General features: G+C 70.2%; 54 protein-coding genes and 1 tRNA gene (2 of these 55 cut by a window edge). 17 read left to right on the top strand and 38 right to left on the bottom strand.

The genetic code is table 11. The features are described 5' to 3' along the window. Positions 1 to 21, top strand: partial view of an ABC transporter permease gene (locus ACIGXX_RS26840; protein ID WP_383821072.1) — the 3' portion only. The gene continues 816 nt to the left of window position 1, outside the view; only the last 21 of its 837 coding nucleotides appear in the window; its start codon lies off the left edge, out of view; its stop codon occupies positions 19 to 21. 15 nt (positions 22 to 36) lie between these two features. Here ACIGXX_RS26840 and ACIGXX_RS26835 read toward each other — a convergent pair whose 3' ends face one another. Beyond that, on the bottom strand, positions 37 to 369 hold the full coding sequence (locus ACIGXX_RS26835) for an ATP/GTP-binding protein (RefSeq protein WP_351163925.1): 333 nt from the start codon (positions 367 to 369) through the stop codon (positions 37 to 39). A 211-nt stretch (positions 370 to 580) separates the two neighbouring features. On the opposite strand from ACIGXX_RS26835, the gene ACIGXX_RS26830 reads away from it, so the two are divergent. Next, on the top strand, positions 581 to 1,633 hold the full coding sequence (locus tag ACIGXX_RS26830; protein WP_351163923.1) for an LLM class flavin-dependent oxidoreductase: 1,053 nt from the start codon (positions 581 to 583) through the stop codon (positions 1,631 to 1,633). Between the two features lie 70 nt (positions 1,634 to 1,703). Here ACIGXX_RS26830 and ACIGXX_RS26825 read toward each other — a convergent pair whose 3' ends face one another. Beyond that, on the bottom strand, positions 1,704 to 2,096 hold the full coding sequence (locus tag ACIGXX_RS26825; RefSeq protein ID WP_160507250.1) for an SCO5389 family protein: 393 nt from the start codon (positions 2,094 to 2,096) through the stop codon (positions 1,704 to 1,706). A gap of 212 nt (positions 2,097 to 2,308) precedes the next feature. Here ACIGXX_RS26825 and nucS point away from each other — a divergent pair, with 212 nt between their 5' ends. Then, complete coding sequence (nucS, locus tag ACIGXX_RS26820) at positions 2,309 to 2,980, top strand: endonuclease NucS (RefSeq protein WP_351163920.1); 672 nt, start codon at positions 2,309 to 2,311, stop codon at positions 2,978 to 2,980. A 78-nt stretch (positions 2,981 to 3,058) separates the two neighbouring features. Here nucS and ACIGXX_RS26815 read toward each other — a convergent pair whose 3' ends face one another. From ACIGXX_RS26815 to ACIGXX_RS26800, 4 genes are all read right to left on the bottom strand, one after another. Next, positions 3,059 to 5,650 carry an ATP-binding protein gene (locus tag ACIGXX_RS26815; RefSeq protein WP_399979371.1) on the bottom strand — a complete coding sequence of 864 codons (2,592 nt, stop codon included), beginning with the start codon at positions 5,648 to 5,650 and terminating at the stop codon, positions 3,059 to 3,061. Positions 5,651 to 5,894: 244 nt separating this feature from the next. Then, positions 5,895 to 6,218: an STAS domain-containing protein gene (locus ACIGXX_RS26810; RefSeq protein ID WP_160507247.1), complete on the bottom strand. Its 324-nt coding sequence runs from the start codon at positions 6,216 to 6,218 to the stop codon at positions 5,895 to 5,897. A 162-nt stretch (positions 6,219 to 6,380) separates the two neighbouring features. Then, positions 6,381 to 7,229 carry a 3-hydroxyacyl-CoA dehydrogenase family protein gene (locus ACIGXX_RS26805; RefSeq protein ID WP_361464231.1) on the bottom strand — a complete coding sequence of 283 codons (849 nt, stop codon included), beginning with the start codon at positions 7,227 to 7,229 and terminating at the stop codon, positions 6,381 to 6,383. Between the two features lie 147 nt (positions 7,230 to 7,376). Next, entirely contained in the window at positions 7,377 to 8,018 is a 642-nt protein-coding gene (locus ACIGXX_RS26800; protein ID WP_361464233.1) for a TetR/AcrR family transcriptional regulator, read from the bottom strand. A gap of 102 nt (positions 8,019 to 8,120) precedes the next feature. Here ACIGXX_RS26800 and ACIGXX_RS26795 point away from each other — a divergent pair, with 102 nt between their 5' ends. Genes ACIGXX_RS26795 through ACIGXX_RS26785 form a run of 3 tightly spaced genes read left to right on the top strand, consistent with a single transcriptional unit; the run spans position 8,121 to position 10,260 of the window. Next, a complete protein-coding gene (locus ACIGXX_RS26795; RefSeq protein ID WP_351163911.1) occupies positions 8,121 to 8,903 on the top strand; it encodes an ATP-binding cassette domain-containing protein in 783 nt (260 codons plus the stop codon). Positions 8,904 to 8,918: 15 nt separating this feature from the next. Continuing rightward, positions 8,919 to 9,674: an ABC transporter permease gene (locus ACIGXX_RS26790; RefSeq protein ID WP_361464237.1), complete on the top strand. Its 756-nt coding sequence runs from the start codon at positions 8,919 to 8,921 to the stop codon at positions 9,672 to 9,674. 13 nt (positions 9,675 to 9,687) lie between these two features. Then, positions 9,688 to 10,260, top strand: coding sequence for a cob(I)yrinic acid a,c-diamide adenosyltransferase (locus tag ACIGXX_RS26785; protein WP_351163906.1), 573 nt, complete (start codon positions 9,688 to 9,690; stop codon positions 10,258 to 10,260). On the opposite strand, the gene ACIGXX_RS26780 is transcribed toward ACIGXX_RS26785, so the two are convergent. Next, entirely contained in the window at positions 10,257 to 10,832 is a 576-nt protein-coding gene (locus ACIGXX_RS26780; RefSeq protein WP_383820931.1) for a hypothetical protein, read from the bottom strand. The genes ACIGXX_RS26785 and ACIGXX_RS26780 overlap by 4 nt on opposite strands. 153 nt (positions 10,833 to 10,985) lie before the next feature. Between ACIGXX_RS26780 and ACIGXX_RS26775 the strand changes: the two genes are divergently transcribed. The 3 genes from ACIGXX_RS26775 to ACIGXX_RS26765 all read left to right on the top strand — a co-directional run bounded on the left by ACIGXX_RS26775 (position 10,986) and on the right by ACIGXX_RS26765 (position 14,871). Continuing rightward, a complete protein-coding gene (locus ACIGXX_RS26775; protein WP_366464376.1) occupies positions 10,986 to 12,200 on the top strand; it encodes a histidine kinase in 1,215 nt (404 codons plus the stop codon). Next, the gene (locus tag ACIGXX_RS26770; protein ID WP_351163899.1) at positions 12,197 to 12,853 is read left to right on the top strand and encodes a response regulator transcription factor; all 657 of its coding nucleotides are present in this window, start codon (positions 12,197 to 12,199) and stop codon (positions 12,851 to 12,853) included. The genes ACIGXX_RS26775 and ACIGXX_RS26770 overlap by 4 nt, the downstream gene beginning before the upstream one ends. Positions 12,854 to 13,035: 182 nt before the next feature. Beyond that, positions 13,036 to 14,871, top strand: a complete 1,836-nt coding sequence (locus ACIGXX_RS26765; RefSeq protein WP_351163897.1) for a glycoside hydrolase family 18 chitinase — start codon at positions 13,036 to 13,038, stop codon at positions 14,869 to 14,871. 64 nt (positions 14,872 to 14,935) lie between these two features. On the opposite strand, the gene ACIGXX_RS26760 is transcribed toward ACIGXX_RS26765, so the two are convergent. The 25 genes from ACIGXX_RS26760 to ACIGXX_RS26640 form a co-directional block, all read right to left on the bottom strand. Next, on the bottom strand, positions 14,936 to 15,385 hold the full coding sequence (locus tag ACIGXX_RS26760; RefSeq protein ID WP_135331165.1) for a DUF2550 domain-containing protein: 450 nt from the start codon (positions 15,383 to 15,385) through the stop codon (positions 14,936 to 14,938). A 129-nt stretch (positions 15,386 to 15,514) separates the two neighbouring features. Beyond that, entirely contained in the window at positions 15,515 to 15,889 is a 375-nt protein-coding gene (locus tag ACIGXX_RS26755) for a F0F1 ATP synthase subunit epsilon (protein ID WP_160507238.1), read from the bottom strand. A 109-nt stretch (positions 15,890 to 15,998) separates the two neighbouring features. Further along, on the bottom strand, positions 15,999 to 17,441 hold the full coding sequence (gene atpD / locus ACIGXX_RS26750; protein WP_249587735.1) for a F0F1 ATP synthase subunit beta: 1,443 nt from the start codon (positions 17,439 to 17,441) through the stop codon (positions 15,999 to 16,001). Continuing rightward, entirely contained in the window at positions 17,441 to 18,358 is a 918-nt protein-coding gene (locus ACIGXX_RS26745; RefSeq protein ID WP_351163892.1) for a F0F1 ATP synthase subunit gamma, read from the bottom strand. Before ACIGXX_RS26745 ends, atpD begins: the two co-directional genes overlap by 1 nt. 20 nt (positions 18,359 to 18,378) lie before the next feature. Continuing rightward, entirely contained in the window at positions 18,379 to 19,977 is a 1,599-nt protein-coding gene (gene atpA / locus ACIGXX_RS26740; protein WP_351163890.1) for a F0F1 ATP synthase subunit alpha, read from the bottom strand. 127 nt (positions 19,978 to 20,104) lie between these two features. Beyond that, entirely contained in the window at positions 20,105 to 20,926 is an 822-nt protein-coding gene (locus ACIGXX_RS26735) for a F0F1 ATP synthase subunit delta (protein ID WP_399979359.1), read from the bottom strand. Further along, positions 20,923 to 21,471 (bottom strand): F0F1 ATP synthase subunit B, encoded by a 549-nt coding sequence (locus ACIGXX_RS26730; RefSeq protein ID WP_160507233.1) that lies wholly within the window; start codon positions 21,469 to 21,471, stop codon positions 20,923 to 20,925. The genes ACIGXX_RS26735 and ACIGXX_RS26730 overlap by 4 nt, the downstream gene beginning before the upstream one ends. Positions 21,472 to 21,509: 38 nt before the next feature. Continuing rightward, the gene (gene atpE, locus ACIGXX_RS26725; RefSeq protein ID WP_055564408.1) at positions 21,510 to 21,749 is read right to left on the bottom strand and encodes an ATP synthase F0 subunit C; all 240 of its coding nucleotides are present in this window, start codon (positions 21,747 to 21,749) and stop codon (positions 21,510 to 21,512) included. Positions 21,750 to 21,829: 80 nt separating this feature from the next. Further along, positions 21,830 to 22,600, bottom strand: coding sequence for a F0F1 ATP synthase subunit A (atpB, locus tag ACIGXX_RS26720; protein ID WP_361464246.1), 771 nt, complete (start codon positions 22,598 to 22,600; stop codon positions 21,830 to 21,832). 276 nt (positions 22,601 to 22,876) lie between these two features. Beyond that, positions 22,877 to 23,314, bottom strand: a complete 438-nt coding sequence (locus tag ACIGXX_RS26715; RefSeq protein WP_361050005.1) for a hypothetical protein — start codon at positions 23,312 to 23,314, stop codon at positions 22,877 to 22,879. A gap of 259 nt (positions 23,315 to 23,573) precedes the next feature. Next, positions 23,574 to 24,914, bottom strand: coding sequence for an MraY family glycosyltransferase (locus ACIGXX_RS26710; RefSeq protein ID WP_399979353.1), 1,341 nt, complete (start codon positions 24,912 to 24,914; stop codon positions 23,574 to 23,576). A 130-nt stretch (positions 24,915 to 25,044) separates the two neighbouring features. Further along, entirely contained in the window at positions 25,045 to 26,316 is a 1,272-nt protein-coding gene (glyA, locus tag ACIGXX_RS26705; protein ID WP_399979350.1) for a serine hydroxymethyltransferase, read from the bottom strand. A 109-nt stretch (positions 26,317 to 26,425) separates the two neighbouring features. Further along, positions 26,426 to 27,067, bottom strand: coding sequence for a protein-tyrosine-phosphatase (locus tag ACIGXX_RS26700; protein ID WP_344530651.1), 642 nt, complete (start codon positions 27,065 to 27,067; stop codon positions 26,426 to 26,428). Further along, positions 27,064 to 27,711 (bottom strand): L-threonylcarbamoyladenylate synthase, encoded by a 648-nt coding sequence (locus ACIGXX_RS26695; protein WP_249587745.1) that lies wholly within the window; start codon positions 27,709 to 27,711, stop codon positions 27,064 to 27,066. The genes ACIGXX_RS26700 and ACIGXX_RS26695 overlap by 4 nt, the downstream gene beginning before the upstream one ends. Positions 27,712 to 27,758: 47 nt before the next feature. After that, a complete protein-coding gene (gene prmC / locus ACIGXX_RS26690) occupies positions 27,759 to 28,604 on the bottom strand; it encodes a peptide chain release factor N(5)-glutamine methyltransferase (RefSeq protein ID WP_249587746.1) in 846 nt (281 codons plus the stop codon). Between the two features lie 48 nt (positions 28,605 to 28,652). After that, complete coding sequence (prfA, locus tag ACIGXX_RS26685; protein ID WP_351163874.1) at positions 28,653 to 29,729, bottom strand: peptide chain release factor 1; 1,077 nt, start codon at positions 29,727 to 29,729, stop codon at positions 28,653 to 28,655. Between the two features lie 121 nt (positions 29,730 to 29,850). Beyond that, positions 29,851 to 30,072, bottom strand: a complete 222-nt coding sequence (gene rpmE / locus ACIGXX_RS26680; RefSeq protein ID WP_351163871.1) for a 50S ribosomal protein L31 — start codon at positions 30,070 to 30,072, stop codon at positions 29,851 to 29,853. 160 nt (positions 30,073 to 30,232) lie between these two features. Beyond that, positions 30,233 to 31,354: an LCP family protein gene (locus tag ACIGXX_RS26675; RefSeq protein WP_399979345.1), complete on the bottom strand. Its 1,122-nt coding sequence runs from the start codon at positions 31,352 to 31,354 to the stop codon at positions 30,233 to 30,235. Between the two features lie 332 nt (positions 31,355 to 31,686). Continuing rightward, positions 31,687 to 33,759, bottom strand: coding sequence for a transcription termination factor Rho (gene rho, locus ACIGXX_RS26670; RefSeq protein WP_399979342.1), 2,073 nt, complete (start codon positions 33,757 to 33,759; stop codon positions 31,687 to 31,689). A 372-nt stretch (positions 33,760 to 34,131) separates the two neighbouring features. Next, positions 34,132 to 35,049 carry a homoserine kinase gene (gene thrB, locus ACIGXX_RS26665; protein ID WP_351163864.1) on the bottom strand — a complete coding sequence of 306 codons (918 nt, stop codon included), beginning with the start codon at positions 35,047 to 35,049 and terminating at the stop codon, positions 34,132 to 34,134. A gap of 268 nt (positions 35,050 to 35,317) precedes the next feature. Beyond that, positions 35,318 to 36,376, bottom strand: a complete 1,059-nt coding sequence (thrC, locus tag ACIGXX_RS26660; RefSeq protein ID WP_399979337.1) for a threonine synthase — start codon at positions 36,374 to 36,376, stop codon at positions 35,318 to 35,320. Between the two features lie 6 nt (positions 36,377 to 36,382). Beyond that, positions 36,383 to 37,675: a homoserine dehydrogenase gene (locus ACIGXX_RS26655; protein WP_351163860.1), complete on the bottom strand. Its 1,293-nt coding sequence runs from the start codon at positions 37,673 to 37,675 to the stop codon at positions 36,383 to 36,385. A 138-nt stretch (positions 37,676 to 37,813) separates the two neighbouring features. Further along, positions 37,814 to 39,205, bottom strand: coding sequence for a diaminopimelate decarboxylase (lysA, locus tag ACIGXX_RS26650; protein ID WP_351163857.1), 1,392 nt, complete (start codon positions 39,203 to 39,205; stop codon positions 37,814 to 37,816). Between the two features lie 44 nt (positions 39,206 to 39,249). Further along, a complete protein-coding gene (gene nrtL / locus ACIGXX_RS26645; RefSeq protein WP_399979333.1) occupies positions 39,250 to 40,452 on the bottom strand; it encodes an ArgS-related anticodon-binding protein NrtL in 1,203 nt (400 codons plus the stop codon). A gap of 419 nt (positions 40,453 to 40,871) precedes the next feature. After that, positions 40,872 to 41,381 carry a response regulator gene (locus ACIGXX_RS26640; RefSeq protein WP_351163852.1) on the bottom strand — a complete coding sequence of 170 codons (510 nt, stop codon included), beginning with the start codon at positions 41,379 to 41,381 and terminating at the stop codon, positions 40,872 to 40,874. Between the two features lie 166 nt (positions 41,382 to 41,547). Here ACIGXX_RS26640 and ACIGXX_RS26635 point away from each other — a divergent pair. Beyond that, a tRNA-Arg gene (locus ACIGXX_RS26635) sits at positions 41,548 to 41,619 on the top strand. Between the two features lie 274 nt (positions 41,620 to 41,893). Here ACIGXX_RS26635 and secD read toward each other — a convergent pair. From secD to ACIGXX_RS26620, 3 genes are all read right to left on the bottom strand, one after another. Then, positions 41,894 to 44,143 carry a protein translocase subunit SecD gene (secD, locus tag ACIGXX_RS26630; RefSeq protein ID WP_399979499.1) on the bottom strand — a complete coding sequence of 750 codons (2,250 nt, stop codon included), beginning with the start codon at positions 44,141 to 44,143 and terminating at the stop codon, positions 41,894 to 41,896. Between the two features lie 2,087 nt (positions 44,144 to 46,230). Beyond that, a complete protein-coding gene (locus tag ACIGXX_RS26625) occupies positions 46,231 to 46,896 on the bottom strand; it encodes a response regulator transcription factor (RefSeq protein WP_351163849.1) in 666 nt (221 codons plus the stop codon). Continuing rightward, positions 46,897 to 47,868 carry a HAMP domain-containing sensor histidine kinase gene (locus ACIGXX_RS26620; protein ID WP_399979329.1) on the bottom strand — a complete coding sequence of 324 codons (972 nt, stop codon included), beginning with the start codon at positions 47,866 to 47,868 and terminating at the stop codon, positions 46,897 to 46,899. A 327-nt stretch (positions 47,869 to 48,195) separates the two neighbouring features. On the opposite strand from ACIGXX_RS26620, the gene ACIGXX_RS26615 reads away from it, so the two are divergent. From ACIGXX_RS26615 to ACIGXX_RS26600, 4 genes are all read left to right on the top strand, one after another. Next, positions 48,196 to 48,564: a TraR/DksA C4-type zinc finger protein gene (locus ACIGXX_RS26615; protein WP_366461429.1), complete on the top strand. Its 369-nt coding sequence runs from the start codon at positions 48,196 to 48,198 to the stop codon at positions 48,562 to 48,564. A 169-nt stretch (positions 48,565 to 48,733) separates the two neighbouring features. Then, positions 48,734 to 49,099, top strand: coding sequence for a TraR/DksA family transcriptional regulator (locus tag ACIGXX_RS26610; protein WP_399979495.1), 366 nt, complete (start codon positions 48,734 to 48,736; stop codon positions 49,097 to 49,099). Further along, entirely contained in the window at positions 49,096 to 49,941 is an 846-nt protein-coding gene (locus tag ACIGXX_RS26605; RefSeq protein ID WP_366461213.1) for a rod shape-determining protein, read from the top strand. The genes ACIGXX_RS26610 and ACIGXX_RS26605 overlap by 4 nt, the downstream gene beginning before the upstream one ends. A 60-nt stretch (positions 49,942 to 50,001) precedes the next feature. Further along, entirely contained in the window at positions 50,002 to 50,577 is a 576-nt protein-coding gene (locus tag ACIGXX_RS26600) for a hypothetical protein (protein ID WP_351163843.1), read from the top strand. Here ACIGXX_RS26600 and ACIGXX_RS26595 read toward each other — a convergent pair. The 3 genes from ACIGXX_RS26595 to ACIGXX_RS26585 all read right to left on the bottom strand — a co-directional run bounded on the left by ACIGXX_RS26595 (position 50,574) and on the right by ACIGXX_RS26585 (position 53,894). Then, complete coding sequence (locus tag ACIGXX_RS26595) at positions 50,574 to 51,920, bottom strand: DUF1254 domain-containing protein (protein ID WP_399979325.1); 1,347 nt, start codon at positions 51,918 to 51,920, stop codon at positions 50,574 to 50,576. The genes ACIGXX_RS26600 and ACIGXX_RS26595 overlap by 4 nt on opposite strands. 196 nt (positions 51,921 to 52,116) lie before the next feature. After that, positions 52,117 to 52,395, bottom strand: coding sequence for a type B 50S ribosomal protein L31 (locus ACIGXX_RS26590; protein ID WP_351163837.1), 279 nt, complete (start codon positions 52,393 to 52,395; stop codon positions 52,117 to 52,119). A 494-nt stretch (positions 52,396 to 52,889) separates the two neighbouring features. After that, entirely contained in the window at positions 52,890 to 53,894 is a 1,005-nt protein-coding gene (locus tag ACIGXX_RS26585; protein ID WP_383820895.1) for a Ku protein, read from the bottom strand. A 110-nt stretch (positions 53,895 to 54,004) separates the two neighbouring features. On the opposite strand from ACIGXX_RS26585, the gene ligD reads away from it, so the two are divergent. The 3 genes from ligD to ACIGXX_RS26570 all read left to right on the top strand — a co-directional run. Then, entirely contained in the window at positions 54,005 to 54,931 is a 927-nt protein-coding gene (gene ligD / locus ACIGXX_RS26580) for a non-homologous end-joining DNA ligase (RefSeq protein WP_361464267.1), read from the top strand. Next, on the top strand, positions 54,928 to 55,809 hold the full coding sequence (locus ACIGXX_RS26575; protein ID WP_399979320.1) for an ATP-dependent DNA ligase: 882 nt from the start codon (positions 54,928 to 54,930) through the stop codon (positions 55,807 to 55,809). The genes ligD and ACIGXX_RS26575 overlap by 4 nt, the downstream gene beginning before the upstream one ends. 122 nt (positions 55,810 to 55,931) lie before the next feature. After that, positions 55,932 to 56,261, top strand: the 5' portion of a protein-coding gene (locus ACIGXX_RS26570; protein WP_351163827.1) for a DUF4440 domain-containing protein. 99 nt of this gene lie beyond the right edge of the window; the window shows 330 of its 429 coding nt (coding positions 1–330); it begins with the start codon at positions 55,932 to 55,934; its stop codon lies beyond the right edge, outside the window.

The raw sequence follows: 56,261 nt of genomic DNA, 5'->3' as shown, positions 1-56,261 counted from the left end.
CTGGAGAAGCGCGACGTGTAGCCGCCTTCGGGGGTCTCAGTACCTCGGCGCGTTACGGGACCGCTGCACCCGCGTGGTGCGGCGGTCCTTCGCGTTCCAGCAGGCCTTGTGCCAGTGCCTGCGCTCGTCCACGCCCGAGTGCTCGGGCCAGGCCACCACGTGCGCGACGCCGGAGGGGATCTCCTGGTCGCAGCCGGGGCAGCGGTAGGTCTTGCCGGCCGCGCTCGCGCCCGCGACATGGCGCAGGCTCCACTGCTCGCCCCGCCAGCTCTCCGTGGACTGGAAGCCGCCGTAGCGGCCCGCCGGATCCCCGTCCGTGCGCGGGCTGTCTTCTCCGGCGCCCTTCGGGCGGTTACGACGCGGGGACACGAGACACCTCACGGGATGTACGGGGGCCAGGGGTGTGTCCAGCCTACGCGGCGCGCACAGGGGTAGGCGCCCTTCACCAACCCCCACAGATCCCCCCTGCATTTCGCAGAAAATCCGTCAATCTTCATGCCAAGCCGTGCCTTTGGCACGTGTCATGCGTTGTTGCCCGTAGGGGGAGTGCCTGCGTCGGCGCCAAGGAGGCAGGAGAGCGATGCGTGTAGGTAGTTTTGTTCTGGCCGCCCAGTTCCCGGGACAGGGGCAGGGGGAGGCACTGCACCGTGCGGTGCGGTCCGCCGAGGTGGCCGAGGAGGCGGGCCTTGACTCGGTCTGGCTCGCCGAACACCACTTCGTGCCGTACGGCACGTGTCCGTCCGCCGTGACCCTCGCCGCGCTCCTTCTCGGGCGTACGCGGCACATCCGCGTCGGCACCGCCGTGAGCGTCCTGCCGACCGTGCACCCGGTCGCCCTGGGCGAGCAGGCGGCGCTGCTGCACCTGACGTCCGGCGGGCGCTTCTCGCTGGGCGTGGGGCGCGGCGGGCCGTGGGTGGATCTCGAGGTCTTCGGGTCGGGTCTCGACGCGTACGAGAAGGGCTTCCCGGACTCGCTCGACCTGCTGCTGCGGTGGCTGAGCGAGCCCCGGGTCGCCGGCGACGCGGGCCGCTTCTCCTTCCGCGAGGTCGCCGTGGTGCCACGGCCGCAGGAGGCGCTGGCCGGCTCGGGCGGTGACACCGGGGAAGGAGCCGGCGGCCCGGAGGTGATCGTCGCCTGCACCTCGCCGTCCAGCGTGCGGCTCGCGGCGGAGCGCGGCCTGCCGATGCTGCTCGGCATGCACGTCGGCGACGAGGAGAAGGCCGAAATGGTGGCGTTGTGGCGCAGGCACGCGCGCGCCTCGGGGTGCACGCCGGAGGAGGTCCACCGGGCGCCGCACGTCTCCGCGGGGGTCGCGCAGATCGCGGACCGGCGCCTGGACGCGGCGGAGACGCTCCAGAAGGCGATGCCGGGGTGGCTCAAGCAGGGCCTGGACGCCCATGTCACGGTCGACGGCCGCGCGCGGGCGATGCGGGACCCGCTCGCGTACACCGAACTGCTCTGCGGACTGCATCCGGTGGGCACCCCTCAGCTGTGCGCCGACCGGATCGCGGCGACCTCGGAGCGCACGGGGATCACTCGCTTCGCGCTGCTTGTCGAGGGCTCGGGCGATCTGGCGACCACGGAGGAGAACGTCCGAAGGCTGGGTGCCGAGGTGCTGCCCCAGCTCGGCTGAGCCGCTGGGGCGGGGAGCTGCCGCTCCGGTACTAGTACACCTCCCGCGTACGGAGCGGCAGCAAAAGGCGTCAGCAGTCCCGCAGTTCGGGCGACTGGTTGAGCAGCTGCCCCCGGATCGAGGTGAACCGGGCGAGCCTGTCGTCCACGGATGCATCCAGCGGGAACACCGCCACACGGTGGCAGTTCTGGAATGCGAGACGCACTCCGAAGTGCCGCTGCAGAGCGCCGCGAATGGCGTCACTCGCGAGCGCCCGCAGGAGCTGGCCGCGCGCCTGCTCGTTGGGTGGCGGCGTCTGGTTGTCGGCGAACTCGCCGCCGTCAACCTTCAGCTGGGCCACCAGGGAGCTGATCATCTCCCATGCGTAAGGCAGGGAGGTCCGGACGCAGTCGACGAATTCCGCTTCATCGACCTCGCCTCGCTCGGCCTGTTCCAACAGCGCCGGTGAGACGTCGAGCGACATGGGTTCTCCTCTCGCACCCCCGGGGAGCGGGGGCTTCCGGACAGGGAAGGAGTCCGCACACGCAGCGTGCACGCACGGCGACCTCCTGCTTATACGTTAAGCACCGGACCCGCGCTGCACCAGGAGATTGGGAACATAACCGGCCAGGATCGAACAGGTCCATCGCCGGAGGAATCGCGCGGACCACCCGGGGTCGAGTAGCGTTGCGCCCCATGCGTCTCGTCATTGCCCGATGCTCCGTGGATTACGCGGGCAGGCTCACAGCCCATCTCCCGTCGGCCCCCCGCCTGATCCTTGTGAAGGCGGACGGCAGTGTCTCGATCCACGCGGACGACCGGGCCTACAAACCCCTCAACTGGATGTCCCCGCCCTGCACCTTGAAGGAGGGGACGGGGGACGACGCGGGCGTCTGGACCGTCGTGAACAAGGGCGGCGAGAAACTGATCATCACGATGGAGGAGATCCTGCACGACTCCTCGCACGAACTGGGCGTGGATCCCGGCCTCATCAAGGACGGCGTGGAAGCGCATCTCCAGGAGCTGCTCGCCGACCGGATCGAGACGCTCGGAGAGGGTTATTCGCTGATCCGGCGCGAGTACATGACGGCGATCGGCCCGGTGGACATCCTCTGCCGCGACGCCGACGGCCAGACCGTCGCCGTCGAGATCAAGCGGCGCGGCGAGATCGACGGTGTCGAACAACTCACCCGTTATCTCGAGCTGTTGAACCGCGACCCGCACCTGGCCCCCGTCAAGGGCATCTTCGCCGCCCAGGAGATCAAGCCGCAGGCCCGCGTGCTCGCCACCGACCGCGGCATCGGCTGCGCCGTCCTTGACTACAACGCGATGCGTGGCATCGAGGACGACAAGCTGCGGCTTTTCTAGAACTTCTCGTACGTGAGAGGGCCGGGTCCTGGTGGACCCGGCCCTCTTTTCCGTACGTGCGTCAGACCGCTCCGTACGTCAGATCGTCGACGCCGTGCTGGACGCGCTGTCGCTCGTCGCCGGGCTGCTCGCCGGGTCGCTGCCGGCGGGGCCGCTCGCCGAGTTCGACGTGTCCGGGGACGACGGCGGGTCCGTGGCGGGGTCCGTCGTCGGCGGCGGGGTCGTCGGCGGAGGAGTCGTCGGCGGCTTCGTCGTGGGCGGCTTGGTCGTGGGCGGCTTCGTGGTCGGCGGCTTCGTCGTCGGCTTGTCCGTCGGCTTGTCCGTGGGCTTGTCCGTGGGCTTGTCGGTCGGCTTGTCCGAAGTGTCGTCGGACGGCGTTCCGCTGCCGCTCGGCTCGTCCGACGGTTCGCCGCTCTCGCTCGGAGTGCCGTCGTCCGCGGTGCCGGGGATGTTGTCCGGGCCGTCCTCGTCCGGGCGGCTCGTCGAGTCCTTGGCCGGCTTGTCGGCGGTCAGGCCGTCGTCGGCCTGGTCCTCGCTCGCCGACTGCTCCGTCTTGACCTTGTCCGGCGGGTTGTCGTCGTTGTCGGACGTCGCGCCGAGGGTCACCACGGTGCCGAGCACGGCGGCCAGGAGGGCTCCCGCGCCCGCCGCCACCAGGTTGCGCCGCGTGCCGTTGACGATGGAGCGGCGGGTCGGCGCCGGTCCAGCGCCCGCCGCTGGCGACGCGTTGCGGGTGACCAGGGTCTCGGGCTCCGGGGGCGGGGTGGGCAGCGCGAACGCCGCCGGGACGCCGCCGGGGGGCGACGCCGACTCCTCGTAGCGCGCGTCGGGCACTTCTTCGCCGGCGGCCGTGCGTCCGCCGGACAGCACGCCGCCCGAGCGGTCGGCGACCAGGGCGAGGGCCCTGCGGCCCGCGATCATGCCCCGCTTGTCGGCGAGCGCGCCGCGCAGGCCGATGGAGGCCTCCAGCTCGACGCGGGCCCGGTCGAGCTGTCCGCCGCAGAGCGCGAGGATGCCGAGCTCGTGGTGGAAGTACGCCTCTTCGGCAACCTCTCCCGCGGTCCGTGCCGCCTCCTGGCCCGAGCGCAGGGCACGCTCCCAGGAGCCCCAGTCGAGCCCTCCCGCGAAGGCCGGCGCGACCGTGCGGGCGAGCAGCACGGCGGCGCTGTCCTCACTGCCGACGGAAGCACCGCCGGAAGAACCGCCGACGGAACCGCCGTTGGAGCCGCCGTTGGAGCCGCCGTTGGAGCCGCCGGACGCCCCCGAGGCGGACTGTCCCGCCACCAGGACGCCCAGCGCCGCGAGCACCGCGTCCGCCTCGGCCACGACCCGCTCCGGGCCGACCGAGGGATGCCCCGCCCACCAGGCGTAATGCTGGGCGGCGCTCTGGGCGCGCTCGGCGGCGTCGTCCGCGTACCCGGACGCCTCCAGCTGCGTACGCACCCCGGCGGCGAGCCGGTAGTGCGAGCCGACCGCCGTGACGAGCGCGGCGGAGACCAGCTCGGCGAGGGCCGCGTCCGCGTGGGTGTCCCCCACGAGGGCGGGCAGATGCGCCTGGTGCGGCAGCTCGCCGCCGAGCGCGACGGCGAACCGCAGCGTGGTGCGCGCCGACGGACTCAGCCGGGAGGCGAGCAGCACCGCGGGCGCCGCCCCGTCCGCGAGCGAGGGCAGCGGCACGTCGTGGCCCTCGGCGCCGAAGGGCGCGTCGACCGGGGCGTCGGTGAAGTAGCCGTACTCGTCGAAGGCGTTCGGGTCGGCGCGCAGCTGGTCGCGCTGGCGCAGCAGGGCGCCCGCCTGCACGAAGCGCAGCGGCAGTCCCTCCGACTCGAACCACAGGTCGCCTGCCCAGCTCGCCTCGTCGTCCGTCAGGACGCGGCCGACGGCACGCTCCAGGAGTTCGAGGCCGCCGCTGCGGCCCAGGCCGCCGAGGAAGACCTCTTCGAGGTGCGAGTCGGGCGAGGGCGCCGCGACGTCGGGGGTCGCGGAGATGAGGAAGGCGCACTCGGGCGTCGCCTCGAGCAGTTCCTCCAGGGCTGCCGCGCCGAACTCCAGGTCGTCCAGGACGACGACCGCGCCGATGTCGTGGACGAGTTCGAGCAGCAGGGTGCGGTCGGGGCGGTGCAGCGGGGCGTTGTAGACCGCGCCGAAGAGGTCCTGGAGCAGGTCGGCGGGCGTCTTGTGGTACCCGGAGAGCCGGACGACGCCGTCCGGTGCGAGGTCCGCGCAGTCCTCCGCGACGGCGTTCAGGAGCGCCGTGCGCCCCGAGCCCGCGGGACCGGTGAGCCGGACCGAGCGCCCGCGTGCGAGCAGGCGCACGAGCCGCTCGCGATCCTCCTGCCGCTCAAGGAGCGGCATCCGGGGCAGAGCGGGACCCGGCGGCACGGGCGGCGCCGCGGCACGGCGCAGCTCGGCCCGCTCGGCGGCGGTGCGCTTGACGGGGCGTGCGGGCCGCTCGCCCGGCGGGCAGTGCTCGATCTCGCTGCCGTCGACGGGGTTCACGGTGAGCAGGAAGTCGCCGGACACGAGCTGGACGGTGCGGGCGAGCGTGGGCGCGGGCTGCCCGAAGTCGGGTGTCAGCGGATCGCGCGGTGGCCGCACGGAGCGCGCGGAATCGTCGTCGTTGATGCCGTCATGGCCGTACTCTTCCGGTCCCCGGTTCATCGGGTCCATGGTCAAAGCCCCCCAGATGCGTCGTGTACACAGCCCCCTCCGGCCTTGTGCACACTGCGCTGTCGCTTCTGGTCCGGTGCCCCCGCTCGGGCGTCTGTCGTCATGACGGTGGGCGACCGAACCCTAGACCTTCGCTCAGTATCTCCGAACGGGCGGGGTACCGCCCCGTCCGAGACGTCACAGTCTCGTGAGGATTGTGCGCGAGATGCGTTTCACCCCCAGATCGGCTGGGGATCATCGCGGATCACACGCGGGGAAGCGATTCCACCCCGATGCCGCCCTCGATGGCAAGGATTCTGTGCAGCCGGGTGGCCACGAGCAGGCGCTGCATCTGGGGCGGCACGCTGCGCAGCACCAGTCGGCGTCCGCACCGGCCCGCGCGTCGGTGCGCGCCCATGATGACGCCGAGTCCCGTGGCGTCCCACGAGTCGAGTTCGGACAGGTCGAGCACCAGGTCGCCGGCTCCGTCGTCGACGGCCGAGTGCAGGACCGTTCGGGCGTCCGCCGCGCTGCGTACGTCGAGGCGTCCCCCGACGACCAGCTGGGCCTGGTCGCCCCTGATGTGCATATGCGCTCCCCGAGAGTGCTGAGTTTCCTGTGACGTCTGTTCCGTAAGGCGTCTGCGTATGTCACTGCAACTGACTGCCGCATGGGCAAGGAAGTTGCCGTCTGTAAGCGAACCGATACCGAATTCACTCCGAGGGGTGACCCCGCAAGGCAGGAGGAGACGTCAGTGCTTGTAGAAGCCCTGCCCGCTCTTGCGGCCGATGTCACCGGCGTCAACCATCCGGCGCATCAGCTCGGGCGGCGCGAACTTCTCGTCCTGGGACTCCGTGTAGATGTTGCTCGTGGCGTGCAGCAGGATGTCGACGCCCGTCAGATCGGCGGTCGCGAGCGGCCCCATGGCGTGCCCGAAGCCGAGCTTGCAGGCGATGTCGATGTCCTCCGCGGAGGCGACGCCCGACTCGTAGAGCTTGGCGGCCTCGACGACGAGCGCGGAGATCAGACGGGTCGTCACAAAGCCCGCGACGTCGCGGTTCACGACGATGCAGGTCTTGCCGACGGACTCGGCGAACTCACGCGTGCGGGCGAGGGTTTCGTCGCTGGTCTTGTAGCCGCGCACCAGTTCGCACAGCTGCATCATCGGCACCGGCGAGAAGAAGTGCGCGCCCACGACCCGCTCCGGACGCTCCGTCACGGCCGCGATCTTCGTGATCGGGATCGCGGAGGTGTTCGACGCGAGTACGGCGTCCTCGCGCACGATCTTGTCGAGCGTACGGAAGATCTCGTGCTTGACCTCGAGCTTCTCGAAGACGGCCTCGACGACGATGTCCGCGTCGGCGACGGCGTCCATGTCGGTGCTCGTCGTGATGCGCCCGAGCGCCGCCTCGGCGTCCTCGGCGGCGAGCTTGCCCTTGCTCACGAACTTGTCGTACGACGCCTTGATCCCGTCGGTGCCACGGGTCAGGGCCTCATCGGTGACGTCGCGCAGGACGACGTCCCAGCCCGCCTGGGCGGAGACCTGTGCGATGCCGGACCCCATGAGTCCGGCTCCGATGACGGCGAGCTTCCGTGCCACTGTTCCGACTCCCCTACCGCTTATCACGCCTGGCTTACACGCTGTTTACGTTTGCCCTTCCGGCGGACATTAGCGGTCGTGAGCGCGACTGTGGCCGTGAAGTAATGCGCGTCACGTCTCAGATGACGGACATCACACTGGTACGCCTCATTCGGCGCCGCGCACCGCGTAGTTGAGGACCTTCTCGCCGAGCAGGTCCTCCATCTCGTCGAGCAGGACGAGGGCGTCGCGGGAGACTTCGGCGGGCTCGCGGCACTTGACCATCTCGTCGCCGATCCAGGCCATGAGCGTGCTGTGGACCCAGGAGAGCTGACCCGCGATCAGGCCGGGCATCGGATCGCCGTCGGCGGCCTGCGCCTCCTCGGCGAGGGTCTTCGTGAGGTGGCCGAGCGCCTGCTGCTGGATCTCCCAGAGCCGGGAGCGCAGGGGGTGGGCCTCGGTGATGACCTTCATGAAGTCGGCCCAGCCCGAGAAGAGGCCGACCTGGGGCGACACGCCCTCCACGTCCGAGCGCAGCGCGCGCAGCACCGCGGCGGCGGCGGACTCCCCCGCGCGACGGCCCCGTACGTAGCCGGAGAGGCGGTCGACGACGGCGTCACCCCGGTCGAGGAAGAGGTCCTCCTTGACCGGGAAGTAGTTGTAGACGGTGTTCACGGAGACGTCCGCGGCTTCCGCGACCTCCGCGACGGTCACCGTGACGAAGCCGTGCTCCAGGAACAGCCCCGTCGCGATGTCCGAGATGCGCTGCTTCGTCTGCCGCTTCTTGCGCTCCCTGAGCCCTTCAGCCATGGAACCACCTTACGACCATCGGCTAGGGCGACTGAAAACTTGGGGCGATCCCAAAACTTGGTGTCATTGCAAAATTTAAGAGACTCTGTTTTTGTGGTCGCCATGGCAATCATCAGCACGGCCGGACTCACCCAGACCTTCCGGACCAAACGCGGCGCCGTCGAGGCCGTGCGCGGCATCGACCTGACCGTCGCCCCCGGCGAGATCCTCGGCTTCCTCGGGCCGAACGGCGCGGGCAAGACGACGACGCTGCGCATGCTCACCACGCTCCTGGCGCCCACCGGCGGCGCCGCCACCGTCGCGGGCATCGACCTGGCCCGCGACCCGGCCGCCGTCCGGCGCAGGATCGGGTACGTGGCCCAGTCCGGCGGCGTCGACCTGAGCATCTCCGTACGCGAGGAACTGGTCACCCAGGGCCGCCTCTACCGCCTGACGAAGCCGCAAGCCGCCGCCCGCGCGGAGGAGTTGGCCGCCGACCTGGGCCTCACCGACCTCCTCGACCGCAAGTGCGCGACCCTCTCCGGCGGCCAGCGCCGACGGCTCGACATCGCCATGGGGCTCATGCACCGGCCCGAGGTGCTCTTCCTCGACGAGCCGACCACCGGGCTCGACCCGGGCAGCAGGGCCGACCTGTGGGCCCTTGTGCGGCGGCTGCGCGACGACCACGGCACCACCGTGGTCCTGACCACCCACTACCTCGACGAGGCCGACGCGCTCTGCGACCGCCTCGTCGTCATCGACAAGGGCGTCGTGGTCGCCGAAGGCACGCCGAGCGCGCTCAAGCTCCGGTACGGCGGCTCCATCGACGCCACACTCCAGGACACGTTCCTGGCCGTCACCGGGCGCGACCTCACCCCCAAGGACACGGCGCCGGTCGCCGTCTGAACCCCAGGACCCCTGATGTCTGCTTTCCTCTCCGACACCGCGCTGATCTTCGGGCGGTACGCCCGCCAGACCCTGCGCTCCAAGTTCCAGATCCTCTTCGGCGTCCTGATGCCGCTGCTCTACCTGCTCTTCTTCGGCCCGCTCCTGACCGACCTGCCGCTCGGCTCGCGCGGCGACTCCTGGCAGGTGCTCGTGCCGGGGCTGCTGCTCCAACTCGGCCTGTTCGGTGCCTCGTACAGCGGATTCGCGATCATCATCGAGAAGCAGTTCGGTGTGGTGGAGCGGATGCGGGTGACGCCGGTCAGCCGGCTCGCGCTGCTGCTGGGGCGGGTGCTCCGCGATGCCGCGCTCTTCGTCTTCCAGGCGGTGCTGCTCGTCCTGGCGGCCGTGGTGATGGGGCTGCGGGCGCCGCTCGTCGGCATCCTCATCGGCTTCGCGTTCGTGGCGGTCCTGACGATCGTCCTCGCGTCCCTCTCGTACGCGCTCGCGCTGCTCGTCTCCAAGCCGCACGAGTTCGGCCCCGTGATCAACGCGGTGAGCATGCCCTCGATGCTGCTCTCCGGCCTGATGCTGCCGATGGCCCTGGCGCCGGGGTGGCTGGACGTGCTCTCGCACTTCATGCCGTTCCGCTACCTCGTGGACGCGGTGCGGGCCGCCTACGTGGGCGAGTACGCGAGTACGGCGATGCTGTACGGCGTCCTGATGGCCGCCGCGCTCGCGCTCGGGTCCGTGACGGTGGGCACACGTGTCTTCCGGAAGGCCGGCGCGTAACTAGGCTGACCTCATGGTCAATCTGACGCGCATCTACACCAGGACCGGCGACCAGGGCACGACGGCCCTCGGCGACATGAGCAGGACCGCCAAGACGGATCTGCGGATCTCGGCGTACGCCGACGCCAACGAGGCCAACGCCGCCATCGGCACGGCGATCGCGCTCGGTCAGCTCGACGAAGAGGTCGTGAAGGTCCTGGTCCGGGTCCAGAACGACCTCTTCGACGTGGGCGCCGACCTGTCCACGCCGGTCGTGGAGGAGCCGAAGTACCCGCCGCTGCGCGTCGAGCAGTCCTACATCGACAAGCTGGAGCAGGACTGCGACCGCTTCCTCGACGAGCTGGAGAAGCTCCGCAGCTTCATCCTGCCGGGCGGCACACCGGGCGCGGCGCTGCTGCACCAGGCGTGCACGGTGGTGCGGCGGGCGGAGCGGTCCACGTGGGCGGCCTTCGAGGTCCACGGGGAGGTCATGAACCCCCTGACCGCCACCTATCTCAACCGGCTCTCCGACCTCCTGTTCATCCTGGCCCGTGCGGCCAACAAGGAGGTCGGAGACGTGCTGTGGGTGCCGGGCGGCGAGCGTTAGAGCTTGCTCAGGAAGCTCGGCTCCTTCTCGCCGTCCCGCACCGCCGGCGCCTGCTTCGGGAAGACCGTGTAGGCCGCCGCGATGATCACGTTGATGCCGATCAGCCACAGCATCCTCTGCTGCCACATCCGCAGTGAGCCGATGTCCCCGTCGCCCCCGACGTACCAGACCGCTCCCTGGAGCAGCGCCATCGCGATCAGTCCGGCCAGGATCCAGCGGGCGGCGATCTTCCACTCGTGGATCGCGCGGGCCGTGCCGTACTTGGGGGTGGACGGCGGCGGGCCGCCCGCGAAGCGGTGGGCGACGCGGACGTCCACCCACTTGATCGTGTAGTGGCCGAGGGCGATGGAGTAGCCGATGTAGACGGCGGCCAGGCCGTGCTTCCAGTCCGGCTCCGCGCCGTTCTTCAGGTCGATCGCGGTGACGACGAAGAGGACGATCTCCAGGATCGGCTCGCACAGCAGCACCGCGACGCTCGCGCGCGGCATCTTCGCCGCGTAGCGCAGGGCCAGGCCTCCGGCCAGCAGCACCCAGAAGCCGACCTCGCAGATGATGATCAGCGTGACGATCATTGTTCGCTCCTCTCGGTCACCCTTCCAGGCTCCCGGCGGACCGGCCGCGGATCATCGTCGCCAGTGACGAAGTGGGACTGCATCCTTCGATGTAGCGCGCGGTTCCTCCCTCAGGATCAGGCACGGCCCCGGCACGCCGTGTTGGATGGACGCATGGCCCTGTCCCTCCCCCGCCCGCACCGCGTCGACGTACAGATCTCCGTGGCCAGCGTGCTCGCCGGGCTCGCGTGGTGGGCACTCGGGCTCACCATGCAGACGGACCGGCCGCTCGGCAGCACCTGGGCGCTGATCCCGCTCCTCGTCCTCGCCGGGCTCGAACTGCTGCGCAGGAGCAGGCCGCGGACGGCCCTGATCATCGCCACGCTCGCACTGATCGCCGACCAGTTCACCGCGGGGAATCTGGCCACGGTCATGATGTTCACGGACATCATGTACGCGGCCGTGGTGTACGGCACTCCGGCCTCCGCCCGGCGCATCCCGGTCACCACGGGGCTGATCACGGTGGCGGTGACGATCGGGTTCCTGGCCTGGCTGCGGGAGCCCGAAGCGATCCTCATCGGCGTCCTCACCGGCCTGGTGTCCTTCGCCCCCGCGACCACCGGCGTTCTCGTGCGCACCCACCGCGAGGCCGCCGTCGCCGCGCGCCTGCGGGCCGAACAGACCGCGCTGCTCGCCGAGATGGACCGCGTGCAGGCCATCACCGCCGAGCGGGCCCGGATGGCCCGCGAGCTGCACGACATGGTCGCCAACCACCTCTCGGCGATCGCCATCCACTCCACGGCCGCGCTCTCCCTGGACGACCCGAAGACCACCCGCGACGCCCTCGCCGTCATCCGGGAGAACAGCGTCGAGGGTCTGTCGGAGATGCGCCGCCTCATCGGCATCCTGCGGGACTCCAGCGACGACCGGGAGCCGACGGTCGCGCCCACTCTGGACGGCCTCGGCTCCCTGATCGACAACGCCGGTACCAATGGTCTGGACGTCACCCTCGACGACACCCGTGGCCCGGACGACTCCAAGCTCCCCGCCCCGGTCGAACTCGCGGCGTACCGCATCATCCAGGAGTCCCTGACCAACGCCCTGAAGCACGCATCGCCCGGCCCGGTGACGGTGACGCTCACCCAGCGGCGGCGCGCCCTCGAAGTCCGCGTGACCAGCCCGTACGGATCACCGTCCGGCCCCCGCGCCCCGGGCTCCGGCGCCGGTCTGGTCGGCATGCGGGAGCGCACCGAACTCCTGGGCGGCGCCTTCGAGTCCGGGCCCGAGAGCAGCGCGTCCCCCGACGGCGAGAAGGTGTGGAGCGTGCACGCGACCCTGCCCGTCGCCCCCTCGGACCTCGACCCCATCGATGAAGGAGTGACCGAATGATCCGAGTGCTCGTCGCCGAGGACCAGTCCGCCGTACGGGCGGGACTCGTCCTGATCCTGCGCAGCGCGCCGGACATCGAGGTGGTCGGCGAGGCGGCCGACGGCGAGGAGGCGGTGGCGCTCGCCCGTGAACTGAGGCCCGATCTGGTGCTGATGGACATCCAGATGCCGCGCCTCGACGGGGTCTCCGCGACCCGGCAGGTCGTCGCCGAGGACCTCGCGGACGTGCTCGTCCTGACCACCTTCGACCTCGACGAGTACGTCTTCGGGGCGCTGCGCGCGGGCGCCTGCGGGTTCCTCCTGAAGAACACCGAGGCCAAGGACCTCCTGGAGGCGGTCCGCACGGTCGGCCGCGGCGAGGGCCTGATCGCCCCGGCCGTCACCCGGCGGCTGATCGCCGAGTTCGCCGCCCCGCAGACCGTGCGGCGCGCACGCCGGGAGAACGGACCCGATCCCGCCATCCTCGACACCCTCACCCGCCGCGAGCGCGAGGTGCTCGCCCGCATCGGCGAAGGGCTCTCGAACGCGGAGATCGCGAGTCGTCTGGACATGGCGGAGGCGACGGTGAAGACCCATGTCAGCCGCCTCCTCGGCAAGCTGGAGCTGCGCAGCAGGGTCCAAGCGGCCGTCCTCGCGCAGGAGTTGGGTGTATGAGCCCGGGTCCGGTGCGCCCGACCGGCGCGATCCGGCCAATGGTTCAGACCTCTTGACCGCTGGTCCAGACCTTTCTATTCTCACCGGCACTGCGGTGAGCACTCCCCCACGTGTTCCACGTGCTCACGGGCGGCGCAGGGTTCCACCCCTATGACCCCCGGATCTCACCCGAGGAGCACACAGTGCGCTTCAGACACAGAGCCGTGGCAGGCCTCACCACCCTGCTGCTCCCGCTCGCCACCCTCGTCGCGCTCGGCGGTCCCGCCGAAGCCGCGCCGGAAGCCGCCCCCGCGGCCACCGCCACGTACGCCAAGACCCAGGACTGGGGCAGCGGCTTCGAGGGCAAGTGGACCGTCAAGAACACCGGAACCACCTCCATCAGCTCCTGGTCGGTCGCGTGGGACTTCCCCACCGGCACGAAGGTGTCCTCCGCCTGGGACGCCACCGTCACCAACTCCGGCAACCGCTGGACCGCCAAGAACCTCGGCTGGAACGGGACGCTCGCCCCCGGCGCCTCGGTCTCCTTCGGGTTCAACGGCTCGGGCCCCGGCTCGCCCTCCAACTGCACGCTCAACGGCGGCAGTTGTGACGGCGGCAGCGTCCCCGGCGACAACCCTCCCTCGGCACCCGGCACCCCCACCGCGTCCGACATCACCAACACCTCGGTGAAGCTCGCCTGGAGCGCGGCCACCGACGACAAGGGCGTCAAGAACTACGACGTCCTGCGCGACGGCTCCAAGGTCGCCACGGTGACCGGCACGTCGTACGCCGACAGCGGCCTCACCGCGGGCACCGACTACTCGTACACGGTCCAGGCCCGCGACACCGCGGACCAGACAGGACCGGCATCGGGCGCCGTCAAGGTGCACACCACGGGCGGCACCGACCCGGGCCCGGGACCGGGTGACAAGGTCAAGCTCGGCTACTTCACCCAGTGGGGCGTCTACGGACGCAACTACCACGTGAAGAACATCGACACCTCGGCCTCCGCCTCCAAGATCACGCACATCAACTACGCCTTCGGCAACGTCCAGGGCGGCAAGTGCACGATCGGCGACGCCTACGCCGACTACGACAAGGCGTACACCGCCGACCAGTCCGTCGACGGCAAGGCGGACACCTGGGACCAGCCCCTGCGCGGCAACTTCAACCAGCTGCGCAAGCTCAAGGCCAAGCACCCCAACCTCAAGGTCCTGTGGTCCTTCGGCGGCTGGACCTGGTCCGGCGGCTTCACCGACGCCATGAAGAACCCGGCCGCCTTCGCCAAGTCCTGCCACGACCTGGTGGAGGACCCGCGTTGGGCCGACGTCTTCGACGGCATCGACCTGGACTGGGAGTACCCCAACGCCTGCGGCCTGACCTGTGACACCAGCGGCCCGGCATCGATGAAGAACATGATGCAGGCGTTCCGCACCGAGTTCGGCAAGGACGCCCTGGTCACCGCGGCCATCACCGCCGACGGCTCCAGCGGCGGCAAGATCGACGCGGCCGACTACGGCGGCGCGTCGCAGTACGCCGACTGGTACAACGTGATGACGTACGACTTCTTCGGCGCGTGGGCGGCCAAGGGCCCGACGGCCCCGCACTCCCCGCTCACGTCCTACCCCGGCATCCCGCAGGACGGCTTCAACTCCGCCGACGCCATCACGAAGCTGAAGGCGAAGGGCGTCCCCGCCTCGAAGCTCCTGCTCGGCATCGGCTTCTACGGCCGCGGCTGGACGGGCGTCACCCAGAAGGAGCCGGGCGGCACGGCGACCGGCGCGGCGCCCGGAACGTACGAAGCGGGCATCGAGGACTACAAGGTCCTCAAGAACTCCTGCCCCGCCAACGGCACGATCGCCGGCACGGCCTACGCCCACTGCGGCAACAACTGGTGGTCGTACGACACCCCGGCGACGGTCAAGAGCAAGATGGCCTGGTCGAAGCAGCAGGGCCTGGGAGGCGCCTTCTTCTGGGAGTTCAGCGGTGACACCACCAACGGTGAGTTGGTGGCTGCCATCAATGACGGTCTGAAGTAGCCCGTCCCGCACAGACGAAGCCGGGAAGACGAGTACGCCCCTCGTCTTCCCGGCTTCTTGCCGTCTAGGCCACGTTCACCCGCTGGCCGGGAGGCGCCGCCTCGAGCCAGGCCAGGAAACCGGTGAGCGCGTCCTCGCCCATCGCCAGCTCAAGGCGCACGCCGCGGTGCAGACAGCCGAGCACGATCGCGTCGGAGAGCAGCGCGAGCTCTTCCTCGCCGTCCGGCGCACGACGGTCGACGACCTCGATGGCCGAGCGCTCGAGGACCCGGCGCGGCCGGGGAGCGTACGAGAAGACGCGGTACCACTCGATCCGGTCGCCGTTGTAGCGGGCGACGCCGTACCCCCAGCCCTTGCCGGAGGTGTCGCCCTTCTCCGGGGCGTTCCAGCGCAGGCTGCAGTCGAAGGTGCCGCCGGAGCGCTGGATGAGCCGGCGCCGCAGTCCGAAGACGAAGAGCCCCACCAGTACCAGCGCGACCAATACGAGTCCGCACACGAGCAGAGTGAGGATCATCGGCACCGACCTCCTCGCCTCTTCGAAACGGACCAACAGAATTGCACCCGCATTGCCTCAGCCGCGACCCGGTCCGGATTGCTCCGGACCTGGCCGCGGCTGAGTCACGTCAACGCCGTCGCGCCGGTTTCAGCGCGACGAAACCGCCCGCAGTCGGACGTCCGCGCGACGCTCGGCGGAGGCGTCTGCCTCCGACTTCGCGCGCTCGAGCGCCCGCTCCGCACGCTGGACATCGATCTCGTCCGACAGCTCGACGATCTCAGCAAGCAGTGACAGCTTGTTGTCCGCGAAGGAGATGAATCCTCCGTGGACGGCGGCGACGACAGTGTTGCCGTCACTCGTACGAATGGTCACCGGGCCCGACTCCAGCACACCGAGCAGCGGCTGGTGACCGGGCATGACGCCGATGTCGCCGGACGTGGTGCGCGCGACGACCAGGGTGGCCTCGCCGGACCAGACGCTACGGTCCGCGGCGACCAGCTCGACATGCAGCTCAGCAGCCAAGGGTGGCTCCTCGGGTCACCACCCGGCGGCTTCGCCGGGTGTTGGGTCAAATTCTAGTGGGCGTATCGGGAGGGGCGGGACTGGCCCACCCCTCCCGTGAGTCACGGACTCAGGAGACGCCGAGCTCCTTGGCCTTCGCCTTCAGGTCCTCGATGCCACCGCACATGAAGAACGCCTGCTCGGGGAAGTGGTCGTACTCGCCGTCGATGATCGAGTTGAACGCGGCGATCGACTCGTCGAGCGGCACGTCCGAACCGTCCAGGCCGGTGAACTGCTTGGCGGCGTGGGTGTTCTGCGACAGGAAGCGCTCGACGCGACGGGCGCGCTGAACGACCAGCTTGTCCTCTTCGCTGAGCTCGTCGATGCCGAGGATCGCGATGATGTCCTGGAGGTCCTTGTACTTCTGCAGGATTCCCTTGACGCGCATGGCGGCGTCGTAGTGGTCCTGCGCGATGTAGCGGGGGTCCAGGATGCGGGACGTCGAGTCCAGCGGGTCGACCGCCGGGTAGATGCCCTTCTCCGAGATCGGACGCGACAGCACGGTCGTCGCGTCGAGGTGCGCGAAGGTCGTGGCCGGGGCCGGGTCGGTGAGGTCGTCCGCGGGGACGTAGATCGCCTGCATCGAGGTGATCGAGTGACCACGCGTCGAGGTGATGCGCTCCTGGAGGAGGCCCATCTCGTCGGCCAGGTTCGGCTGGTAGCCCACCGCGGAGGGCATACGGCCGAGCAGGGTCGAGACCTCGGAACCGGCCTGCGTGAAGCGGAAGATGTTGTCGATGAAGAACAGCACGTCCTGCTTCTGCACATCGCGGAAGTACTCCGCCATGGTCAGACCGGCAAGGGCGACACGCAGACGCGTGCCCGGCGGCTCGTCCATCTGGCCGAAGACCAGGGCGGTCTTGTCCAGAACGCCCGACTCTTCCATCTCGTCGATGAGGTCGTTGCCCTCACGGGTGCGCTCGCCGACACCGGCGAACACGGAAACGCCCTCGTGCAGCTTGGCCACACGCATGATCATTTCCTGGATGAGGACGGTCTTGCCGACGCCCGCTCCACCGAACAGACCGATCTTTCCACCCTTGACGTACGGGGTGAGAAGGTCGACCACCTTCAGGCCGGTCTCGAACATCTCGGTCTTGGACTCGAGCTGGTCGAAGGCCGGGGCCTTGCGGTGGATGGGCCAACGCTCGGTGACGTCGGCCTCGGCCTCGGGGTGGTTCAGGATCGCACCGAGGGTGTTGAACACCTTGCCCTTGGTGATGTCACCGACGGGGACGGTGATGCCCGAGCCCGTGTCGGTCACCGCGGCCTGGCGGACCAGACCGTCGGTGGGCTGCATGGAGATGGCGCGGACGATGCCGTCGCCGAGGTGCTGGGCGACCTCGAGCGTCAGCGTCTTCTTCTCGCCGTCCTTGGCCGGGTCGGCGACCTCGACGTGCAGGGCGTTGTAGATCTCCGGCATCGCGTCGACGGGGAACTCCACGTCGACGACCGGGCCGATCACCCGGGCGACGCGGCCCGTGGCAACGGCCGTATCAACAGTGGTCGTCATTACTTGTCACTCCCCGCAGAAGCGTCGGCCAGGGCACTGGAGCCACCGACGATCTCGCTGATTTCCTGGGTGATTTCGGCCTGGCGGGCCGCGTTGGCAGAACGGGTGAGAGCGTTGATCAGGTCACCCGCGTTGTCGGTGGCCGACTTCATCGCGCGGCGCGTGGCGGCGTGCTTGGAAGCAGCCGACTGGAGCAGCGCGTTGTAGATACGGCTCTCGACGTAGCGCGGCAGCAGAGCGTCAAGGACGTCCTCCGCCGACGGCTCGAAGTCGTACAGCGGGCGGGCCTCGTCCGTCGTGCCCGCCTCTTCCGCGACCTTCTCGAGGCTCAGCGGGAGCAGCCGGGAACCGGTCGCTTCCTGCGTCATCATCGAGATGAACTCGGTGTAGACGATGTGGAGTTCATCCACGCCGCCCTCAGCCGTGTCCGTCTCGATGGCCTCGATCAGGGGCGCGGCGATCGTCTTGGCGTCCGCGTAGGAAGGGGCATCCGTGAAGCCCGTCCACTGCCCGGAGATCTTCCGCTCACGGAAGTTGTAGTGCGCGATGCCACGGCGGCCGACGATGTACGTGTCGACCTCCTTGCCCGCGTCCTGCAGCTTCTTGGTGAGCTTCTCCGCACCCTTGATGGCGTTGGAGTTGAAGGCGCCGGCCAGGCCGCGGTCGCTCGAGAGGAGCAGAACAGCGGCCCGGGTCGGAGCCTCGGCCTCGGTGGTCAGCGGGTGCTTGTCGTTGGCACCCGTGGCCACAGCGGTGACCGCGCGCGTGAGCTCGGTCGCGTACGGCGTGGAGGCGGTCACCTTGCGCTGTGCCTTGACGACACGCGAGGCGGCGATCATCTCCATCGCCTTGGTGATCTTCTTGGTCGCGGTGACGGATTTGATGCGACGCTTGTAGACCCGGAGCTGGGCTCCCATGAGTCAGGTCCCTTCCGTCGTCACTTGGACGCGTCGACGGCAGCCGGAGCGTCCTCGCCGAGCAGCTTGCCGTCCGAGGTCTCGAACTGCTTCTTGAACTCGGCGACGGCGTCGGTGATGGCCGTGATCGTGTCGTCGGACATCTTGCCGCCCTCCTTGATGGAGGTCATCAGGCCCTGCTCCTTGCGGTGCAGGTAGTCGAGCAGCTCGCGCTCGAAACGCCGGATGTCGTTGACCGGAACCTCGTCCATGCGGCCCGTGGTGCCGGCCCAGATGGAGATGACCTGGTCCTCGGTGGCCATCGGCTGGTACTGAGCCTGCTTGAGCAGCTCGACCATCCGCTGACCGCGCTCGAGGGAGGCCTTCGACGCGGCGTCCAGGTCGGAACCGAAGGCGGCGAACGCCTCCAGCTCGCGGTACTGGGCGAGGTCCACGCGGAGACGGCCGGACACCTGGCGGATCGCCTTGTGCTGGGCGGAGCCACCGACACGGGAGACCGAGATACCGACGTTCAGGGCCGGACGCTGACCGGCGTTGAACAGGTCGGACTCCAGGAAGCACTGACCGTCGGTGATGGAGATGACGTTGGTCGGAATGAACGCCGACACGTCGTTCGCCTTGGTCTCGACGATCGGGAGACCCGTCATCGAGCCCTTGCCCATCTCGTCCGAGAGCTTCGCGCAGCGCTCGAGCAGACGCGAGTGCAGGTAGAAGACGTCACCCGGGTAGGCCTCGCGCCCCGGCGGGCGGCGGAGCAGCAGGGACACGGCGCGGTAGGCGTCGGCCTGCTTCGAGAGGTCGTCGAAGATGATGAGGACGTGCTTGCCCTCGTACATCCACTGCTGGCCGATGGCCGAGCCGGTGTAGGGCGCCAGGTACTTGAAGCCCGCCGGGTCGGACGCCGGGGCGGCGACGATGGTCGTGTACTCGAGCGCGCCGGCCTCTTCGAGGGCACCGCGCACGGAGGCGATGGTGGAACCCTTCTGACCGACGGCGACGTAGATGCAGCGCACCTGCTTGTTCACGTCGCCCGAGCGCCAGTTGTCGCGCTGGTTGATGATCGTGTCGACGGCCAGGGCGGTCTTGCCCGTCTGGCGGTCACCGATGATCAGCTGACGCTGGCCACGGCCGATCGGGGTCATCGCGTCGACGGCCTTGTAGCCGGTCTCCATCGGCTCGTGGACCGACTTGCGGTCCATGACCGTGGGGGCCTGCAGCTCGAGGGCGCGGCGTCCGGACGTCTCGATCTCGCCGAGGCCGTCGATCGGGGCGCCGAGCGGGTCGACGACGCGGCCGAGGTAGCCCTCGCCCACCGCGACGGACAGGACCTCGCCGGTACGGGTGACCGGCTGGCCCTCTTCGATGCCGCTGAACTCGCCGAGTACGACGGCGCCGATCTCGCGCTCCTCAAGGTTGAGGGCGAGACCGAGGGTGCCGTCCTCGAACTTCAGCAGCTCGTTGGCCATGGCCGAGGGCAGGCCCTCGACCTTCGCGATGCCGTCACCGGCAACGGTGACCGAACCGACCTCCTCGCGCGAGGCCGCGTCCGGCTTGTACGCCTGGACAAAGTTCTCCAGTGCGTCCCGGATCTCCTCCGGCCGGATCGTGAGCTCCGCCATCTGGGTTCCCTGCTCTCCTTGTTGGGCCCGAAGTTTCACTTTGGGGGTCTGGGGACTCCCCCCAAGTAAGAGGTGAATCCTCTGCACGGCCCAACTAGGGCCGTCATTCCTACGTTTTGAGTTACTGCTAGCGCGCCATGCGGCGGTGCGCGTCCTCGAGGCGGTCCGCGATGCTGCCGTTGATGATCTCGTCGCCGACCTGCACCGTGATCCCGCCGAGGACCTCGGGGTCCACGTCGAGGTTCAGGTGCATCTGGCGGCCGTAGACCTTCGCAAGGACGGCACCGAGGCGCTGCTTCTGCTGGTCCGTGAGGGGCACAGCCGAGGTGACGACGGCGACCATCCGGTTCCGGCGGTCCGCGGCCAGCTTGGAGAGGGACTCGAGTCCCGTCTCCAGGCTACGTCCACGGGGCGCGGTCACAAGGCGCTCGACCAGCCGCTCCGTCACCGCGTTGGCCCGGCCACCGAGCAGGCTGCGCAGCAGCTCGCTCTTGGCCGTGCCCGTGGCGGCACGGTCGGTCAGCGCGGACCGGAGCCCGGTGTTCGAGGAGACGATCCGGCCGAACCGGAACAGCTCGTCCTCGACGTCGTCCAGCGCGCCGGACTTCTGCGCACCGGTCAGCTCGGCGAGGTTGGTGAGCTCCTCGAGGGCGTCCACCAGGTCACGCGACTGCGACCAGCGCGAGCGGACCAGGCCGGCCACCAGGTCGGCGGTCTCGCCGCCCACCTGCCCGCCGAGCAGCCGCCCGGCGAGCTCTGCCTTGGCCTCACCGGACTGCGACGGGTCGGTGAGGACCCTGCGCAGCGAGACCTCGCGGTTGAACAGCGCGGTGACCGAGGCCAGCTCGTCCGCGAGCTTCTTGGCGTCGACCGACGTGTTGTCGGTCAGCGCGTCAAGACGCTCGCGCGCGTCGGCCAGGGCCTCGCGGCTGGCTCCGTGGGCTGTCATCGAGCCGCCTCGGCCTTCTCCTCGAGCTCGTCGAGGAAACGGTCGATGGTGCGGCTCTGCCGAGCGGAGTCCTCGAGGGACTCACCGACGAGCTTGCCGGCCAGGTCGGTGGCCAGCTGGCCCACGTCCTGACGCAGCGACTGCGCGGCGGCCTTGCGGTCGGCAGCGAGCTGCGTGTGACCTGCGGCGACGATCTCCTCGCGCTGCCGCTGGCCTTCGGCTCGCATCTCGGCGATGAGCTGGGCGCCCTGCTCCTGCGCCTCCTGGCGCAGACGCGCGGCCTCGTGCCGAGCCTCGGCGAGCTGAGCCTTGTACTGCTCGAGCACGCTCTGGGCCTCGGTCTGAGCGGCCTCGGCCTTCTCGATACCGCCTTCGATCGACTCCCGGCGCTCTTCCAGAACCTTGTTGATGTTCGGGAGGAGCTTCTTCCAGAAGAAGAAGAAGACGATGGCGAAGGCGATGGCGCCGACGAGCAGCTCAGGACCCGGCGGGACGAGCGGGTTCTGCTCCTCCTCGGCCGCCAGCTGAACCAGGTTGGCGATCACATCAGTGCCTTTCGTCGAAAAGTGTCAGTAAGCAGTGATTACTTACCGAACACGAACGGCATGACGATGCCGATGAGGGCGAGCGCCTCACAGAAGGCGAAGCCGAGGATCTGGTTGGCGCGGATCAGGCCGGCGGCCTCGGGCTGACGGGCCAGGGCCTGGGTGCCGTTACCGAACACGATGCCGACGCCGATGCCAGGGCCGATCGCGGCGAGGCCGTAGCCGATGGAGCCGAGGGAGCCGGAGACGCCTGCGGCGAGTTCGAGGGTCGCGGACATGCCGTTACTTCCTTCTCTTTCAAGGACCGGTGGGGGTTGGCCACCGGGCGATCTGGGGGGCTACTTGAGCCGGGGGGCACTCAGTGGTGCTCGGCGAGAGCGCCCTGAATGTAGGTGGCGGAGAGGAGCACGAAGACGTACGCCTGGACCGCCTGTACGAAAAGTTCGAAGAGGATCATGACGATGGTCATCACGAACGAGACACCGGCGGCCGGGATCATCCAGCTGTTCAGCAGGTACCAGGAGGCGACGGTGAACATCACCAGCATCAGGTGACCGGCGAACATGTTGGCGAAGAGTCGCACGGCGTGCGTGAAGGGACGCACAAGCAGGTTCGAGAAGAACTCGATGAACGACACGAGCCACTTGATCGGGCCCAGCGAGTTGTCGTAGCCGGTGATGTTCTTCCAGCCGCCGACGAACCCGTGGCGCTTGAAGGTGAGAGGCACCCAGATGAAGTAGACGACCGCCGCGAGCACGATCGGATACGCGATGACCGACGAGACCGGGAACTGGGTCAGCGGGATCACGGACCAGATGTTCATGATCCAGATGAAGAAGAACATCGAGACCATCAGGGGGACGTACTTCTCGCCCTCCTTCTTGCCCATCGTCTCGTAGACGATGCCGCGGCGTACGAAGTCGTAGCCGGCCTCACCGATCATCTGCAGCTTGCCCGGGACGACCTTGGCCTTGCCGAACGCCGCATAGAAGAAGCTGACCACGACGAGAGTCGTCAGCAGGGCGAGCAGCATGACCTTGTTGAACTCGAACCCGCCGACCTCGAAGATCGGCTTGAAGAGGAACGAGTGCAGGCCCGGAGCCGGGAAGCCACAGCCGTTGTCGGACATGATCCGACAGCTCCAGTCAAAGGCGAGCTCAGTTTGGTCAGCACTCACCGCGGGCTCCTTCGGCGTGACGCATAGGTACGGCAACCTCGTTGTCGTGTCGGCGCGGCGCGCAGCCGCGGTTCGGCACCAGACTGGTGTTTCGGATGTGGGCGCGGCGTTCAGGCATCGAGCCTCGCGATCGTGCAGGCGTCAGCTCAGATGCCCGCGCCGGCAGTGCCGCAGTTGGCACCGGACGATAGCAGCATCTCGAACGCGCATTTATCCCGGCCCTACCCTTCACGTCGAGGACCCCGACTTCTCCGGCTTGTCCTTCTGCTCGGAGTCGGGTTCGACGTAAAGGATCTTGGCCTTCATGAACGCGCGGGCCTGCGACGCCATCCACACGACGGTCGCGACCACAAGACCCACGGCAAATGCCTTGGGGTTGAACAACGTGGTGTCCTTGAAGAGAGCCACGAAGACAAGAAGCAGCAGGAGTTGGGCGACGTAGAGCATCAGCCCCATCGCCTGGAACAACTGCGGAAGCGATTTCGCCGTGCGTTGGAGTACGAACATACCGAGCCCCATGAAGGCGATCACCACCAGCGTGCCGACGACCGCTCCGAGCGCTCCCTTGCCGCCCGCGACCACAGCACTGACCGCGGCGGTGATCGCACCGGCGGCAGCTGTAGGTACGGCGGACTGAAGGAGAGTTCGGGTGTCTTGAGACGGCATGGCGGCGCTCCGCTTACTGATGGGGGCAGGGTGTCGTCATGGACGAGCGTAGTCCGGGGTCGAGAGTGTCCCTCGGGCCAATGGACCGTCGCACTACGGTCCTTCGGCTCTATTCCCTGGTTTCGTGAACGGTATCACAAACTATTTGATGAGGTCTTTACCTGCTAGGTGTGCTCGCCGTCACACATGAGAGTTAATCCGCGCGTATGTGCACGCGACGCGGCAACTTGTCTGGTATTGGGCGAGTTTGCCGATGGCGTCAGCTCGACGAACCGGCCTTGCGCCGATCCTCGAAGCGCGAGCGGGTGCCAACGGCCGTCGCCCCGTTGACGCCTGTTCCGACCGGTGGCCGGTCCTCCGCTTGCGCATCCGTCTCGTCCGGCGCACCCGCCTCGTCGGCCGCGGCCGCGGTCGCGGCCGACGAGGCCGCCTTGCGCCGCCGGTAGCGCGGCGGCACGAAGGACTCGGCCCAGCGCGGGATGTGCGGGGTGAACCGCGGCAGCATGAGCAGCACCAGGCCCACCGCGCTCAGGGCGACGATCACGAAGAGGATCCACATGCTGGCCGAGTGGACCGAGTAGGCCACCGTGCCGAAGCCGATCAGCGCCGACCAGAAGTACATGATCAGCACCGCGCGGCTGTGCGAGTGGCCGATCTCCAGGAGGCGGTGGTGGAGGTGGCCGCGGTCGGCGGCGAAGGGCGACTTGCCGTTCCACGTACGCCGGACGATCGCGAGGACCAGGTCGGCGAACGGGATCGCAATGATCGTCAGCGGCATCAGGAGCGGGATGAAGACCGGGAGCATCGCGTGCGTGGCATCGCGGGTGCCGCCGAAGTTCAGGCTCAGGGCGTCGCCGTCGATCTGGCCTGTGGCGGAGATCGCACCCGCCGCGAGGACCAGGCCGATCAGCATCGACCCCGAGTCCCCCATGAAGATCCGGGCGGGATGGATGTTGTGCGGCAGGAAGCCCAGGCACATGCCGATCAGGATCGCGGCGAAGAGCGTCGCGGGGGCGGCGGCCTCGATGCCGTAGCCGTACCAGAGACGGTAGGCGTAGAGGAAGAACGCCGTCGCCGCGATGCACACCATGCCCGCGGCGAGGCCGTCGAGGCCGTCCACGAAGTTCACCGCGTTGATCGTGATGACCACGAGCGCGACCGTCAGGAGCGTGCCCTGGCCCTGGTCCAGGAGGACCATGCCGTAGCCAGGAACCGGGATCCACAGGATCGTCAGGCCCTGGAGGACCATGACGCCTGCCGCGATCATCTGGCCGCCCAGCTTGATCAGGGCGTCGATCTCGAACTTGTCGTCCAGGACGCCGATCAGCCAGATCAGCGCGGCGCCGGAGAGCAGCGCGCGCGGTTCGTTCGACCGCTCGAAGACGTCGTTCAGGTTCGGCAGGTGGTCGGCGACCAGCAGACCGGCGCACAGCCCGAAGAACATCGCGATACCGCCGAGCCGGGGCGTCGGCTCCCGGTGCACGTCGCGGGCGCGGATCTCCGGCATGGCGCCGGCCACGATCGCGAACTTCCGCACCGGGCCGGTCAGCAGGTAAGTCACCGCGGCCGTGATGCAGAGCGTCAGCAGGTATTCACGCACGGGCTTCCCCACAGGTATCGCTGGCCATCTCAGCCCCACACCCTAGCTCTGCGTGCATACGGTTGGGGACTTCCGGGTAGCGACGATGGTTGCACGAGTACGCGCCTTCCTCTGACGCGTCTACCCCGACCTAGTCCGTATACGGCGGAAATCTGCCCACCAGTTCACGCACTTCGTCTCGTACTTTCGAGTCCCTCGCCTCCTTGGATTCCTCACGCACCGCATCGGCGAAGAGGGCCGCGATCCGCACCATCTCCGCGTCCCCCATGCCCTGCGTGGTGACGGCCGCCGTGCCGAGCCGCAGCCCGCGCCCGTCGGCGTGGGGCAGGGCGCACGTGTCGAGGACGAGACCGCGGGCGGCGAGCCTGCCGCGGGCGCTCTGCGCGTCGACGCCCAGGGGCGCGGGGTCCGCCAGGATCAGGTGCGTGTCCGTACCGCCGGTGGTGATCGCGCAGCCGGCGGCGGCCAGGGCCTGGGCCAGGATGCGCGCGTTGGCGACGACCTGGTGGGCGTACGCCGTGAAGGCCGGGGTCTCCGCCTCGCCGAACGCGACGGCCTTGGCCGCGATCGTGTGCATCTGGGCGCCGCCCTGCGTGAAGGGGAACACCGCGCGGTCGATGCGGGACGCCAGCTCGGACCCGCACAGGATCAGGCCGCCGCGGGGGCCGCGGAGCACCTTGTGCGTCGTGGCGCAGACGACGTCGGCGTACGGCACGGGGCTCGGGGCCGCTCCCCCGGCGATCAGGCCGATCGGGTGGGCCGCGTCGGCGATGAGGTAGGCGCCCACGTCGTCGGCGATGTCGCGGAAGGCCGCGTAGTCGATGTGCCGGGGGTAGGCGATGGAGCCGCAGACGATCGCCTTGGGCCGGTGCGAGCGGGCCAGGGCGTGGACCTGGTCGTAGTCGATGAGGCCGCTCTCCGCGTCGACGCCGTAGCCCACGAAGTCGAACCAGCGCCCCGAGAAGTTCGCGGGCGAGCCGTGTGTGAGGTGACCGCCGTACGGCAGGCCCATGGCCAGGACGGTGTCGCCGGGGCGCAGCAGGGCGGCGTACGCGGCCAGGACGGCGGAGGAGCCGGAGTGCGGCTGCACGTTGGCGTGCTCGGCGCCGAAGAGGGCCTTGGCGCGGTCGATGGCGATGCGCTCGGCGACGTCCACCAGCTCGCAGCCGCCGTGGTGGCGGGCTCCGGGGTACCCCTCGGCGTACTTGTTGGCCAGGGGCGAGCCCAGGGCCGCCAGGACCGCCGGTGAGGTGAAGTTCTCGGCGGCGATGAGCTGCAGCGAGGACGCCTGGCGCTCCTGCTCGGCCAGCAGGACCTCCGCCATCTGGGGGTCCGCGCCGCGGAGCGCGGCGAAGTCAGCGGGCGCCGTCGGGGCGGCGGTGGGTGCGGTGCTGACCGGCATCTTGGGCTCCGGGCCTCGCGAGGGGTGAGGGTCCCTCCAATGTAGGCCTGCCACACGGTGCCCGCGCGGTGTCGGGGCGGATCTTTCACCCGCGGCGAAGAGAAAGGTTTCAGGCCTTGGCCCGCACGCCCGTCAGCGCCGTCACCACCGGGTCGAGCGCCTCGTTGATCTCGTCGCCCACCGAGCGGAAGAACGGCAGCGGCGCCCCGTAGGGGTCGTACACCTCGTCCGCCTCCGCGGTGGGCGCCAGGAGCCAGCCACGCAGCGCCGCGGCGGCCCGCACCAGGGCCCTGGCCCGCTCGACGACGCCTCCGTCGACGTCGGGCAGCGTCGCCGGGTCTATGGCCCGCACGAGCCGCGTGAACTCCTTGAGCGTGAACGTGCGCAGGCCCGCCGAGTGGCCCATCGAGATCACCTGCGCCCGGTGGTCCCGGGTCGCCGTCAGGACGAGGTCCGCGCGGATGACGTGGTCGTCCAGGAGCTCGCGCCCCATGAAGCCGGAGGCGTCCGCGCCGAAGTCGGCGAGCACGGTCTCGGCGTTGGTCTCCATGGGGGCGCCTTCGTGCCCCCACGTGCCCGCGCTCTCCACGATCAGGCCGCCGGTGAAGGGATCGCCCAGGCGGTCGGCCAGGGCATGCCGGGTCAGCCGCTCGGTGATCGGCGAGCGGCACACGTTTCCGGTGCTGACGTGGAGGATGCGGAACGAATCGGGATAAGCCGCTATGCCACGCCCCGTCTCAGGGGCTGTCAATTCGCCACCTCGAGGTCGGGTACCACCTTGCGGAGCTCCTCCGCGTCCAGGGCGCCCGCGCGCAGCAGTACGGGCACCTTGCCGGTGACGTCCACGATCGAGGAGGGGACGATGCCCGGCGTCGGGCCGCCGTCCAGGTACACGGAGACGGAGTCGCCGAGCATCTCCTGCGCGGCGTCGCAGTCCTCCGGAGCCGGGTGTCCGGTGAGGTTCGCCGAGGAGACCGCCATGGGGCCGACCTCGGTGAGCAGTTCGATGGCGACGGGGTGCAGCGGCATCCGGATCGCGACGGTCCCACGGGTGTCCCCGAGGTCCCACTGGAGCGAGGGCTGCTGCTTGGCGACCAGGGTCAGCGCACCGGGCCAGAAGGCGTCGACGAGCTCCCAGGCGGACTCGGAGAAGTCCGTGACCAGGCCGTGCAGCGTGTTCGGGGAGCCGATGAGCACAGGCGTCGGCATGTTGCGGCCACGGCCCTTGGCGTCGAGCAGGTCGGCGCACGCCTCCGGCGTGAAGGCGTCCGCACCGATGCCGTAGACGGTGTCGGTGGGCAGGACGACCAGCTCGCCACGGCGGACGGCCGACGCGGCCTCGCGCAGACCGGTCGTACGGTCGGTCGCGTCATTGGTGTCGTATCGCCGTGCCATCTAACGGGCCTCCTCGTACACGTACTGCTGACTTGAAGTGGTGGTGCTCACGGCATCGCCTTGCGGGCTGTCGCGAACCTCGGCCGGTTGTTGAGGTCGGGGTGGTCGGCCGCGTCGGCCCAGCCCCGCTCCTCGGTGAAGATCCACGGCACCTGGCCGCCCTGGGTGTCGGCGTGCTCGATGACGACGACACCGCCGGGCCGCAGGAGGCGGTGTGCGGTGCGCTCGATGCCGCGGATCAGGTCGAGGCCGTCCTCGCCGGAGAACAGCGACAGTTCCGGGTCGTAGTCGCGGGCTTCCGGAGCGACGTACTCCCACTCCGTGAGCGGGATGTACGGCGGGTTCGAGATGAGGAGGTCGACCTGGCCGTCCAGCTCCGGCAACGCGTCACGCGCGTCGCCCTGGGAGAGCTTGACCCTGGACCCCTCGACGTTCTTCCGCGTCCACTTCAGGGCGTCCTCGGAGAGCTCCACGGCGTGCACCCGCGAGCGCGGGACCTCCTGCGCCATGGCCAGGGCGATGGCCCCGGACCCCGTACAGAGATCGACGATGAGCGGCTCGACGACGTCCATCGCGCGCACGGCGTCTATGGCCCAGCCGACGACCGACTCGGTCTCCGGGCGCGGCACGAAGACACCGGGGCCGACCTGCAGTTCGAGGTAGCGGAAGAACGCACGCCCGGTGATGTGCTGGAGCGGCTCGCGGGCCTCACGGCGCGCGATCGTCTCCCAGTACCGGGCGTCGAAGTCCGTGTCCTTGACGGAGTGCAGCTCGCCCCGCTTCACGCCGTGCACGAAGGCGGCGAGCTCCTCCGCGTCGTTGCGCGGCGAGGGCACGCCGGCGTCGGCCAGCCGCTGGGTGGCCTGGGCCACTTCCGCGAGCAGCAGGTTCACGCTGGTCCTCCGGGGCTGAGCTGAGCGATGGGCGGGTGCGGTCGGGGCTCAGGCCGCCGCGAGCTTGGCGGCGGAGTCCGCGTCGACACAGGCCTGGATGACCGCGTCGAGGTCTCCGTCGAGCACCTGGTCCAAGTTGTACGCCTTGAAGCCGACACGGTGGTCCGAGATCCGGTTTTCCGGGAAGTTGTACGTCCGGATCTTCTCGGAGCGGTCGACGGTGCGGACCTGGCTGCGACGGGCGTCCGCCGCCTCCTTCTCCGCTTCCTCCACAGCCGCGGCAAGGAGCCTGGAGCGCAGAATACGCATCGCCTGCTCCTTGTTCTGGAGCTGGCTCTTCTCGTTCTGGCAGGAGGCCACGACGCCGGTCGGCAGGTGCGTGATGCGCACCGCGGAGTCGGTGGTGTTGACCGACTGGCCGCCGGGGCCCGAGGAGCGGTAGACGTCGATGCGCAGGTCGTTGGCGTGGATCTCCACGTCGACCTCCTCGGCCTCGGGCGTCACCAGGACACCGGCCGCGGAGGTGTGGATCCGGCCCTGCGACTCGGTCGAGGGCACGCGCTGCACGCGGTGCACGCCGCCCTCGTACTTCATCCGCGCCCAGACGCCCTGGCCCGGCTCGGTCGCGCCGTTGCCGCCCTTGGTCTTCACGGCGACCTGGACGTCCTTGTAGCCGCCCAGCTCGGACTCGGTGGCGTCGATGATCTCGGTCTTCCAGCCGACGCGCTCCGCGTACCGCAGGTACATGCGCAGCAGGTCGCCGGCGAAGAGCGCCGACTCGTCGCCGCCCGCGCCCGCCTTGACCTCAAGGATGACGTCCTTGTCGTCGTTGGGGTCCCGGGGCACCAGGAGAAGCCGCAGCTTCTCGGTGATCTCCTCGCGCTGCTTCTCCATGTCCTTGACCTCGGCGGCGAACTCCGGGTCCTCCGCGGCCAGTTCACGGGCCGTCGTGATGTCCTCGCCGGTCTGCTTCCAGGCGCGGTACGTCGAGACGATCGGGGTCAGCTCGGCGTAGCGCTTGTTGAGCTTGCGCGCGTTGGCCTGGTCGGCGTGGACCGAGGGGTCCGCGAGCTTTGTCTCCAGATCGGCGTGCTCGCCGATCAGTTCCTCGACCGCCTCGAACATCGGGGTCTCCTGAGTTTTCTACGCGAAGGTTCTACGCGACATGGCTGCTGCGATCAGACGGCAAAGCGCCGGTCCCAACCACCCCCTCCCGAGGGCGGCCGAAGACCGGCGCAGTGGCTCGCTACTTGTTGGCGGCTGCAGCCTTGCCGAAGCGGGCCTCGAAGCGGGCCACACGGCCACCGGTGTCGAGGATCTTCTGCTTGCCCGTGTAGAACGGGTGGCACTCGGAGCAGACCTCGGCACGGACGGTGCCGCTGGAGATCGTGCTGCGGGTGGTGAACTCCGCGCCACAGGTGCAGCTGACCTGGGTGTCGAAGTACTCGGGGTGGATGTCGCGCTTCAAGGTGTCTCCTAGTTTCGGGAGGGCGCCGGGTCGCACGCGCGGATTGCTCGTACGTGAACCGGGGCCGACGTACCAGTCTGCCAGGACGGGTCGCATCTGCCCAAACCGGGGTGGGTTCTGTTCTATTCCCCGCGGGCTGTGGCGGGGGCCGGGAACGTCGTTAGTCGCTGGTCACGACGTCGCTCGCCTCACCCTTGTCGCCCGCGGACTTCTCGGTGGCGGACTTGGGGATGGGCTTGTCGGCCTTGAGCGCCGCCCAGACCTGCCGGTCGGCCTTCTCCAGGGGAAGGACGCGGTTGAGGTCGGCGGGGTCGTACTGGACGGGCAGGGTGACCATCTTCATGTCGCCCGCGCCGATGCCCTTGAGGCCGCTCGCGAAGCCCGCGAGGCTCTTGACGTCGTTCAGGTCGGAGTCGGTGGTGATGGCGCTCGTCGCGTCGTTCGCGAGGTCGTAGAGCTTCTTCGGGTTGCTGAAGACGCCGACGTCCTTGACCTGGTTGATCAGGGCCTTGATGAAGGCCTGCTGGAGCTGGATGCGGCCGAGGTCGCTGCCGTCGCCGACGCCGTGCCGGGTGCGGACCAGGCCGAGGGCCTGCTCGCCGGTGAGCTGGTGCGTGCCGGCCTCGAGATTCAGATGGCTGTCTTTGTCGTTGATGGCCTTCTTGGTGGTGATCTCGACGCCACCGAGGGTGTTGATCAGCTTCTTGAAGCCCGAGAAGTCGACCTCTACGTAGTGATCCATCCGGATGCCGGACATTTTCTCCACGGTCTTGACGGCGCAGGCGGGGCCGCCGACCTCGTAGGCCGTGTTGAACATCTGCCGCTGACCGCCGGGGTCGGTCCCGCCGCCGTCCGTCTCGCACTCGGGGCGGGATATCAGCGTGTCCCGGGGTATCGAGACGATGCTGGCCGTCTTGTGGCCCTTGTTCACGTGCACGACCATCGCCGTGTCCGAGCGGGCGCCGCCCTCGTCCTTGCCGTACTTGGCGTTGTCGCCGGAGCGCGAGTCGGAGCCGAGGACGAGGATGTCCTGCGAGCCGTTGTCGATGTCCTCGGGGCGGTCCGTGCCGAGCGCCGCGTTGATGTCGACGCCCTTGATGTTGCCGTTGAGCTTGAAGTACACGAAACCGAGGCCCGCACCGCCGAGGACGACCACCGATGCCGCGGTCCACGCGGTGACGACGAGGACCTTGCGGCGCTTGTCGCGCGGCTTGCGACGCCGACCGCCACCGCCTTTGGGGCGCTTCGGTGTCGTATCCGCGGATGCGCTCTCGTCGGCCATGTGCTCCTCAGTCCTCGTCGGGTCGGCTACCCCCTGCTTTCAGGGTCAGGCGCGGTTTGTCGTCACTTGTCAGACGTGGAAACCGAAAGAAGGGTTGCACAGCGCTTTGTGAGCGCCCCGGCGCGCGCTCGTGACACTTCGTGTACTCCTGCCCCGTACTTCCAGCTTCTCACCTGCGGTTTTTTCCGTCGCGGGGCTACTGCGGGTGACCGTAAGAATCTCTTAGGTGTGTGGCCAAGGTCATTCAGCGCCCCTTCCGCGTCCCCGAACGCCGAGGGCCGCCCCCGTCGTGTGACGGGGGCGGCCCTCGGTGTCGTGCTGTGCCGCTGTGACTAGTCGTTGCCGTTGCCCGGCGCCGGGGTCGTCTTCGCGATCTGCATGAGGAACTCGGCGTTCGACTTCGTCTGCTTCATCTTGTCGAGAAGCAGCTCGATGGCCTGCTGCGAGTCGAGCGCGTGCAGCACCCGGCGCAGCTTCCAGACGATCGCGAGCTCCTCCGCGTTCAGGAGGATCTCTTCCTTGCGGGTGGAGGACGCGTCGACGTCCACCGCCGGGAAGATGCGCTTGTCGGAGAGCTTCCGGTCGAGCTTGAGCTCCATGTTGCCGGTGCCCTTGAACTCCTCGAAGATCACCTCGTCCATGCGCGAACCGGTGTCGACGAGCGCGGTGGCCAGGATGGTCAGCGAGCCGCCGTCCTCGATGTTGCGCGCCGCACCGAAGAAGCGCTTCGGCGGGTAGAGCGCGGTCGAGTCGACACCACCGGACAGGATGCGGCCGGAGGCCGGGGCCGCCAGGTTGTACGCACGGCCCAGGCGGGTGATCGAGTCGAGCAGCACGACCACGTCGTGGCCGAGCTCCACGAGACGCTTGGCGCGCTCGATGGCCAGCTCGGCGACCGTGGTGTGGTCCTCGGCGGGACGGTCGAAGGTCGAGGAGATGACCTCGCCCTTCACCGACCGCTGCATGTCGGTGACCTCTTCCGGACGCTCGTCGACCAGGACGACCATCAGGTGGCACTCGGGGCTGTTCGTGGTGATCGCGTTCGCGACCGCCTGCATGATCATGGTCTTGCCGGTCTTCGGCGGAGCCACGATCAGACCGCGCTGGCCCTTACCGATCGGCGACACGAGGTCGATGATGCGGGTGGTGAGCACGCCCGGGTCGGTCTCCAGGCGGAGCCGGTCCTGCGGGTAAAGGGGCGTCAGCTTGTTGAACTCCGGCCGCCCGCGCCCGGATTCGGCCGCCATGCCGTTCGCCGAGTCGAGGCGCACGAGCGCGTTGAACTTCTCGCGGCGCTCGCCGTCCTTGGGCTGGCGGACGGCGCCGGTGACGTGGTCACCCTTGCGCAGACCGTTCTTGCGGACCTGGGCGAGCGACACGTACACGTCGTTCGGACCGGGCAGGTAGCCCGAGGTCCGGATGAACGCGTAGTTGTCGAGGATGTCCAGGATGCCCGCGACGGGGATCAGTACGTCGTCGTCGGCGACCTGCGGCTCGCTGGCGCCACCGAACTCGTCGCGTCCACGACGGCCACGGCGGTCGCGGTAACGGCCGCGTCGGCCGCGACGGCCACCCGCCTCGTCGTCGAAGTCGTCCTGCGGTCCGTTGTCCCGCTGGTCCCGCTGCTGGCGGTCCTGGCGGTCGCCACGGTCCTGACGGTCACCGCGGTCCTGGCGGTCCTGACGGCCGCCGCCCTGCTGGCGGTTGCCGCCCTGCTGCTCGTCGCCCTTGTTGCCACGGCGGTCGCGGTCACGGCCACGGCCCTGACGGTCGCGGCCCTGGCGGTCACGGCGGCCTTCGGCGTTGTTGTCACCGGAGCCGTCGCCCTTGGCCTCGGACGGCGCGTCCGTCTTGGCCTCGGTCTTCGGCTCGCTCTTCGCCTCGGCGGTGACCGTCTCGGGGCTGCCCGCGTCGGCGGTGGCGCGGCGACGGCGGCGCTCGCCCTTGTCGGCACCCGCGGGCTGGCCCGGGATGTCGATCTGCTGCTGGGCGACGGCCTCTTCGGCCTTCGCGCCCGCGGCCTGCTCGGCCTTGTCGGCCTTGCTCGCCTTGGCACTCTTGTCCGTGCCCGCCGCGGTGTCCTCGCCCGTCCGGGCCTTCGAGGTCGCGCGGCGCTTGGGCTTGGTCTCGGCGTCCGTGGCGGACGCGGACGGCGCGGCCTTCGCGGGGGCTCCCCCGGCCTGCGCCTCCTTGATGACCTCGATCAGCTGGCTCTTGCGCATCCGCGCGGTGCCCTTGATACCGAGGCCGGATGCGACCTGCTGCAGTTCCGCCAGCACCATGCCATCGAGGCCGGTGCCGCGGCGCCGCCGGGACCCGGCCGATGCACCGGTGGCAGGCGCCGCAGAGGCGTCCGTGGCGGGCGTGTCGGCAGTCACGCCCATCAGATCGGTGGTGTCGCTCACGAAGGGTCCTTCCCTGGAGCGGACGTCGGCCTGTCTGGCTCGGCGACCGGTTGTGCTGTCCGGAGGTCCTCTGGTGTGTGGACCGTGCCGGGGCGGAGGTCCGCCAACGCGCGGCGGAAGAATTCACTGGTGATGGCGAGTCCCGGTGAGGTGCCACTGATGTGCGGTGTCACTCGGCTCGGTCACGCCGGTTCCGGAGCGTGCTCGGCACCGCTCAGTGCGGGGCACAGAGCAGGTTGGGAGGCTCCCGGAAGGATGGATGTCCCGGACGGGGACACGAAGCACCTCGCCATGGTGGGGTCGGGTGCAGACTTGAGATTAACACTACCGGATCCAACAAACATTCCCCCTCTCTAATCCGGCTACCAGGTGTCAAGGCGCAAGCGGCAGCACGCTCGCACCGGTCGCGTCGAGCGCCAGACGGTTGGCCGCCCAGCCCTCGCCCGCGAGGCGTGCGACCTTGTCCGCCGCACTCTCATCGGCCAGCGCCAGGACCGTGGGTCCCGCGCCGGAGATCATGGCCGGAACGCCGTCCGCGCGCAGGCGTTCCACCAGCGCGGCGCTCTCCGGCATGGCGGGTGCGCGGTACTCCTGGTGGAGCCGGTCCTCGGTCGCGGGAAGCAGCAGCTCGGGGCGCCTGGTCAGGGCCTCGACGAGCAGTGCGGCCCGGCCCGCGTTGGCGGCCGCGTCGACGTGCGGGACGGTGCGCGGGAGCAGTCCGCGCGCGGTCTCGGTGAGGACGGGCTTGCCCGGTACGAAAACCACCGGAACGATGGAATCAGCGGGCTCCATCCTGATCGCCCGCGCCGCTCCCCCGTCCATCCAGGAGAGCGTGAAACCGCCGAGCAGACAGGCGGCGACGTTGTCCGGGTGGCCCTCGATCTCGGTGGCGAGCTCGAGCAGGGCGTTGTCGTCCAGCCGGGCGTCACCGCCTATGGTCACGGCGCGCGCGGCGACGATGCCCGCGCAGATGGCGGCGGACGAGGAGCCAAGACCCCGGCCGTGCGGAATGCGGTTGGCGCAGACGATCTCGAGCCCGCGCGGCTGTCCGCCGAGCAGGTCGAAGGCGGTACGCAGGGAACGTACAAGCAGATGCGACTCGTCGCGCGGGAGCGTCTCGCTGCCCTCACCTGCGATGTCGATGTTCAGTCCGGTGTCGGCCACCCGCACGACGACGTCGTCGTACAGACCCAGCGACAGGCCGAGGGCGTCGAAGCCCGGGCCGAGGTTGGCGCTGGTGGCGGGGACGCGCACCCGGACGGCGGCGGCGCGGAACGCGGGACCGGCCATCGCTCGATGACTCTCCTTGAGCTGCGATCTTTTGAGGACTTGCCACGTGATGAGGCACTACCCGAAGGCCGCTCTGCGGCGGCACCGCGGCATATGCGGCGGGGCGGGTTCGGTACAGCCTATCGAAGGAAGGTTCTGTGGCGACATAGGGCGCACAGGAGGCGCACGATGCGTGTCGTAAGCCCCCTGTGCACCCCCTGTACGGAGTTGCGGGTTTTCCGGGTGGTTATGCCCGGCGTCCGGTTGTCGCCGTCCCGGACCGGAAAATCTACGCCAGGCCCAGATGCTCGGCCGCCGCGGCCGAGTCGACCGGAACCGTGACCGGCTGCGGCGCGCCGGCGACGGCCCAGTCCGGGTCCTTGAGACCGTTTCCGGTGACGGTGCAGACGATGCGCTGCCCCTTGTCGACCTTGCCCTGCTCGGCCGCCTTCAGCAGACCGGCGACGGAAGCGGCCGACGCCGGCTCGACGAAGACACCCTCCTGGGAGGCCAACAGCTTGTAGGCGCGCAGGATCTCACGGTCCGTCACCTCGTCGATGAAGCCGTCCGACTCGTCGCGCGCGTCGAGGGCGTACTGCCACGACGCGGGGTTGCCGATGCGAATCGCGGTGGCGATGGTCGACGGGTCCTTGACGATCTCGCCGCGCACGATGGGCGCGGAACCGGAAGCCTGGAAGCCCCACATGCGAGGAGTGCGCGTCGAGACCGAGTCGGCGGCGTACTCCTTGTAGCCCTTCCAGTAGGCCGTGATGTTGCCCGCGTTGCCCACCGGGAGCACGTGGATGTCGGGAGCGTCACCGAGCGCGTCGACGATCTCGAACGAGGCGGTCTTCTGGCCCTCGATGCGGAACGGGTTCACCGAATTGACCAGCGCCACCGGGTAGTTCTCGGAGAGCGCGCGGGCGAGGTTCAGGCAGTCGTCGAAGTTGCCGTCGACCTGGAGGATCTTCGAGCCGTAGACGAGCGCCTGGCCCATCTTGCCGAGCGCGATCTTGCCCTGCGGCACGAGGACCGCGCAGACCATTCCCGCCCGTACGGCATAGGCGGCGGCCGAGGCCGACGTGTTGCCGGTGGAGGCGCAGATGACGGCCTTGGCGCCCTCCTCCTTGGCCTTCGTGATCGCCATCGTCATGCCGCGGTCCTTGAAGGACCCGGTCGGATTGGCGCCCTCGACCTTGAGGTGCACCTCGCAGCCCGTGCGCTCGGAGAGCACCTGCGCGGGCACGAGCGGCGTGCCGCCCTCGCGCAGCGTCACGACCGGCGTCGTGGCGGAGACGGGAAGACGGTCCCGGTACTCCTCGATGATTCCGCGCCATTGGTGGGTCATTGCTGACTACTCCCCTTCAACCCGCATGATGCTGGCGACACCACGCACGGTGTCGAGATTCCGCAGCGCCTCGACGGTGCCGGTGAGGGCGGCGTCGGGCGCGCGGTGAGTGACGACGACGAGGGAGGCCTCGCCGTCCTTGCCCGTCTGACGGACCGTATCGATCGATACGCCGTGCTCGGCGAAGACCGTCGCGACCTGGGCGAGGACACCCGGCTTGTCGGCTACGTCGAGGCTGATGTGGTAGCGCGTGACGACCTCGCCCATGGAACTCACGGGCAGCTGGGTGTACGCGGATTCGCCGGGCCCGGTGGCTTCGCCGAGCTTGTTCCGGCAGACGGCGACGAGGTCGCCGAGCACGGCCGACGCGGTGGGGGCACCGCCCGCGCCGGGACCGTAGAACATGAGCTGGCCGGCGGCCTCGGCCTCGACGAACACGGCGTTGTACGCCTCGCGGACCGACGCCAGCGGATGGCTGAGCGGAATCATCGCGGGGTGCACGCGCGCGGTCACCGACCCGCCGTGGGCGGCGCGCTCACAGATGGCGAGGAGCTTGATGGTGCAGCCCATGCGCTTCGCCGACGCGAAGTCGGCGGCGGTCACCTCGGTCATGCCCTCGCGGTAGACGTCGTCCAGACGCACGCGCGTGTGGAAGGCGATGCCGGCCAGGATCGCGGCCTTGGCGGCGGCGTCGAAGCCTTCGACGTCGGCGGTCGGGTCCGCCTCGGCGTACCCGAGCGCGGTGGCCTCGTCGAGCGCTTCCTGATACCCGGCACCGGTGGTGTCCATGGCGTCGAGGATGAAGTTGGTCGTGCCGTTCACGATGCCGAGGACGCGGTTGACCTTGTCACCGACGAGAGACTCGCGCAGCGGCCGGATCAGCGGGATCGCACCGGCGACGGCGGCCTCGTAGTAGAGGTCCCGGCCGTGCTCGAGAGCGGCGGCGTGCAGCGCGGCGCCGTCCTGGGCGATGAGCGCCTTGTTCGCGGAGACGACGGAGGCGCCGTGCTCGAACGCGGTGGTGATGAGGGTGCGGGCGGGCTCGATGCCCCCGATGACCTCGACGACGACATCAATGTCACCGCGTTTGACCAGCGCGGTCGCGTCCGTGGTGACCAGTGAGGGATCGATTCCCTCACGCACCCTCGACGGACGGCGGACGGCGACCCCGGCGAGCTCCACCGGGGCGCCGATCCTGGCCGTGAGGTCGTCGGCATGCGTCGTCATGATGCGCGCCACCTCTGAGCCGACAACCCCACAGCCCAGCAGCGCCACCTTCAGCGGACGCGTACGCATCATCCGACCTCACTTCTCATACATCTACAGTGGGACCAGTCTCGCCCACCGGATCGCAGTTTCTATCCACTGTCCGGATCGTGAGACATCTATTTCACTGGCCGATACTCTGCCAGACGTCGTTCTTCGGCAGGTATTTCCTCAGCCGACATCGAGTCGCAGGAGATCTTCCTCCGTCTCGCGCCGGACGATGACCCGCGCCCCACCGTCCCGCACGGCGACCACCGGCGGACGAAGGGCGTGGTTGTAGTTGCTCGCCATGGACCGGCAGTAAGCACCGGTCGCGGGCACGGCGATCAGGTCTCCGGGCGCGAGGTCGGCCGGAAGGAACGCGTCCTTCACCACGATGTCGCCGCTCTCGCAGTGCTTGCCGACGACACGGACGAGCATGGGCTCGGCATCGGACTCGCGCGAGACGAGCGCGACGCTGTACTCGGCGTCGTAGAGCGCGGTACGGATGTTGTCGGACATGCCGCCGTCGACGGAGACGTACGTACGCAGTCCTTCGAGGGGCTTGACGGTGCCGACCTCGTAGAGGGTGAAGGCGGTGGGCCCGACGATGGCGCGCCCCGGCTCGACGGAGATCCGAGGGGTCCGCAGATTGGCGGCCTCGCACTCCCTCGTCACGATCTCGCCGAGCGCCTTGGCGATCTCGTGCGGCTCGCGCGGGTCGTCCTCGGAGGTGTAGGCGATGCCGAGACCGCCGCCGAGGTCGATCTCGGGAAGCTCGACGCCGTGCTCGTCACGGACCTCGGCGAGCAGCTGCACCACGCGCCGGGCGGAGACCTCGAAACCGGCCATGTCGAAGATCTGCGAGCCGATGTGCGAGTGCACGCCGATGAGTTCGAGCCCGTCGAGTTGGAGAGCCCTGCGCACGGCCTCGGCGGCCTGTCCCCCGGCGAGGGCGATGCCGAACTTCTGGTCCTCGTGGGCGGTGGCGATGAACTCGTGGGTGTGGGCCTCGACGCCGACGGTCACGCGGATCTGCACGCGCTGACGGACACCGAGCCGGTCGGCGATGTGGGCGACGCGCGCGATCTCCTGGAAGGAGTCGAGCACGATGCGGCCCACACCGGCCTCGATGGACCGCTCGATCTCTTCCTCGGTCTTGTTGTTGCCGTGGAAGGCGATGCGGTCGGCGGGCATTCCGGCGGCGAGGGCGGTGGCGAGCTCGCCGCCGCTGCACACGTCGAGATTGAGCCCTTCCTCGTGCAGCCACCGGACGACGGCGCGCGAGAGGAAGGCCTTCCCGGCGTAGAAGACGTCGGCGTCGGAGCCGAAGGCGCCGCGCCAGGCGTGGCAGCGGGCGCGGAAGTCGGCCTCGTCGAGGAAGTAGGCGGGGGTGCCGAACTCCTCGGCGAGCCGGGTCACCTCCATGCCGCCGACGGTGACGACACCGTCGGCGTTGCGCGCGACGGTCTGCGACCAGACCTTCGGGTCCAGGGAGTTCAGGTCGGCGGCCGGGGCGGTGTAGTGCCCTTCGGGCACTACGTCGGCGTGGCGGGGCCCGGCGGGGTGTGCGGAACGGCTCATGTCGCGTTCGTCTCTCTCACTTCATTCACGTCTGTCTTCACGTGTCACAAGTACTCGGGGGCACTGATGCCGAGCAGGGACAGGCCGCCTGCGAGCACCGTCCCGGCGGCTTCGGCGAGCGCGAGCCGGGCGCGGTGGGCGGCCAAGGGTTTCTCGTCACCAAGCGGCAGTACGGCGGGCTGAAAGGCGAGGAAGGCATCGGCCGTGCCGACGAGATGCCGGGCGAGACGATCGGGAGCGCGGTGCCAGGCGGCCGCGGCCAGGATGCGGGGGTGATCGGCCAGGGCGTCGAGGAGGTCCCGCGCTTCCGGCCCGGCTATGTCACCCAGGTCGCCGGGGGCGCCGTGGAAACCGAGGGCGGCGGCACCGCGGGTGAGGGCACGGGTGCGGGAGTGGGCGTACCGCACGCGGAAGAGGGGGTTGGCCTCGCGCTGGACGAGATGCTCGTCGCCGATGCGGGGCCGGTCGTGGGCGGCGGGATGCAGGAGGGCCCAGCGGGCGGCGTCGCGGCCGAGGGGGGTGGGGTCCTGCGGGGCGGGGACGGGGCAGAGGGTGTGGATCTCGGCGGGGGGCTTCCCGTGGGCGTCGACGCGTACGCCGAGGGCGCCCCAGCCGGCGTCGGGGGCCTCGTCGCAGGTGACCCGTACGAGAGCGCCCTGGGAGAGAAGGACGCGGCGAAGGGAGTCGGCGATGACGGCGGCGCGGACTTCGCGGGGGAAGTGGAGCTGGTGGGCTCCGCCGGAGCCGGGTCGAAGGTGACCGTGGGAGGCACCGCGGTCGAGTACGTCCCGCACGAGGGCGGCCCCTCCGAGGGCGGCGGTGCTTCCCGGGCCGCCGCTGCCGTCGCCACCCCGATCGAGGGTGATGTTGAGGAAGCCGGGCCCGGTGATGTCGATGGCGGCGATACCGGGCTCGGCGACGAGCCGCGGGGACAGCACTTCGGCAACTTCCCGGGGCGACCGCCCGGCGGCGCGGGCGACCTGCAGGGCGACGTTGGTGGCGTAATCCCCGCAGCCACCGGGTCGGGGCCGCTCGATGACGACACGCGGGGTCGTGCGCGGGTCGGCGGAGCCGCTGGGGGCGGGGGCGCCGGGGCCGGAGTCACCGGGGCCGGAGTCACCGGGGCTGGGGTCACCGGGGCCGGGGTCACCGGAGTCGTCAAGATCACCAAGGCCGCTGAGCTCGCCGTCGTCAACGGCGCGGCGCATGGCGCGCAGCACGGTGCGGGAGAGCTCGACGGGGGTCACGGGTCAAGCGTATGGGAGGAGGGGGGTGGGGACGCGACCCGGTTTCCCGGATGGTCCGGGATGTGGACGGGGGGAGGCGCCCCGGGGGGGGAGGCGGCCGGCGGTCCTGGCTGGCTGTGGTGCCTGGGGGTGGAGCTGGCGGGGGGGGCGGCTTCGGGGGGGACCCGCCCGGCTGGGGGTGAGGCTCCACGGTGGGGCGGCTGCGGGGGGGGCTCGGGCGGGGGTCTGCCGCTCGTGGCCGGGGTCTGCGGACCCGGCGGCAGCGGGTGCGGAGGGACCCGGGTGAGAGTTGAAGCTCCCAGTAGGGGGGCTGCGGAGGCCGGGGGCTTCGGCTCCCGGCGTTGGCGGCTGCGGGCGGGGACTGGATCAAGGGAGGAGCCATGTCAGCCGCGGGGCGCGGCTACGGGCAGGGGGGCGGGTCAGCCGCCGGGGCGGCCTGCGCGCTCGGCCTCACCGGCGGCCCCCCATTCGCTGCCGACGGCACCACCACGCCCACCTCCACCACTGCCATGCTCCATCAACTGCCGTACGATCCCGAGCAGTTCGGCAGGTTCAAAGGGCTTGGCAAGGAAGGCGTCCACCCCGACCTCGAGCCCGCTCTCCACCTCGTACTGGGTGCAGGCGCTGACAATGACGATGGGCAGATGCCGGGTCCGCGGATCGGAGCGCAGCCGAGCGGCGGTACGCAGCCCGTCGAGACGGGGCATCACCACGTCGAGCGTGACGACATCGGGCCTGACCTGGTTCACCACATCCAGGCACTCGGCACCATCGGCCGCGGTCACGACCTCGAAGCCCTCCAGCTCGAGGTTGACCCTGATCAGTTGCCGGATGACCTTGTTGTCGTCCACAACAAGCACGCGGCCGGACACGCCTGACACAACTCGAGAGTAGGTCCGCGCCCGCCGCCGCGTCCGGGTTTTCCCCACTTCCGCCCCGTGCGGGGGAGCGGGCCGCGGAACCAAGGGTGACGCCTGGGACGCAGGGTGCGGATGCGTCCGCCCCCACGGCCCCGGAGTGCGGAAATACCTGTTCATGGGGAGCCGTTAGGAGCTGGTAGGGTTCTACACGTCGCCGCGCAAGCCGCGCTGACACGCCCCCGTAGCTCAGGGGATAGAGCAACGGCCTCCGGAGCCGTGTGCGCAGGTTCGAATCCTGCCGGGGGCACCTTGCATTAGGTGCCCAAAGACCCCGTCACCAGCGGAAACGCTGAGGCCGGGGTCTTCGCGTATCTACAGGAGTCTTCGCCCGTGCGGCCGTGTGCCCGGGGCCGTGCGCGACGCGATCTCTGCGTCCCTTTGAACACCGCGGCTCGACGTATCGGGTAGCCGTCGGAGAGAGACGCTGTGGAGCCTCCGAACGGGGTGGCCCATCGGTCCGGCCCTCCTCGACGCTGCCGAGGAGGGCCGGGCCGATCAGTAGACGTGGCTGGCCTTCTGTCTCAACAGGGTGCTCGGCGCCCTGTCTGGGTGCGGTTGGTCAGTTCTATGGCCAGCGGTGTGGCCGTGAACATGGATGAGTAGGTGCCGACCGCCAGGCCGATCAGGAGGGCCAGGGCGAAGTCTGTGAGAGGGGGGCCTCCCAGGGTTGCCAGGGCGGTGAGGATGAAGGCCGCGCCCATTCCTGTGTTCAGGGTGCGGGGCAGGGTTTGCAGGAGTGCCTGGTTCGCTGTTTGGGGGAAGGGGCGGGCGGGGGTTTTCTTGGTTTGTTCGCGCAGTCTGTCGAAGACCACTACCGAGTCGTTCACCGAATAGCCGATCACCGTCAGCAGCGCGGCCAGGAAGATGCCGTCAATCGGTTTGCCCAGCCAGGCGAAGATCCCTAGGAGGATTACGACGTCGTGGGCCAGGGCCGCGACCGCCGCTGTTCCCAGGAGCCAGCGGAAGCGGGCCGCCAAGTAGGCGAGTTGGGCGGCTAGGGCTGTTGCCAGGGCCATGAGGGCGTTCTGGCGTAGTTCCTTGCCCAGGCTGGGGCCGATCGACTCGTCCCGGAGTTTCTGGGGGGCGTGGTCCGTCAGGGTGCCGATTGTCTTGGTGATGGCGGCTGCCTGGGGGTTCGTCAGGTTGGTTGTGCGGATTGTCAGTTGGGTTTCTCCTGTTGTCTGGACTGTTGCCTGGGGGAAGCCTGCGTCAGCCAGGGCTTTTCTTGCCTTGTCGGGGTTGAGGGGGGTCTTGGTGGCGTATTCGATTACTCGGCCGCCGGTGAATTCGATGCCGAAGTCCAGGCCTCGCAGAGCTATGCCGGAGGCGGTCAGGACGAGGGCCGCTGCCGAGGCTGCCAGCCATCTGCGGGGGTGGCGCATCAGGTTGGGGTTCGTGTGCGTCAGGTGGGCGCGGAATCTGCCGATGCCTGCGATGCCCGTGAGGTGAGGGTGGCGGCGTATGCGGGGGCGGGCCGCGGCGTAGTCGGCCAGGGCCCGGGTGATGACCAGGGCGCTGAACATCGAGGCCAGGACGCCGATGCCCAGGGTGACTCCGAAGCCTCGTACGGGGCCTGACGCGAGGAAGAACAGCAGGCCGGCGGCGATGAGCGTGGTGATGTTGGAGTCCGCGATCGCGCTGAAGGCGCTGCGGAACCCTGCGGTCAGGGACGACCGCGGGGTGGGGCGGTGGCGAGCCGCGTACTCCTCGCGGGCGCGTTCGAAGACGAGGACGTTGGCGTCGACCGCCATGCCGATGGCCAGTACGAAGCCGGCGAGGCCGGGCAGGGTGAGGGTGGCGCCGATGGCGGCCAGGGCGGCGTAGGAGATCAGGCCGTAGGCGGCCAGGGCCACGGTGGCGATGGCGCCCATCAGGCGGTAGACGGCGATGATGAAGAGCGACGTCAGCGCGGTGCCGATGACCGCGGCCCAGGCGCTGGCCGTGATGGCCTGGGCGCCGAGGCTGGCGCCGACCGTGCGCTGTTCGACGATCTCCACCGGTACCGGCAGGGCGCCTCCGCTGATGAGCAGGGCCAGGTCCTTGGCCTCGCGGTCGTCGAAGGAGCCGGTGATCTGTGTCGAGCCTCCGCTGATTCCGGAGTGGCACGGGACCGAGGGGTCCACCTGGGGCGAAGAGATGATCTTGCCGTCCAGGACGATGGCCACCCGGCGGGCCGGGTCTCCTGGTGCGTGGCAGGCCGCCTCGCCCGTCAGGCGGGCCCAGCCGTCTCGGCCCTGGCCCTTGAAGTCGACGGTGACGTGCCAGCCGGCTCCGCCCTCCTGGTCGAAGCGGTCCGCCGCCTTCTCCACGTCCTTGCCCGTCAATGACGCTGCCTGGAGGCGTAGGCGTTCGCCGGACTCGTCGGGGAGGACCTGTTGGGCGGGGTCCTTCCGGCGTTGATCGGTGGTGTCGGCAGGGGTATCGGCGGGGGTGTCTGCCGTGCCTAGTACCTGGTGGAAGGTGAGTTCCGCGGTGCGGCCGAGCATGTCCGCCGCCTTGCTCGGGTCCTGCGCGCCGGGCAGCTCCACGACGATGCGGTTGTCGCCGGAGCGGGCGATGGTGGGTTCGGCGACGCCCAGCGCGTCGATACGGCCGCGCAGCACCTCCATGGTGCGGTCGGTGGCCTCCTCGCCCGCCTCAGAGGTGGCGGTGGGGCGGGTCTCCAGGACGAGTTGGGTGCCGCCGCGCAGGTCGAGCCCCAGGTGGACCGGCGTTGTGAGCGCGATGTAGAGGGACAGGGCTACTGCGGCCAGGGCCAGCAGGCCTCTGATGTACGGGGCGCGGTTGGCGGAGGGCCGCCGGGGGCGGGTGGCGGAGGGGCGTCTCGGGCGGTTCGTGGAGGGGGGTCGGGGGTGGTTTGCGGATGAGCGTCGAGGGCGGTTCGTGGCAGGGCGCAGGGGTCGGTGCACGGCAGGCCTCCGGCAGGCACAGGCACACCGCGGCCGGCCAGGGCGGTGGCCGCGGTCAATGGAAAGGGATATGGAGAGTTCAGGTGCCGGGAGGTGGGGGTGGTGCGCGTGCGCCGGAGGGGTTCGCCGCTTCCGCGGAGGCGGGCGGGCGCACCGCTGAGGGCGGCGGCCACGTGGGCTGGGGCGGGCAGGCGGGCGTGCGGCGTGCGGCCGGGGTGGCAGGGGGCGGCGGTGACGGCCGTTCGCTGGTGATTTCGCGATGGCTTCGGGGTGCGGCGCTTGCGGGGGCGGCGTGCGCGTTGCCTGCGGCGTGCGCGCTGTCTGCGGCGTGCGCGTTGCCTGCGGCCTGCGCGTTGCTTGTGGCCTGCGCGTTGCCTGTGGCCTGCGCGTTGCCTGCGTTGCTCGCGGCGTCTGTGGCGTTCGCGTTGCTCGCGGCGTCTGCGTTGCCTGCGGCGTCCGCGGCGTCCGCGTAGCTCGCGGTATCAGAGTTGCTCGCGTTGCTCGCGGCTTCTGCAGCGTCTGCGTACGGTGCGCTGTACGTGGGCGCGGCGCTCGCGGTTGGTGCTGCGTGGCGCTCGCCTAGTGCTGGAGCGGGCGCGGTGACCGGTGTGGCGTGGCGGCGCGCGCCAAGCGTATGAGCGGACGCTGCGGCCGGTGTGGCGTGGCGGCGCGTGCTAGGCGTTTGAGCGGGCGCTGCGGCCGGTGTGGCGTGGCGGCGCGTGCCGAGCGTATGAGCGGACGCTGCGGCCGGTGTGGCGTGGCGGCGCGTGCCAAGCACTTGGGCGGGCGCCGTGGCCGGTGTGGCGTGCGGTCCGCCAAGTAGCGGCGCGGGGACGGCAGTTGCGAGCGGTACGGGTGAGCGAGTGCTGCCCGGTGCAGGCGGGGGCAGCAGTGTGGCTAGGAGGGCGAGAAGGACGGCCAGTAGCGCTGCTGGGCCGGGGCCGATGGCGCGGGGCATCGCGTGCCGGCCGGTGCGCGGGACGGTGTGCGGGACGGTGTGCGATGAGCGTGCCATGCCCCGTCCCCTCTCCTCGTCGGTGGTAGTGACCGGCCCTCTTCGGGGAGCCGGTCGGGAGCCGTTCGGGGCCTCAAGGCCCGGCTGGGGAGTAGCAGCCGGGCCTTGAGGCAGTCGGGGGACAGCCCGTGCGGTCTGTCGGACAGGGGAGTCGGAGGGGCGGGTCAGGGTCGGGAGCTGCGGTGCGGGCTGCCGTCGGGGGCCGGGCCGGGTCGGGTTCGGGGACTGCGGTGCGGGGCGCGGCGCAGGGGGACAGGGAAGGGTCGAGGACTGCGGTGCGGGCCGCCGTCGGGGGCCGGGCCGAGTCGGGTTCGGGGACTGCGGTGCGGGGCGCGGCGCAGGGGGACAGGGAAGGGTCGAGGACTGCGGTGCGAGGCGGCGGCGTAGAGAGCCGGTCAGGCTCGGGGACTGGGGTGCGCGGCGGCGGAGTAGGAGGCGGGTCAGGGTCGCGATCTGCGGTGCGGGACGGCGCGTAGAAAGGCGGTCAGGGGCTGCGGGGTGGCGGTGCGGGACGGCGGAGTAGAGGGCCGGGTCGGGGGCGTCGGGCCGGGGCAGGCGGCGTAAAGAGGCGGTCAGGGGCGGGGCTTCAGGGCGGGGCGGCAGCGTAGAAAGGCGGTCAGGGGCTGCGGGGTGGCGGTGCGGGACGGCGCAGTAGGGGGCCGGGGCGGGGGGGCGTCGGGCCGGGGCAGGCGGCGTAGAGAGGCGGTCAGGGGCGGGGCTTCAGGGCGGGGCGGCAGCGTAGAGAGGCGGTCAGGGGGTGTGGGGTGGGGTGAGGGTGGGGGCGTGCCTGTTTGGGCGTACTCGCTGTGTCGGGGCGAGTGCGTGGCCGCTTCCGCAGGGGAGCGCCTCATGTCGTGCTCCGTGCGGGCATGCCGGCACGGCCCCTCGCGTCCGCTGCCGACTGCAGCCACTCGGTTGTCGGCGCGTGCGGTGGTCAGGGTTCGATCAGGCCTGCTCGGATTGCGTAGCGGGTTAGTTCCAGGCGGTTGCGTAGGCCCAGTTTGTGGAGCAGGTTCGCTCGGTGGCGGTGGACCGTCTTGATGCTGATGAAGAGCATCTCGGCTATCTCCTTGGACGAGTGGCCCTCGGCCACGAGTTTGAGGACCTCCTCCTCGCGTGCCGTCAGTACCTGGTCCGGTGGCTCCTCGCCCTGGCGGACCCGGTCGAGGTAGTTGCGGATCAGGGCGGTCACCGCGCCCGGGTAGAGGAACGGCTCGTCGCGCATGGCCGCCCGGCAGGCGGCCACCAGGTCGCGGTCGGCCACCGACTTCAGGACGTATCCGCTGGCGCCCGCCTTCAGCGCCTGGAAGAAGTACTGCTCGTTGTCGTGCATCGTCAGCATGAGGACGCGTACGCCCGGCTTCAGCGCCGCGAGTTCGCGCGCGGCCTGCAGGCCCGTCATCCGGGGCATCGCGATGTCCAGAACCGCCAGGTCGACCTCGTGCGTGCGCGCCAGCGCGATGGCCTCCGCGCCGTCCCCCGCCTCGGCCACGACCTCGAGGTCCGGTTCACCGTCGAGGATCAGTCGCACCCCGCGGCGCACCAGCGCGTGGTCGTCGGCGAGGAGGATGCGGGTGGGGGGTGCGTCGGTCGTACTCATCTACTGCTTCCCGGAGGTGTGCGGCGTGGGGGTCGGTACGGGAACCGTCAGGCGGACCCGCGTACCGGACCGTGGGTCTGACGTGACGTCCAGCGATGCCCCGATGAACAGCGCCCGCTCCCGCATCCCGCGGATCCCCGCCCCCTCGTGGGCGACCCCGGTCCCGCGGCCGTCGTCCGTGACGCTCAGCGCCACCGCGCCGTCGGTGCGGCAGAGGCTCACCTCCACCCGGCCGGCCTCCGCGTGGCGGGCCGCGTTGGTCAGGGCCTCCTGGGCCACCCGGTAGAGGACCAGTTCCGCCTGCTGATCCAGTGGGGGCAGGTCCGGGTCGAAGCGGCGTACCACCCGTAGTCCCGCGTGCGTGGCGAACTCCGTGGTCAGGGAGGTCAGGGCGCTGATCAGGCCGAGGTCGTCCAGGACCCCCGGCCGCAGTCTGCGCACCAGACGGCGTACTTCGTCCAGGCTCCCCCGGGTGATCTCCTGCGCCTGTTGCAGCTCGCCGCGCAGGGGTTCGTCCGCCTTGTCCGACGCCCGCTTCAGGGACAGCAGGACCGCGGTCATGGTCTGGCCGACCTCGTCGTGGAGTTCCTGGGCGATGCGGCGCCGTTCGGATTCCTGCGCGAGCAGGACGCGGGCGCTGCTGGCGGCCCGCTCCTGCTCAAGGCGTTCGAGCATGGCGTTGAAGGTGCGGATCAGCTCGGCGGTCTCGCCGTGCCCCTGCTCCGGCAGGCGATGCCCGGGGCGCAGCAGGTCGACGGTGGTCATCAGCCGGGTGAGGCGGTCCAGCGGGGCCAGGCCGATCCGCAGCAGGGCCGCGTTGGCGACCAGCATGACGCCGAGGCCGCCCACGAGGATGACCGCCTCGGTCAGCACCACCGGCACGGAGACGGTCACCGGCGCCCACAGCAGCAGGGCGGTGGCGCTCCCCAGCACCACCGCGTTGAGCGCGAAGATCCGCCAGAACAGGGACAACGGGGTGACGCCTTTCTGTCTTCTCCATCTTCGCGGACTCGCGCTCTTGCGTTGCCTGCACTCTTGCGGGCCTGCGCTGTTGCGGGCCCGCGCTGTCGCGGGCCTGTGGTCTTTTGCGGGCTTGTGGTCCTGCGGGCTCCGGTGTCGTCACCGGGGCCGCGCGTACCGCCCAGCCTGCCCCCTTTCCCTTCTGTCCGTCGATGGGGCGCAATGCCCATTTGCGCGATGGGGCCCGGGGACCGCCGTAGATGGGTATCGCGCCCGATGGGTTTCGTACGACTCACCGGCGACGGTGAGGGCATGACCCAGCTGGAAGAAGGCCCCGCCATGTCGCTCGACACCCGTACTCCCCCGGTCGAAGACCACCCCGAAGACCACCCCGGAGCCCGCCTCGAAGCCCGCCCCGAGCGGCTTCCCGCGCGCGAGGCCCGTCGGCGTCTGGAACACGAACGTGCCTCCCGGCTGACGCAGTTGCGCGCCATCGGCGAGGCCGGGCAGGAGGCGGAGGAGCAGGTGATGGCGGCGCAGAAGGACACCCTCGAACGGGTCCTCAAAGAGATCGAGGCCGCCCTCGACCGCGTACGGGACGGCAGCTACGGCACCTGCCCCGGCTGTGCCAAACCCATCCCGGTCGAGCGCCTGGAGATCCTGCCCTACACGCAGTTCTGCGTTCCCTGTCAGCGCAAAGCCGGCTGACCACCGCGCGTCCGCGAACGCGACCGCGCCCGCCCTCCGTCTCCCGCCCTGCCCGAGGGGTGAAGTGGTGAACCTCCAGATCATCGAACCGGCACTGATCGAACCGGCCCCGATCGAACCGGCCCCGATCGAACCGGCCCTGATCGAACCGGCACTGATCGAGCCAGCCCTGCCCGAAACGGCCCCGATCGAACCCGCCCTGTCGGCCGACGACCTCGTCACGCTGCGCCAGAACCTGCACGAGCAGCGCCTCTTCCGCCGGGAACAGCTCCAGCAGCTGTCCGACTCGGCGATGCCCCGCGCCGACGCGCTCCTCGACCGGCAGAGCGCCGCCCGCACCGAGGTCCGCGTCAAGCTCGCCGCGTCGGCCCGCATGGTCCTCGCCGACGTCGAGGCAGCCCTGCGGCGCATGGACCGCGGCGACTACGGCGCCTGCCACCTGTGCCGGCGGCCCATCGCCCGCGAGCGCCTGAGGATCGTGCCCCAGGCCCGCTACTGCGCCCGCTGCCAGCAGGTCCAAGGGGCCGACCGATGACCACGACCCCGTCCCCCCTCCCCCCAGGACCCGCCCGGCACCGCTCGTGGCCCTGGTGCCGGCAGTGCTCCGGCATCGCCCTCGACCTGGGCAGCGCCCGGACCCGTGCCTGGACGTCCGGCCGGCGCATGATTCTCGACGTCCCCACCGTGACCTTCCACGGCGGTGGCGCCGTCTACCCCATCCGGCGCGGCGCCATCGTCGACACCTCCGGCACCGCCCGGATGCTCGACCGGCTGCTCGGCCACCGGCTGCCCCGCTTCGGCCGCCCCCTGCTCATCCTGACCTCGCCCGTACTGGGCGGAGTCGCCTACCGCGCCGAGGCCCGCATCGCCGTCGAGGTCCTCCGCCCGCGCACCGTGCTGACCATCCCCACCGCGCGGGCCGTGGCCTCGGCCGTGGACGCCGATCTGGCCCGGCCCCTGCTCGTCGTGGACATCGGCGCCCACCTCACCGAGGTGGCCCTCCTCGCCGACGGCGCGGTGGTCGACGCCCGCCACACCGCCCTGGGAACGAGCGACCTGGACCGTCGCGCCTCCCCCACGGCGCCGCCGCCCCCGTCCGCCCACCTCACCGACTGCGTCGTCGCGATGGTGACCGCGATGCTCGGGCAGGACCGCAGCTCCCGGACCCTCGAAGCCCTCCGCCGCGGCGCCCTGCTGGCCGGTGGCGGCGCCCTGCTCCCCGAAGTCAGCCGCGGCCTCGCCGAACAGCTGCACGCCCCCGTCCAGCCCGTGCCCGCCCCGCACACCGCGGCGGTCCGCGGCGCCGCGAAACTCCTCCGGGCCGCGCACGGCCACCCCTCCACGGCCGCGAGCACCGACGCCGCACACCCCCTCTGAACCCCACCACCCTCAGCACCCTCAGTACCCTCACCACCCCCACCGCCCAAGGAGAGCCCCGTGGCCCTGCTGTGGCGCTGGCGGCGCAATCCGCTGCGCCGCCGCACCGACCTCGTACAGGCGTGGATCGCCGTCGGCCTCTTCCTGGCCGTCGTGATCGCCACCCCGGCCGCCGTCGTGCTGGTCGGCGACGCGGCCCGCCGCCACACCGAGCAGACCGCCCGGCACCAGGCCGAGACCCGGCACCGCACCACGGCCGTCCTCGTCCACGACGCGCCCCGCCACCCCGAGCCCGGCTCGATCGAGGCGAAGAAGACCCGATACCCGGTCCCCGTCCGTTTCACCGACCGTCACGGACACACCCGCACCGCGGACGCGGACGTCGAGCCGGCCCTGACCGCCGGGAACACCATCCCCGTATGGGTCAGCGACGAAGGGAAGCTCACGGACCCGCCCCTCACCGAGGCGGAGGTCCGCGACCACACCATGGGCTACGTCGTCCTGGCCGCCATCGCCGTCCCGCTCACGGGCGCCGCCGCGTACGCCTGCGCCCACCGCAGGCTTGAGCGGCACAACCTCGCGCAGTGGGGCGCGGCCTGGGCCCGTACCGCCCCCCGCTGGACCGCCTCTCCCTAACTCCGGCGGATGGGCGGCAGCTCGTACGTCCCGTCGAAGACCGCGGCGCGTGGCGTGTACATCCGCAGGACCGGGCGGAAGCGTCCGCCGGGGGTGGGCAGCCAGTTCGCGGCCGTCTTGTCGTCGGTGGGGCGCTGCGGCCGGAGGTGGAGCGTGAGGGAGCCGTCGTCGTCGTGGCTCAGGCCCGGGGTACGGTCGCCGATGGAGTAGCGGTCGATGGGGTTGGCGACCAGGTAGTAGTCCGGCAGGTCGTACATCGTGATCGACCAGAACGCGTCCACCGGCGGCGGCTTCTCGAAGCGCAGGGTGTATGACTGCCCGCCGTCCAGGGGCTGCCCGTCACCGTCGTTCCACGTCATCGCGTACGCCGCTTCGTATCCGTGGTTGCCCCAGAGCGCGGTACGGGCCGACGTGGCGCGCACCATGCGGCCCAACTCCCGGTCCGTGTAGATCCATTGGGGGTCCTTGAGCGTGCCGACCTCGAAGTGGTCGGCGTTGTAGTCGAAGGCGTGATACGTCAGTTTCCAGCCGTTCTGCTCCGCGCTGCCCCCGTGGGTGGACTCGTGCTCGACCTTCTCCTTGCCCGCGGCGAACCCGGCACGCAGCGCTTCGGCGAGCTCCGGCCGGGGCTGCGCGTAAGGGCTCGTCACGTCCAACAGGCCGAGCGGGGCGAAGCGCTGCTGGTAGGTCAGGTCCGCGGGCGCGGGCGGGAAGGCGGCCATGCGGGCCCGCAGCTTCTCGTAGAAGAGGAGTTCCGGTTCCTCGTCCGGGATGTACGTGTGGGTCGGCAGCCCGTGGGCCTCTCCGGACGCCGTCCAGTACGGCTCCAGGAGCGTGTCCTCCTGGAGCTCCCGTACGGCGGCCACGTCGTCCGGGCCCGCGCAGGCCCACCGCCCGACGATCGACGCCACCTCGGTCGGCACGGAGATGCGGGTGGCGCCCAGCGGGACGTCCTCGTCCCAGCCGGGCGGCGTGAGCAGGTAGCTGGCCGCGCCGGTTCCGGTGGCGCGGCGGCCCACGTAGGCGAAGTTGTTGGTCCACGCGTCCACGAACTGCAGGACGTAGTAGCGGCCGTCGGTGTCCGGGACCGTCAGGAGCAGGGCGCCGCCGGAGAGGTCGAGCTGCGCCACCGAGTAGACGGTGTCGTTGTTGACGGTCACGAAGGGGTCGTCGGGGCCCGCCAGCTTGCTCGCGTGGCTGAACTCGTTGAACGGCGCGGGGGCCACCGAGCCCATGCCCTTGCGGGAGAAGCGGTCGACTTCGTCGAGGTTGAGCACCATCGGGTAGCCGTAGATGTACGCCTCGGCCGCCAGCGCCTGGAGATCGGTCGTGCCGTCGGTCATGCCGCCGCCTTCTCGTGATCAAGCTCGTTCGTCGTTCGTGGTCCGGCGTTCGTGGTCCGTCGTTCGTGGTCCGTCGTTCGTGGTCCGCGGTTTTGGTCGCTCGCGTCCGTGATCAAGGTTCTACGGACATCGTCGGGCCGCCGTGCCCCTCCTGCCACTCCTGCCGCTTACGTGGCGTGGCGCGGGCGGTGGCCGGTCACTCCGGCGTGCTCGGGGGCTCCGTATCGCCGTAGCGGCGCTCGAACTTGGCGACCTGGCCCTCGGAGTCCACGACGCGGGCGCGGCCCGTGTAGAAGGGGTGGCTCTCGGAGGAGATCTCCACTTCCACCAGGGGGTACGTCTCGCCGTCGTCCCACTCGATGGTCTGGTCGCTCTCGGCGGTGGAGCGCGTGAGGAAGGCGTAGCCCGCGGAGCGGTCCCGGAAGACGACGGGGCGGTAGTTGCCGTCCTTGCCCTTTTGCTTGTCCTGAGTCATTCCTCAAGGTTCACCGCGTACGTGCGCTGCGGCGAGCCTGGGGGGCCACGCGGGCTACGGGGCTGCCGCCGGAACGGTCTTCTCCCACCCAATCGCCCGTTCACCCCGCATCCGCCCCTCAACGAACAAGCTCTCCCACCCACCCACCGATTGCCCCGGGGGGGGACAGGGGACACCGGGGGCGGGTGAGGCCAGGGACGTGCGAGTGCGGGGTCGGCGCGTGCTGGTGCGGGTGGGGGTAGGGCCGTGGATGACGGGCGGGGGCTGCGATGTGTCCAGCCACGGGGGCTCGGCCCCTGAGCAGTCGCGGGCGGCAGTGCGCGCGAGGGGACGTGCCGGTATGTCCGCACGGAGCACGGTTCGCGGGACTCCCTCGCCGAAGTGGCCCGGCGCCGAAACCGAGATAGCGAGTACGGACATACCGGCGCGGCACCGACCCCCAACCGGGGCACCTCCGTGCCCTAGCCTCCGCGCCCTGCCTCCCTTTCTCCCTGCTACGCCCGCTTCTTCGCGGTCGTCTTCTTCGCGGGGGACTTCTTCGCCGTCGCCCCCTTCTTCGCCGTCGTCGACTTCCTCGCCGTCGCCGTCGCCGTCGTCGACTTCCTCGCCGTCGTCGCCTTCTTCGCCGTCGACTTCTTGCCCCCCACCTCCTTCGGCGTCGTCCTCGCCGCAGCGCCCTTCCGATCGCCCCGCGCCAGCGGCGTCACCTCCGCCAGGGAGTCCCCGCTCTTCGCCGCCCGCACGCTCTTCTCCAGCGCCGCCATCAGGTCGATCACCTTGCCCCCGCCGGAATCCGCCCCCGCGGCCGGCTCCGTCGGCACCGCGCCCTCCGCCTTGGCCGCGATGAGTTCCTCCACCGCCGCGCGGTAGTCGTCGTGGAGGGTGGAGACGTCGACCTCCCCCAGCGTGTCCATCAGCGCGTCCGCCAGGTCCAGCTCCGCGTCCCGCACCTTGACCCGCGAGTCCGGAGCCACGCCCTCCGGCTCACGGATCTCGTCCGGCCAGAGCAGCCCGTGCATCGCGATCACGTCGTCCACCACCCGCAGCATCCCCAGCCGCTCCCGCCCCCGCAGCGCGAACCTGGCGATCGCCACCTTCCGGCTCCGCGTCAGCGCCTCCCGCAGCAGCGTGTACGGCTTGGTCGCGGGCACCCCGTTGGCCGACAAGTAGTACGCCGTGTCCATCTGCATCGGATCGATCACGTCCGCGGGCACGAAGGCGACGATCTCGATCGTCTTGGCGGTCGGGATCGGCAGCGCCGCCAGATCCTCGTCCGTGATCGGGATGATCGAGCCGTCCGCGTCCTCGTACCCCTTGCCGATCTCGGCGGACGTCACCTCCCGCTCCTCCAGCTCGCACACCTTGCGGTAGCGGATTCGGCCCCCGTCCTCCGTGTGGATCTGCCGGAAGGAGACCGCGTGGTTCTCTGTGGCGTTCACCACCTTGATCGGGATGCTGACGAGCCCGAAGGAGATCGCACCGTTCCATATGGATCGCACGTCAGGCACCTCTCAGCAGTCAGCGGCAGTCGGCGACCCCGGCCGACGGAAGCCAGGAGTCACGCACCCGTCCCGGGGTGATTCGTCCCCATTCGTGGGAGTCTCATCGTATGACGCCGATCACGGAGGTGGAGGGGCGGCAGCTGGCCCTCAGCAATCTCGACAAGGTCCTCTACGCCGCGTCCGGCTTCACCAAGGGCGAGATGCTGCACTACTACGCCAGCACGGCCGAGGCCCTCCTCCCCCATCTGCGCAACCGGCCCGTCTCCTTCCTCCGCTTCCCCGACGGGCCGGACGGCCAGCGCTTCTTCGCCAAGAACGTGCCGCCCGGCACCCCCACCTGGGTGCAGACCGCCGACGTACCCCGCTCGGACGGCGACGCCCGGCAGATCCTCGTGAACGACCTCCCCACCCTGATGTGGGCCGGCAACCTCGTCACCGAGTTCCACACCCCGCAGTGGCAGGCGGACGCCCCCGCCCTGGCCGACCGGCTCGTCCTCGACCTGGACCCCGGCGCCCCCGCCACCGTCGTCGAGTGCTGCCGGGCGGGCCGCTGGCTGCGCGAGCGCCTTCAGGCGGACGGCCTGGACGTCTACGCGAAGACCTCCGGCTCCAAGGGCCTGCATCTGCTCTGCCCCCTGGAGCCGACGCCCTCCGAGCAGGTCACCGCGTACGCGAAGGAGCTCGCCAAGGAGGCCGAGGCCGCGCTGCCCGACCTGGTCGTCCACCGGATGACGCGCAGCCTGCGCCCCGGCAAGGTCTTCGTCGACTTCAGCCAGAACGCCGCCGCGAAGACGACCGCCACCCCCTACACCCTCCGCGCCCGCCGGGAACCGACCGTCTCCACCCCCGTGACCTGGGAGGAGGTCGAGGCGGTCGAGGAGCGCCGCGATCCCGCGGAACTGGTGTTCCTGGCCGGCGACATCGCGGCCCGCCTTCAGCGGCACGGGGATCTCCTGGGTCCGCTCGTCGACCCCGACCAAGGCCGGGCCCGCCCCCTCCCCCGCTCTCTCTCCCGCCGCGAGCCCCCTTCATGATCACCCCGCCCCTCCGGGTCGCCCTCGCCGAATCCGTCACCGCGCTGCCGCAGGGCGACGGCTGGGCGTTCGAGCCCAAGTTCGACGGTCACCGGCTCGTCGTCTTCGCCGACGGTCACCGCGTGCGGCTGCAGGCCCGCTCCGGACGCCTCGTCACCAGCGCGTTCCCCGATCTCGCCGAGGCCGCGGGACACCTGCCCGCCGGGACCGTGCTCGACGGCGAGGTCGTCGTCTGGGCCGACGGCCGCATCGACTTCCAGGCGGTCCAGCAGCGCGCCGCCGCCACCCGCGCGCACGCCACGCACCTCGCGCGCACGCTCCCCGCTTCGTACGCCGCCTTCGATCTGCTCGCCGACGGGGGCGAGGACTGCCGCACCCTGCCCTACCAGGAACGGCGCGCACGCCTCGTACGCATCCTCGAACCGCTCGGGCCGCCCCTCCAGGCCGTACCGATGACGACCGCCCGCGCAACGGCCCTGACCTGGTACGAGACCCTGCCCGCCACCGGCATCGAAGGGCTGGTGGTCAAGCGGCTCGACGGGGCCTACCGGGGCGGCACGCGCGCGTGGCTGAAGCTGCGGCACAGCGACACCCGGGACGCGGTGGTCGTCGGGTTCACCGGCAGCAGGGCCCGCCCGCAGGCGCTCGTGCTCGTCCTGCCGGGGGACGGCACGCCCGTGGTGTCGTCGCCGCTCAGCTCCGCGCTGCGGACGGCGGCCGGGGCCGCGCTGCCGGAGGCCAGGGGCGAGGGGACCGCGATCGCCATCGGGATCGGCGAGGTCACCTACGCCGCCCTGCCGGCCGAGCCGCCCGTCACGGTGGAGGTGCGGCAGAACACGACCCGGCACGCGACCGCCGTGGTCGTCCGCTTCCGCTGAGAACCGACCGGCAGCCACGATCCGAGCGACGACGTGATCGGCATCACAGCTAATCAAGTTTGACTAGCGGGCGATTCGAGCATACCTTCCTCACACGTAGTCAAACTTGATCAGGAGCCCGCATGACCGTACTGCCCGAGACCGGATACGTCCCGACCGACGAGGACCGCGCGAGCCTGGCCGCCTGGTTCGCCGAGTACGACGCCCACAGCGCGCGGCGCGACGTGGAGCGCATGGCCGATCTGGCCGTCTTCCCGCTCAACCTGGTCAGCGACGACTCCGCGGGCGACGGACGCTCCGCGCAGTGGGACCGGGATCAGTTCGTCGCGACCATGACGCACGTGATGGGGGACGGGAGCGAGGACATCACCTTCGAGTCCACGCGCACGCCCGTCTTCCTCTCCCCCGCCATGGCCGTGGTCTTCACCGACTCGGTGATGACCGCGAACGGC

Source organism: Streptomyces sp. NPDC055243, assembly GCF_044544025.1.
In the GTDB taxonomy this organism is placed as follows: domain Bacteria; phylum Actinomycetota; class Actinomycetes; order Streptomycetales; family Streptomycetaceae; genus Streptomyces.
Note: the sequence above shows the minus strand (reverse complement) of the source record. Positions and strands in the feature narration are given on the sequence as shown.

Coding starts and splice junctions, on each gene's coding strand:
- ACIGXX_RS26830 (WP_351163923.1), top strand. CDS start 581: ATGCGTGTAGGTAGTTTTGTTCTGGCCGCCCAGTTCCCGGGACAGGGG.
- ACIGXX_RS26825 (WP_160507250.1), bottom strand. CDS start 2,096: ATGTCGCTCGACGTCTCACCGGCGCTGTTGGAACAGGCCGAGCGAGGC.
- nucS (WP_351163920.1), top strand. CDS start 2,309: ATGCGTCTCGTCATTGCCCGATGCTCCGTGGATTACGCGGGCAGGCTC.
- ACIGXX_RS26815 (WP_399979371.1), bottom strand. CDS start 5,650: ATGGACCCGATGAACCGGGGACCGGAAGAGTACGGCCATGACGGCATC.
- ACIGXX_RS26810 (WP_160507247.1), bottom strand. CDS start 6,218: ATGCACATCAGGGGCGACCAGGCCCAGCTGGTCGTCGGGGGACGCCTC.
- ACIGXX_RS26800 (WP_361464233.1), bottom strand. CDS start 8,018: ATGGCTGAAGGGCTCAGGGAGCGCAAGAAGCGGCAGACGAAGCAGCGC.
- ACIGXX_RS26795 (WP_351163911.1), top strand. CDS start 8,121: ATGGCAATCATCAGCACGGCCGGACTCACCCAGACCTTCCGGACCAAA.
- ACIGXX_RS26790 (WP_361464237.1), top strand. CDS start 8,919: ATGTCTGCTTTCCTCTCCGACACCGCGCTGATCTTCGGGCGGTACGCC.
- ACIGXX_RS26785 (WP_351163906.1), top strand. CDS start 9,688: ATGGTCAATCTGACGCGCATCTACACCAGGACCGGCGACCAGGGCACG.
- ACIGXX_RS26780 (WP_383820931.1), bottom strand. CDS start 10,832: ATGATCGTCACGCTGATCATCATCTGCGAGGTCGGCTTCTGGGTGCTG.
- ACIGXX_RS26775 (WP_366464376.1), top strand. CDS start 10,986: ATGGCCCTGTCCCTCCCCCGCCCGCACCGCGTCGACGTACAGATCTCC.
- ACIGXX_RS26770 (WP_351163899.1), top strand. CDS start 12,197: ATGATCCGAGTGCTCGTCGCCGAGGACCAGTCCGCCGTACGGGCGGGA.
- ACIGXX_RS26760 (WP_135331165.1), bottom strand. CDS start 15,385: ATGATCCTCACTCTGCTCGTGTGCGGACTCGTATTGGTCGCGCTGGTA.
- atpD (WP_249587735.1), bottom strand. CDS start 17,441: ATGACGACCACTGTTGATACGGCCGTTGCCACGGGCCGCGTCGCCCGG.
- ACIGXX_RS26745 (WP_351163892.1), bottom strand. CDS start 18,358: ATGGGAGCCCAGCTCCGGGTCTACAAGCGTCGCATCAAATCCGTCACC.
- atpA (WP_351163890.1), bottom strand. CDS start 19,977: ATGGCGGAGCTCACGATCCGGCCGGAGGAGATCCGGGACGCACTGGAG.
- ACIGXX_RS26735 (WP_399979359.1), bottom strand. CDS start 20,926: ATGACAGCCCACGGAGCCAGCCGCGAGGCCCTGGCCGACGCGCGCGAG.
- atpE (WP_055564408.1), bottom strand. CDS start 21,749: ATGTCCGCGACCCTCGAACTCGCCGCAGGCGTCTCCGGCTCCCTCGGC.
- atpB (WP_361464246.1), bottom strand. CDS start 22,600: ATGTCCGACAACGGCTGTGGCTTCCCGGCTCCGGGCCTGCACTCGTTC.
- ACIGXX_RS26715 (WP_361050005.1), bottom strand. CDS start 23,314: ATGCCGTCTCAAGACACCCGAACTCTCCTTCAGTCCGCCGTACCTACA.
- glyA (WP_399979350.1), bottom strand. CDS start 26,316: ATGCCGGTCAGCACCGCACCCACCGCCGCCCCGACGGCGCCCGCTGAC.
- ACIGXX_RS26695 (WP_249587745.1), bottom strand. CDS start 27,711: ATGGCACGGCGATACGACACCAATGACGCGACCGACCGTACGACCGGT.
- prfA (WP_351163874.1), bottom strand. CDS start 29,729: ATGTTCGAGGCGGTCGAGGAACTGATCGGCGAGCACGCCGATCTGGAG.
- ACIGXX_RS26675 (WP_399979345.1), bottom strand. CDS start 31,354: ATGGCCGACGAGAGCGCATCCGCGGATACGACACCGAAGCGCCCCAAA.
- thrB (WP_351163864.1), bottom strand. CDS start 35,049: ATGGCCGGTCCCGCGTTCCGCGCCGCCGCCGTCCGGGTGCGCGTCCCC.
- thrC (WP_399979337.1), bottom strand. CDS start 36,376: ATGACCCACCAATGGCGCGGAATCATCGAGGAGTACCGGGACCGTCTT.
- ACIGXX_RS26655 (WP_351163860.1), bottom strand. CDS start 37,675: ATGATGCGTACGCGTCCGCTGAAGGTGGCGCTGCTGGGCTGTGGGGTT.
- lysA (WP_351163857.1), bottom strand. CDS start 39,205: ATGAGCCGTTCCGCACACCCCGCCGGGCCCCGCCACGCCGACGTAGTG.
- ACIGXX_RS26625 (WP_351163849.1), bottom strand. CDS start 46,896: ATGAGTACGACCGACGCACCCCCCACCCGCATCCTCCTCGCCGACGAC.
- ACIGXX_RS26615 (WP_366461429.1), top strand. CDS start 48,196: ATGTCGCTCGACACCCGTACTCCCCCGGTCGAAGACCACCCCGAAGAC.
- ACIGXX_RS26605 (WP_366461213.1), top strand. CDS start 49,096: ATGACCACGACCCCGTCCCCCCTCCCCCCAGGACCCGCCCGGCACCGC.
- ACIGXX_RS26595 (WP_399979325.1), bottom strand. CDS start 51,920: ATGACCGACGGCACGACCGATCTCCAGGCGCTGGCGGCCGAGGCGTAC.
- ACIGXX_RS26590 (WP_351163837.1), bottom strand. CDS start 52,395: ATGACTCAGGACAAGCAAAAGGGCAAGGACGGCAACTACCGCCCCGTC.
- ligD (WP_361464267.1), top strand. CDS start 54,005: ATGACGCCGATCACGGAGGTGGAGGGGCGGCAGCTGGCCCTCAGCAAT.
- ACIGXX_RS26575 (WP_399979320.1), top strand. CDS start 54,928: ATGATCACCCCGCCCCTCCGGGTCGCCCTCGCCGAATCCGTCACCGCG.